General features: G+C 43.4%; 42 protein-coding genes and 1 pseudogene. 25 read left to right on the forward strand and 18 right to left on the reverse strand.

What is annotated here, in order from left to right; all coding sequences use genetic code 11:
- Positions 1–263: 263 nt before the first annotated feature.
- The gene (locus V3V99_13400; protein MEE9443654.1) at positions 264–1136 is read right to left on the reverse strand and encodes a hypothetical protein; all 873 of its coding nucleotides are present in this window, start codon (positions 1134–1136) and stop codon (positions 264–266) included.
- A 198-nt stretch (positions 1137–1334) separates the two neighbouring features.
- Between V3V99_13400 and V3V99_13405 the strand changes: the two genes are divergently transcribed.
- A complete protein-coding gene (locus V3V99_13405) occupies positions 1335–2210 on the forward strand; it encodes an arginine deiminase family protein (GenBank protein MEE9443655.1) in 876 nt (291 codons plus the stop codon).
- 1 nt (position 2211) lies between these two features.
- Here V3V99_13405 and acs read toward each other — a convergent pair whose 3' ends face one another.
- Complete coding sequence (gene acs / locus V3V99_13410; GenBank protein MEE9443656.1) at positions 2212–4158, reverse strand: acetate--CoA ligase; 1947 nt, start codon at positions 4156–4158, stop codon at positions 2212–2214.
- A gap of 215 nt (positions 4159–4373) precedes the next feature.
- Between acs and V3V99_13415 the strand changes: the two genes are divergently transcribed.
- The 3 genes from V3V99_13415 to V3V99_13425 all read left to right on the forward strand — a co-directional run bounded on the left by V3V99_13415 (position 4374) and on the right by V3V99_13425 (position 6753).
- Complete coding sequence (locus tag V3V99_13415; GenBank protein ID MEE9443657.1) at positions 4374–5168, forward strand: dockerin type I repeat-containing protein; 795 nt, start codon at positions 4374–4376, stop codon at positions 5166–5168.
- A gap of 73 nt (positions 5169–5241) precedes the next feature.
- A complete protein-coding gene (locus V3V99_13420; protein MEE9443658.1) occupies positions 5242–5991 on the forward strand; it encodes an enoyl-CoA hydratase/isomerase family protein in 750 nt (249 codons plus the stop codon).
- 57 nt (positions 5992–6048) lie between these two features.
- Positions 6049–6753, forward strand: a complete 705-nt coding sequence (locus V3V99_13425) for a cytidylate kinase-like family protein (GenBank protein MEE9443659.1) — start codon at positions 6049–6051, stop codon at positions 6751–6753.
- A 14-nt stretch (positions 6754–6767) separates the two neighbouring features.
- On the opposite strand, the gene V3V99_13430 is transcribed toward V3V99_13425, so the two are convergent.
- Entirely contained in the window at positions 6768–7055 is a 288-nt protein-coding gene (locus V3V99_13430; GenBank protein ID MEE9443660.1) for a hypothetical protein, read from the reverse strand.
- Positions 7056–7237: 182 nt separating this feature from the next.
- Between V3V99_13430 and V3V99_13435 the strand changes: the two genes are divergently transcribed.
- On the forward strand, positions 7238–8239 hold the full coding sequence (locus tag V3V99_13435) for a hypothetical protein (GenBank protein MEE9443661.1): 1002 nt from the start codon (positions 7238–7240) through the stop codon (positions 8237–8239).
- A gap of 131 nt (positions 8240–8370) precedes the next feature.
- A complete protein-coding gene (locus V3V99_13440) occupies positions 8371–9186 on the forward strand; it encodes a prohibitin family protein (protein MEE9443662.1) in 816 nt (271 codons plus the stop codon).
- A 55-nt stretch (positions 9187–9241) separates the two neighbouring features.
- On the opposite strand, the gene V3V99_13445 is transcribed toward V3V99_13440, so the two are convergent.
- Positions 9242–11419: a S46 family peptidase gene (locus V3V99_13445; GenBank protein ID MEE9443663.1), complete on the reverse strand. Its 2178-nt coding sequence runs from the start codon at positions 11417–11419 to the stop codon at positions 9242–9244.
- Positions 11420–11477: 58 nt separating this feature from the next.
- On the reverse strand, positions 11478–12248 hold the full coding sequence (locus tag V3V99_13450) for a carbon-nitrogen hydrolase family protein (GenBank protein MEE9443664.1): 771 nt from the start codon (positions 12246–12248) through the stop codon (positions 11478–11480).
- 129 nt (positions 12249–12377) lie between these two features.
- Here V3V99_13450 and V3V99_13455 point away from each other — a divergent pair, with 129 nt between their 5' ends.
- The 3 genes from V3V99_13455 to V3V99_13465 all read left to right on the forward strand — a co-directional run bounded on the left by V3V99_13455 (position 12378) and on the right by V3V99_13465 (position 14074).
- Complete coding sequence (locus V3V99_13455) at positions 12378–13049, forward strand: ribonuclease HII (protein ID MEE9443665.1); 672 nt, start codon at positions 12378–12380, stop codon at positions 13047–13049.
- Positions 13046–13393, forward strand: coding sequence for a YraN family protein (locus V3V99_13460; protein ID MEE9443666.1), 348 nt, complete (start codon positions 13046–13048; stop codon positions 13391–13393). The genes V3V99_13455 and V3V99_13460 overlap by 4 nt, the downstream gene beginning before the upstream one ends.
- Positions 13394–13555: 162 nt before the next feature.
- On the forward strand, positions 13556–14074 hold the full coding sequence (locus tag V3V99_13465; GenBank protein MEE9443667.1) for a ferritin: 519 nt from the start codon (positions 13556–13558) through the stop codon (positions 14072–14074).
- A 61-nt stretch (positions 14075–14135) separates the two neighbouring features.
- On the opposite strand, the gene V3V99_13470 is transcribed toward V3V99_13465, so the two are convergent.
- Both V3V99_13470 and ispG read right to left on the reverse strand, forming a co-directional pair.
- Positions 14136–15503, reverse strand: coding sequence for a hypothetical protein (locus V3V99_13470; GenBank protein ID MEE9443668.1), 1368 nt, complete (start codon positions 15501–15503; stop codon positions 14136–14138).
- 124 nt (positions 15504–15627) lie between these two features.
- The gene (ispG, locus tag V3V99_13475; protein ID MEE9443669.1) at positions 15628–16761 is read right to left on the reverse strand and encodes a flavodoxin-dependent (E)-4-hydroxy-3-methylbut-2-enyl-diphosphate synthase; all 1134 of its coding nucleotides are present in this window, start codon (positions 16759–16761) and stop codon (positions 15628–15630) included.
- 64 nt (positions 16762–16825) lie between these two features.
- Here ispG and V3V99_13480 point away from each other — a divergent pair, with 64 nt between their 5' ends.
- From V3V99_13480 to V3V99_13495, 4 genes are read left to right on the forward strand one after another with little or no spacing between them, the layout of a single operon-like run.
- On the forward strand, positions 16826–17212 hold the full coding sequence (locus tag V3V99_13480) for a hypothetical protein (GenBank protein MEE9443670.1): 387 nt from the start codon (positions 16826–16828) through the stop codon (positions 17210–17212).
- 37 nt (positions 17213–17249) lie between these two features.
- Positions 17250–18329: a butyrate kinase gene (buk, locus tag V3V99_13485; protein ID MEE9443671.1), complete on the forward strand. Its 1080-nt coding sequence runs from the start codon at positions 17250–17252 to the stop codon at positions 18327–18329.
- Positions 18330–18357: 28 nt separating this feature from the next.
- Positions 18358–19251, forward strand: coding sequence for a phosphate acyltransferase (locus V3V99_13490; protein ID MEE9443672.1), 894 nt, complete (start codon positions 18358–18360; stop codon positions 19249–19251).
- Positions 19252–19253: 2 nt separating this feature from the next.
- The gene (locus V3V99_13495; protein MEE9443673.1) at positions 19254–20156 is read left to right on the forward strand and encodes a phosphate acyltransferase; all 903 of its coding nucleotides are present in this window, start codon (positions 19254–19256) and stop codon (positions 20154–20156) included.
- Positions 20157–20158: 2 nt separating this feature from the next.
- Here V3V99_13495 and V3V99_13500 read toward each other — a convergent pair whose 3' ends face one another.
- Both V3V99_13500 and V3V99_13505 read right to left on the reverse strand, forming a co-directional pair.
- Positions 20159–20878: a rhomboid family intramembrane serine protease gene (locus tag V3V99_13500; GenBank protein ID MEE9443674.1), complete on the reverse strand. Its 720-nt coding sequence runs from the start codon at positions 20876–20878 to the stop codon at positions 20159–20161.
- 102 nt (positions 20879–20980) lie between these two features.
- Positions 20981–22789, reverse strand: a complete 1809-nt coding sequence (locus V3V99_13505; protein MEE9443675.1) for a peptidylprolyl isomerase — start codon at positions 22787–22789, stop codon at positions 20981–20983.
- A 199-nt stretch (positions 22790–22988) separates the two neighbouring features.
- Here V3V99_13505 and V3V99_13510 point away from each other — a divergent pair, with 199 nt between their 5' ends.
- The 8 genes from V3V99_13510 (at position 22989) to V3V99_13545 (ending at position 33751) form a co-directional block, all read left to right on the forward strand.
- Complete coding sequence (locus V3V99_13510; protein ID MEE9443676.1) at positions 22989–25250, forward strand: M23 family metallopeptidase; 2262 nt, start codon at positions 22989–22991, stop codon at positions 25248–25250.
- Between the two features lie 6 nt (positions 25251–25256).
- Entirely contained in the window at positions 25257–26177 is a 921-nt protein-coding gene (locus V3V99_13515; GenBank protein MEE9443677.1) for a peptidase MA family metallohydrolase, read from the forward strand.
- Positions 26155–27075, forward strand: a complete 921-nt coding sequence (locus V3V99_13520) for a lysophospholipid acyltransferase family protein (protein MEE9443678.1) — start codon at positions 26155–26157, stop codon at positions 27073–27075. The genes V3V99_13515 and V3V99_13520 overlap by 23 nt, the downstream gene beginning before the upstream one ends.
- Before the next feature lie 19 nt (positions 27076–27094).
- Positions 27095–28114, forward strand: a complete 1020-nt coding sequence (gene waaF, locus V3V99_13525; GenBank protein ID MEE9443679.1) for a lipopolysaccharide heptosyltransferase II — start codon at positions 27095–27097, stop codon at positions 28112–28114.
- Positions 28086–28988 (forward strand): carbohydrate kinase family protein, encoded by a 903-nt coding sequence (locus V3V99_13530; GenBank protein ID MEE9443680.1) that lies wholly within the window; start codon positions 28086–28088, stop codon positions 28986–28988. The genes waaF and V3V99_13530 overlap by 29 nt, the downstream gene beginning before the upstream one ends.
- Before the next feature lie 95 nt (positions 28989–29083).
- Complete coding sequence (locus V3V99_13535) at positions 29084–30526, forward strand: TldD/PmbA family protein (GenBank protein MEE9443681.1); 1443 nt, start codon at positions 29084–29086, stop codon at positions 30524–30526.
- On the forward strand, positions 30523–31875 hold the full coding sequence (locus V3V99_13540; GenBank protein ID MEE9443682.1) for a TldD/PmbA family protein: 1353 nt from the start codon (positions 30523–30525) through the stop codon (positions 31873–31875). Before V3V99_13535 ends, V3V99_13540 begins: the two co-directional genes overlap by 4 nt.
- Before the next feature lie 112 nt (positions 31876–31987).
- Complete coding sequence (locus V3V99_13545; GenBank protein MEE9443683.1) at positions 31988–33751, forward strand: hypothetical protein; 1764 nt, start codon at positions 31988–31990, stop codon at positions 33749–33751.
- 462 nt (positions 33752–34213) lie between these two features.
- Here the strand turns inward: V3V99_13545 and V3V99_13550 are convergent, their stop codons facing one another.
- From V3V99_13550 to V3V99_13560, 3 genes are all read right to left on the reverse strand, one after another.
- Positions 34214–35071, reverse strand: a complete 858-nt coding sequence (locus V3V99_13550) for a restriction endonuclease subunit R (protein MEE9443684.1) — start codon at positions 35069–35071, stop codon at positions 34214–34216.
- Positions 35072–35486: 415 nt separating this feature from the next.
- Positions 35487–36248, reverse strand: coding sequence for a slipin family protein (locus V3V99_13555; protein MEE9443685.1), 762 nt, complete (start codon positions 36246–36248; stop codon positions 35487–35489).
- Positions 36245–37573 (reverse strand): nodulation protein NfeD, encoded by a 1329-nt coding sequence (locus V3V99_13560; GenBank protein MEE9443686.1) that lies wholly within the window; start codon positions 37571–37573, stop codon positions 36245–36247. The genes V3V99_13555 and V3V99_13560 overlap by 4 nt, the downstream gene beginning before the upstream one ends.
- Before the next feature lie 180 nt (positions 37574–37753).
- Here V3V99_13560 and ytxJ point away from each other — a divergent pair, with 180 nt between their 5' ends.
- The 4 genes and pseudogenes from ytxJ (at position 37754) to V3V99_13580 (ending at position 39105) form a co-directional block, all read left to right on the forward strand.
- On the forward strand, positions 37754–38092 hold the full coding sequence (gene ytxJ, locus V3V99_13565) for a bacillithiol system redox-active protein YtxJ (GenBank protein ID MEE9443687.1): 339 nt from the start codon (positions 37754–37756) through the stop codon (positions 38090–38092).
- A gap of 80 nt (positions 38093–38172) precedes the next feature.
- Complete coding sequence (locus tag V3V99_13570) at positions 38173–38670, forward strand: hypothetical protein (protein MEE9443688.1); 498 nt, start codon at positions 38173–38175, stop codon at positions 38668–38670.
- Between the two features lie 136 nt (positions 38671–38806).
- On the forward strand, positions 38807–38935 hold the full coding sequence (locus tag V3V99_13575) for a hypothetical protein (protein MEE9443689.1): 129 nt from the start codon (positions 38807–38809) through the stop codon (positions 38933–38935).
- Positions 38936–38940: 5 nt separating this feature from the next.
- Positions 38941–39105, forward strand: a pseudogene (locus V3V99_13580) (tyrosine-type recombinase/integrase).
- A 294-nt stretch (positions 39106–39399) separates the two neighbouring features.
- Here V3V99_13580 and V3V99_13585 read toward each other — a convergent pair.
- The 6 genes from V3V99_13585 to V3V99_13610 form a co-directional block, all read right to left on the reverse strand.
- Positions 39400–40350, reverse strand: a complete 951-nt coding sequence (locus V3V99_13585) for a carcinine hydrolase/isopenicillin-N N-acyltransferase family protein (protein MEE9443690.1) — start codon at positions 40348–40350, stop codon at positions 39400–39402.
- A gap of 651 nt (positions 40351–41001) precedes the next feature.
- On the reverse strand, positions 41002–45957 hold the full coding sequence (locus tag V3V99_13590) for a S8 family serine peptidase (GenBank protein ID MEE9443691.1): 4956 nt from the start codon (positions 45955–45957) through the stop codon (positions 41002–41004).
- A gap of 452 nt (positions 45958–46409) precedes the next feature.
- A complete protein-coding gene (locus tag V3V99_13595; protein MEE9443692.1) occupies positions 46410–47108 on the reverse strand; it encodes a DNA/RNA non-specific endonuclease in 699 nt (232 codons plus the stop codon).
- A gap of 250 nt (positions 47109–47358) precedes the next feature.
- Positions 47359–47745 (reverse strand): CARDB domain-containing protein, encoded by a 387-nt coding sequence (locus V3V99_13600; protein ID MEE9443693.1) that lies wholly within the window; start codon positions 47743–47745, stop codon positions 47359–47361.
- A 79-nt stretch (positions 47746–47824) separates the two neighbouring features.
- Positions 47825–48625 (reverse strand): C1 family peptidase, encoded by an 801-nt coding sequence (locus tag V3V99_13605; GenBank protein MEE9443694.1) that lies wholly within the window; start codon positions 48623–48625, stop codon positions 47825–47827.
- A 565-nt stretch (positions 48626–49190) separates the two neighbouring features.
- The gene (locus V3V99_13610) at positions 49191–51689 is read right to left on the reverse strand and encodes a LamG-like jellyroll fold domain-containing protein (protein MEE9443695.1); all 2499 of its coding nucleotides are present in this window, start codon (positions 51687–51689) and stop codon (positions 49191–49193) included.
- Positions 51690–51962 lie beyond the last annotated feature (273 nt).

Consider the following 51962-nt stretch of genomic DNA (forward strand, 5'->3'; position numbering starts at 1 on the left):
ACCTGCACGGCACCAAATACTATTAACATGAAGTGGATACACCGCGCGACAGCTGAAAACAGGCTTTCGCCTGTTGATATGACCCAAAACGTTAATCTGAGGAAACAAACCCATTTTTACCGCGCAGGTGTGGACACCTGCACGGCACCAAATACTATTAACATGATGTGGATACACCGCGCGACAGCTGAAAACAGGCTTTCGCCTGTTGATATGACCCAAAACGTTAATCTGAGGAAACAAACCCATTTTGCATTTAGTTCTTATTCCGGTTTCAACTGCAAAAATATCTCACTGCTGACCCAGTATATGTTGCTGTTGGCAGTGAAGAACAGGTATTTACCGTCATGTGACAGGCACGGCGCGACCGTCTCCAATTCGCCCAGGTCAATCGGCTGCGCCTGCGACCAGACGCCATCGGCGCTGCGAAACGATACGAATAATTCCGGCTTTCTGTCTCCCATTGATGTATATATCAGGTAGCTTTCATCGGGAGCGATAGAGGGGTAGGCGTCCATTCCGGGAGTATTAATAGTTTTTGGTAAAATCGTGAAATCTTCATACTTACCGTTATGATTTTTACGGGTAATAGCAATATCGGCACCCATTTGACCTCGCCTGTTATCGGTCGTATAAAACGTTCCGTTATCCGAAATAGAAACCGACAATGAGCTCATTTCGCTGAAAGGAGATTCCATATGGATCGGGGCAGACCATTCGCCGTCAACTCGTTCAATCCGCCACAAATCGATCGATCCTGTGGTGCTGCCGGGAACCGATTTGGATGTTATGAAATAGAGCGTGTTTCCGTCGCGCGATAATCCCGGTTCCCAAGCGTCTTCATTTTGCAGTGAGGGAAAGCGAATCGCGTCGGTTATTGCCGAATCGGATAATTGAACGTACATCATTGCATGGTAGGGATTAGTGCCAAATCGGGAGAAATAAAATTCCGTACCATCAGGGGACATGGCGCATGAAAATTCACTGCCGGTACTTACTATATCGGGCGCGAACACTTCAGGAGTCAAACCCGGCGGAGTCTGGCCGTAAATTTTTGTCTCATCATTGGCGGATGAAAATGAGCCCAAGATGAAAACAAATAAAAGGGCGTAATAAAATAATCGTGCGTTCTTCATTTTTACCTCCCAGTAATTGCCGAAACACGAAACACAAATATTGTCTTGTTGATTTTATGACGGCATGGATGTAAAATTGTTATGTTAATAATTGTTAAATTTTGAATGCGTTCCCGGTAGAATTTTATAATTCACTTTGAAATTGAAGTCCATAATTTTATTGCGTATAATAAATTGAATCTTAACTGGAGAAATCGCATGACATACGGCGTCCAAAATGACTGCGGCAAAATTGAAAAGATACTCGTCAAACACGCCCGGGATGCTTATATCGGTCAGGAAAATATCGATAAGCAATGGCAAAATCTGAATTATTATGAGTGTCCGGATTTTAATAAGGCGCTAAATGAATATGAGGTCTTTGTGGAAAAGATCGCCTCGGTTGGGTGCGAAATCCATTATTTGCCCCAAAACGATAATGCCGGAATTGATTCGATTTATCCCCGAGACGCAGCCATATCGACTAACAAAGGCATAATTTTATGCAATATGGGCAAGGCCGAACGAAGCGGTGAGCCTGATAACCTTAAAAAGTATTTCAAAAAAATAAATGTTCCGATCCTGGGATGTATCTCCGGTAACGGCAAAGTCGAAGGCGGCGATATTATCTGGTTGGATGATATTTTGGTCGTCGGCCGGGGGTACCGAACCAATGATGAAGGGATTCGTCAATTAAAAGAATTTGTTAATGGAATCGCGAAGGAGGTCATAACGGTACCGCTGGTTCATTGGGAAGGCCGGGCGGATGTATTTCATTTGATGTCGATAATCAGTCCGATTGATAAAGACCTGGCGTTGGTTTATTCGCGACTGCTCCCGGTTCCGTTTCGAGAATTGTTAATAGATAAAGGCATTCAATTGGTCGAAGTCCCGGACGAAGAATTCGAGTCGATGGGATGCAATGTCCTGGCGTTGGCGCCTCGTAAATGTCTCATGCTCGAAGGCAATCCGATTACGAAAAACCGTCTTGAATCAGCCGGGGCGGAAGTCCTAACTTATTCAGGATATGAAATCTCTCGCAAAGGCGCCGGCGGTCCGACCTGCATGACCCGCCCGTTTATGCGGCAAGGATAAATCAATCCTCCTCATATCGTTTTTTTATTCTCGCCAGGACGTCGGGGTCGGCCAGAGTAGTTGTATCTCCGGCGACGCGGCCGGTAGCAATATCGCGCAGGAGCCGGCGCATGATTTTGCCTGACCGGGTTTTGGGAAGATCGGGAGCGTAAATAACTTTATCCGGTTTGGCGATAGCTCCGATTTTACGCGCGACAAAATCCCGCAACTGTCCAATGGTTTTGTCGGTAAACTCCTGACCGCCTCCCAATGTCACAAAGGCCGCCAGGCATTCGCCCTTGAGTTCATGGGGAATTCCGACTACTGCCGCTTCGACAACCTTGGGATGCGCGACGAGGGCCGATTCGACTTCCATTGTCGAGAGGCGATGACCGGCGGTATTAATGACGTCATCGACGCGCCCGAGAATCCAGAGATAGCCGTCCTTATCGATTTTGGCTCCGTCGCCGGGGAAATATATCCCGGGCCATTTGGACCAGTAAACGTCGATAAATCTTTTGCGGTCGCCCCAGATACCGTTCAGCATTCCCGGCCAGGGCTTGGTAATTGCAAGGTATCCGCCGCCCTGCTTGATTAATTTACCGTTTTCATCGAGAATCTTCGCCTCTATTCCCGGAAAAGCCCGAGTTGCCGAACCGGGTTTGGTTTTTGTAATGCCCGGGAGAGGCGTAATCATGATATGTCCGGTTTCGGTTTGCCACCAGGTATCGACGATGGGGCACTTTTCTCCGCCGATATGTTTATGATACCACATCCAGGCTTCCGGATTTATCGGTTCGCCGACCGTTCCAAGAAGCCGCAATGAACTCAAGTCATGTTCTTCAGGCCATTGCTTGCCCCATTTCATGAAGGTCCGGATGGCGGTAGGTGCGGTATAAAACAGATTGACACCGTAATCTTCGACGATTTGCCAGAAGCGATTCTTGTCGGGCCAGTCAGGGCTGCCTTCATACATCACCTGTGTGGCGCCGTTGGCGGTAGGGCCGTAAACGACATAGGAATGACCGGTGACCCAGCCAACATCGGCGGTGCACCAGAAGACATCATCCTCTTTCAGGTCAAAGACGTATTTTGAAGTAGTATAAACTCCGGTTAGATATCCTCCGCAGGTATGGACAATTCCCTTCGGTTTACCGGTTGTTCCTGAGGTGTAGAGAATAAATAGGGGGTCATTACTGTTAACATAGATCGGCGGACAATAATTGTCGGCTTCCTGCATCAGGCGATGATACCAATGATCACGTCCCTCCTTGATGCGCAACAGGAAATCGCCCCGTTTGACGATGACGACATGTTCGATGGAAGGGCATTCGGCAATAGCCACATCGGCGTCGTGTTTGAGGGGGATAATTTGTCCGCGCCGCCAACCTCCGTCGGCAGTTATCAATAGTTTTGCCTCGGCATCATTAATTCTATCGCGTAGTGATTCGGGAGAGAAACCGCCAAAGACAACCGAGTGAATGGCTCCGATGCGGGCGCAGGCGAGGCAGGCTACGACAAGCTCAGGTATCATGGGCAGATAAATCGCGACGCGATCGCCCTTTTTAATCCCCAACGATTTTAGAGCATTGGCAAATTTATTGACTAATCGATAAAGCTCAAAATAAGTCAAAGTCCTTCGGTCGCCCGGTTCGCCTTCCCAGATGAGTGCCGCTTTGTTTTTTCGTCCGTTGGCGATGTGACGATCAAGGCAGGATTCGGTAACGTTGAGTTTTCCGCCGACAAACCAGCGGGCATCGGGGGCTTTCCATTGAAGACTCTTAGTCCATTTTTTCTTCCAGACCAGTTCACCGGCCATCTTTTCCCAAAAGGCGGTTGGATTTTTTTTGGATAAATTGTAAATTTCTTTTTTAGCGTTGGCGTTTTTCGAGAATTTTGGTGATGGCCTAAATACTCTTTTCTCGTCAAGCAGAGTCTCAATAGCAATATCTTTTGATTTTCGCGGCATGGTTTACTCCCTAAAATAGACAATTTTTATCATCATTTGATTAATATAATCATACGTTTCGATAAAGCAAATGTTAGACTTGTCTTTATTATGCTGTTATTGCGCAGTGATTTTATCGGTTGACAGAATGAAGACAATCAATTATTTTGTATTAGTGGGGTGCTTATTTAATTTAATGTCGCTTTTGCCTGGGTTACTTTATCCAGGGGATGGGTATGCCGAAATCAAAATTTCATTTTACCGGCTTTGATAGGCCGATGTTGATTCCGTTCGGAGTAGTTTTACTTCTATTAATTTTGTTTTTGACAAATCCCGTATTGGGAGCTAATTGCGGAGACTGCAATAATGATGGGAATGTCAACGTCGGGGACGCCGTTTATTTGATTCGATCTATTTTTAACGGTGGACCGCAAATCGAATCATCAATCGATGCTGACGTTAATTGCGATTATTATGTCAATGTCGGAGACGTCGTGTTTTTGATAAATACGGTTTTCAAAAAAGGACCGGCTCCGTGCTCCCAATGTCCGAATTTAAATCAGGAATTCCTTTTTGAAATTGGCTACATAAATTTTGCATGGGGCAAAGTAAAGCGAGGTTATTTCGTTGATTCACGGGGCAGTGTATTTAAGTATAATTATAATCCTGAAGATATTTTCTTTTCAGCTTCGATTTTGGATACGGTAACGTCCGATATTCTCAAGGAACGATATAATCATAATCTTGAGTTTATCGGATTTGTCAATTCGGAATCTTTGACTGAAATGCGAAATCTGATTCCCCAACTGGCTGAAGGTGTTCTTTTGCCCCGGGCACATAGATGTTATGATGCCGGTACTATGACCAGCGTCGCATATAAATATGACGAATCATCCGATAAATATTTTCCCATACTGATTGAGCAATGCGGCGATTGGGCCCAGAAAAATCCGGTTCCTGAGGCTGAAATATTACAGGATTGGCTGAGTGATATTACCGGCTCGGGCAATTTTGAAGCCTGCTGTTATTGATACTTTTTATTTGATCCCTGATGTGTTAACTTATCCACATAACTTATTTATTTTTCCATGAAAGGAATCAATTATGAAATATGTGGAAATTACAGAAAGTGAAAATATAGCCACAGTTATTTTGAAACGAGGAAAAGTTAACGCCTTCAATGAAGATACGGTCGATGAGATGCAATCAGTATTTAATGATCTGGAATCAAAGTCGGATATAAAGTCGGTTATTTTTACCGGACATGGAAAATTCTTTTCTTTCGGATTTGACGTCCCGGAACTGATTCAACTTTCTCGGGAAGATTTCAAACGGTTTTTAACGAAATTTACGGCTCTGTATAATACTATTTATACATTTCCCAAACCTGTAATCGCCGCCTTGAACGGACATGCCGTAGCCGGAGGATGTATGCTGGCAATTATGTGCGATTACCGCATAATAATTCTGGACCGTGCCAAAGTATCTCTCAATGAAATCGCGATAGGAGTTCCAGTTTTCGCGGGAAGCGCGGATGTATTAATAGGTCTGGTGGGGCAGCGTAATGCCGAGACCATACTATTGACCGGGGATATGTATGATCCGCCGCAGGCGATGTCATTGGGGATGGTCGATAAGATCGTCTCGCCGGACATCCTTATGCAGGAAGCGCATCAAAAGGCCCTGGAACTGGGCAATAAGAGAGCTCCGGCCTATTCGACTATTAAAAATTTTATCCGGCGGCCGATTTCCGAAAAATATTTGCCCTTGGAAAGTGAGTACATCGAAAAATTCCTTGATATTTGGAATAGCCAGGAGTCTCAGAATTTGCTTAAAGATGTTGTTATTCGCTAAAATTATTTAGGCCATATTTGACTCCCTTCCATTCGTATTTATTTGGGAGGTGACTTCATGGCGTCAATCGAGCAAATTATAAATCGGCAATTCGGTATGTGGGAAATGCAGCAGAAAGAACGCGCAGTCGCTCTTGAACCATCTCCACCACCACCGCCGATTGTGACGGTCTCACGAGAGCATGGATCGCGTGGATCGTACCTGGCTTCCCGGCTGGCCGAAGCAATGGGGTATCAGCGATTGCACCGCGAAGTTATTGACTCCATATGTCAATCATCAGGTTACCGCAAACATATTATCGAATCGCTGGATGAAAAATACCGCTCCAATATTACCATGCTGGTTGAATCTTTTCTAATTGGACAGGCGGTTCATCCGGTCGATTACGCCCGAAATTTGTATTTGGTTATATTATCGATGGCTGAGCTAGGGGGGGTTGTCCTGGTTGGTCGAGGTGGGAATTTTATTCTGGGGCCCGAAAAGGGTTTTCATATACGCGTTGTATGTCCCCGTGAAAAACGGGTAGATAATTTAATCAAATATAAAGCGATGGAGCGTGAAGAGGCAATCGCCTCAATCGCGGAATCGGATCTTGAACGCAAAGAATTAATCCGAAAGATGTTCGGACAGGATATTAATAATCCTTGTTTTTATGATTTATGTATTAACACGGCCAGAATCGACATTGAAGATATTGTACCATCAATATTGGGGGCTATTGACGGGAAAATGAAAAAGCTAAAGCATGATCCCGCGGTTTAATATTACAGGCAGAATTACCATTCCCCGGTTTCAATATTACCGGGTTGATTCCGATAGGAATCTTTTTTCATCCGATATACGACCCAGAAAACGAATTTGGCGGCAATAGCGATTAGAAGAAGACGGAGCACAAATCCTACCGCGACGCCAGGGCAGGAACTGGTAAAAACATAAAAGAGAATTAAGGTTGCCGTTCCCAAGCCCATATTTTTAAAATATTCTCGATATTCATTTTTGGTATATTGCCCGTAAGTGTAGGCGATAATTGCGCAAAAACTGATAAGATAAATCGGAGACAGCATAATTACCCCAAACTTGAAGCGCGGATAAAATTTTATATATCGTTATTTGGTTCGTCTTAAAGGAATAGAAATTAACGGCCAGGCGCAGAGATTTGTTTTTCGGGGGATATCTTATTCAAAAATTGCGCAGCTATTGACAAAATTTCGCTAATCAGTTAATTAACCGGTAGGTAGGATAGATTATGCAAAGGACAATTTTATTTATATTCGGAATCATCCTGATTCTTATTATCTTTGGATGCGCCAAGGAATTTGAATCGAGCTTAAATTCCCAGGAAGGTGGATTGTATTACGGGTTTTTTGCCCGAATCAACGCATCCGATAATTTTTTTTCAAAACGAATTGTCCCAACTGTTACCGGTTCGAAAATATTTGAACCGATAGTCAATTGGGAGGAATCTCTGGGCGAGCCATTTATTGATATAAATGCTAATGGTATCTATGATGCCGGTATAGATTCATTCAATGTCTCTATCCATGATTTAAACGGAAATCTTGCTTATGATAGTCCCGATGATCCCTGGAGTGAAGGAATCCCATTTGATGATATTGACGGCAACGGACTGTTCAGGGAAAATACCGGTGAACGAATAACCGGTTATGTGGCCGGAATGCCTTATGCCGATTTCAATAATGGCGGAACCAGAGATATTCGACTTGACGGATTGTATGGTGTGCTTTCCTTTAATTCGGTGTACTGGTATGGAGGCCGGTCTTACGCGGTTAAGCAGGAACCGGCCAGTTATCAATTCATATCGGATTCCGGATTGACGTATGATTTGCCCTTCGGTTTTGAGTCGGTGTTGGGGGCAATCGTCATTTGGGATACCGGGATGTACTATCGGCGACCGCCTTTTACGGTGCCACTTTTGGATACTGGGAAGGTAGTTCCATCTGAACGAAATTTCGAATTTAACTATCCCGATACCAGCGCCGTTTATCACAGGTTAGTTAGTTACCCAAAAACATTAACGGTCGATGGAATGACTTTAAGTAACCTGTTGTATTGCCAGTTGACTCATGAGAGCCGGCGCTATGGATTTTATTTTTCCCGGGATAATGGCTTGGTGGCTTATGAATTCTGGATTTTATCCAATCCCTGGTATGATGAGTATCACACGATTGAGTATTATTTTCGCAGGATTGACGGCGACGAGCCCTTGGTTTTTCCGACGAGCCGATAATTACGGCATTTGCTAATTTAGTTTTTCATAAATCGAGTTGTTGAATTTTTCTGCATGTTTCTTGTTGAATAATTCCTCAACATAAATCTATATTAATAGTGCTTAAGAAAAATCACAAAAAGGAGGATAAAATGGTACAAGGGAGATTTTCACGTTATTTGCCAATTGCGGCACTGCTACTGGCCGGGCTATTTATGGTTGGATGCGGCACCCAGGTCCCTTCCGGGCATCGAGGGGTGAAGTATTACAAGTTTGGTGAAGGTACCGAGATGGGCACGATATATGATGAGGGATTCAACTGGCATTTGCCCTGGAACTCGATTTATGTTTATAAGACTCAGTTAGATGAACGCAAAGAGGATTTGCAGATACTCTCATCCGATGGAGCCTCTATTTCTCTTGAGGTGTCTATTTGGTTCAAGCCGATACCCGAAAAACTCGATTCGCTCCAAAAAACTATCGGTCAGCGTTACTATAGTTCTGTAGTCGCTACGGCTATTCGCGGCGTGGGTCGATCGGTGGTAGGCAAATATAAACCTGAAGAGATTTATTCTACCAAGAGGGAAATTATAGCTTCCGAAATTCTAACCGAAATGCAAAATATCCTGACCGATAAGTTTGTGAATATTGAAAATATCATTATTCGTAATGTCGGTCTGCCCCCCAGGATAACTGAGGCTATTAACGCCAAGCTCGCGGCCGATCAGGAACAGCAAAAGATGAAATTTACTTTATTAAAGGAACAGCAGGAAGCGGAGCGAAAGAAAATCGAAGCGAAAGGTATAGCGGATTTCCAGAAAATTGTTTCCAGTGGGATAACTCCAATGCTTCTTAAGTGGAAAGGGATTGAGGCGACCGAAAATCTGGCCAACTCACCCAACACCAAAGTAGTGATTATCGGAAGTAGCAAAGACGGTTTGCCTCTTATTTTAGGCGGTGATAATTAGTATTTATGGACACAAAAAAAGCCCCGCCTGTTCGGGGCTTTTTTTTCATATTATTTTATTTAGTGATAGTTAATTCCGACACCAGCTCGTCAAGATGATATACTTTATCGATAATAAATAACATATATCGCGAATCGCAGACGACGGCCCGGGTATAATCGGGATCAAAATAGTAATCGGCCACAACACCATCGAAGCTGGTGTCAAAATCGAGTCCGATGAGTTCGCCGTCTCCGTTAATTACCGGGCTTCCGGAACTGCCATTGGTCCCCGAATTGGACGTTATAAAATTGACGGGAATGTCATTCAGGTCGGGGGCCAAATAGTCGCCAAAGTCTTTAGCTTCGTGAGTTGCTTTTAATTTATCCGGGACAATAAACGGTTTTTCACCGGTTTCCTTTTCCATGATACCGGTTAGTGTAGTCATTATATCGTATTGGATGCCGTCGCGAGGTGAATAGGCCTCTACCTGACCGTAATTAAAGCGCTTGGTCGAATTTGCATCGGGAGCTATATCGCCCTTTTTCCATTCCCAATAGGCTTCCATTAATTTCGGCATCAAGCGGTTTCTGGCTCCTTTAAATGTATCATCACGATTTTCGATTGCATCCTTTTCGGGCTTCAAGGAAATAGCCAGATATATCAGGGGATCACCAAGGTTTTCGAGTTCCGCTTTTGTCATATTGAACATATTAACTCGGGTGTCAGCATCAATCATGGTAGTTTTTTCAAATAGATTTTCAACATATTCGTCAATTTTCTTCGGTAGTTTATCTACCGGTACATCCGCGAATATCGAAGTAAAGGCCTTAATCGTCTGATCTTCCGGGAGGGTCAGGATCTCTCTGATTATTCGCTTCAGCATAGCAATGTCAAATTCGGGAATGAGGTTTATCTGTACTTCCTTTAGGCCCTTGAGGAAATACTCCTCATCGCGCTTCAGGTAGCCTCGTTTTCTATCGGACTCATCTTTTTCACGTTCGACGGCCCATTTATATAGTGCATTGGCGTAATATAAAAGCGAGCTGGAATGGCTCAAATTTCTCATATAAAAATCGTGGATGTAGTATCGGTTTATATCGATATACGCTTGCCTCAATTCCGGTAAGACATGGCCGTATTTTTCACCCAACTGAGGATTATTCGTCAGAAAATTAGTAAATTCATCTTCTATATGACGCCGGAGGCTTAATACTCTGGCGCGCTTGAGACCCAGCAATTGACCTTTTCGTTTCTTATAAAAATTGCTGATACCGCCCCGTTTGTTCGATAAACGCAGAGCGATCTCAGGATCAGCGGCTGCGATACTGTCAAGAATATTCAGGCTTTTCTCCGAGAACTCAATATAAAGCGGTATATATTCGTTTTCGAGATGATCCAATTCTGCGGAAGGAAGATATCGGCTGGTTCTTCCGGGGTAACCCATTAGAATTGTGAAGTCGTTTTCTTTGAGGGGCTTGGAAGATATTTTCAGAAAGTTATGAGGGTGGTAGGGGACGTTCTCCTCAGAATATTGGGCGGATGATCCATCGGGCGCGACATAAGCCCGGAGAAACGAAAAATCTCCGGTATGACGGGGCCACATCCAGTTATCGATTTCTCCACCGAAATTTCCTATCGCTTGTGGAGGCACATAAACTAGGCGAATATCTTTTATCTTAAAATAGGTATACAGGATATAGTATTTGCCACCGTACATTTTGGCGACGCGGCATTCGACATCGCGGTCTTTTTCGGCTTCTTTTATAATAGCATTTATGGCTTTCTGTTCGGCCTTATGTTGTTCAAGGTATTCAGAAATATGATCAATTTGTCCCAGAATTTTATCGGTGACATTTTCGATCGATAAAGTTACTCTCACATAGCATCCAATTGCGGCAATCTCGTCCTCTTTTGTGGGGGCATAAAAGCCGTTTTTTAAGTAATTTTGTTCAATCGTGCTTTGCTTTTGAACAAAACCGTCGGCGATATGGTGATTGGTGACTAAAAGTCCGTTTTCTGACACGAACGACGCTGTACCTCCCCGGATAGCTATTACCGCATCGGAGATATCGAGCCCGTCCGGATTGTATATTTCCTTAAGTTCCAGGTTTAAGCCCATCGCTTTCATATTGTCGAAGGGTAGCTTGTTCAAATCATAAAGAGGCCACATACCGCCATCGGCATTAACCAGTGAAAATGAAAACAGTAATAAAAAAATCGCCCCCACGAATTTAACAGTTGCTTTTGCCATGAAATAGTCCTCCTTCGGAACTAAGAAACATAGAATAAGGAGCTTTTACAAGGGGTAATTAGGTAGTAGAATAAATAATGCGTTGCTTGGCTCGAAATTCGCGCAAATCGGCGATATCAAGAGTTGTTGATATAATACGTTCTCTGTTTTCATCCTGCGGGGCGATTCGATTTAATATGCCCCAGGGGGCGGCTACAAGCGATCGGCCCTGCAATTTGCCTCCCCATAACTCGCCGACGGCACAGCACTTAATTATGTAGGCACCGCTGCGACGGGCGCCGTCAATAAATATATTATTGTCTCGCGCGAATTTAACTTTTTCATGTTCATGCGGCCTGTAAGGCGAGGTGGTTGGGATGAAGACTATATCAGGTTGCAGAGATCGTAAACGGTCGAAATTAGCCTGATATAAAACATCGGCGCATATTAATACCGATACGCGAACATTATTTATTTCAATGATGATTTGGTTCTGCCCCGGAGAAATATAGTTTTTTTGTTCGTTTGCGGTGGGATTGGTTTTACGATATGTACCAACAATGTCGTTCCTGTCAAATACATGGCAGGTATTGAAAAATTCATTTTCGTATGATTCGATCGCAGTCCCGGATATTAGAATAGTCTCGAATCGCTCCGCCAGTATCCCGCAATATTTCAATCGCCTGAGAGTGTCGAGGGAATTTTGACGAGTATCTCGCAGTTTGGGATTGACATTGAAATATTCGGGCAGGATTACAAAATCGGGCCGTTGTTTGAAAATTGCCAGATTTTCATCGAGTGACAACTCGCGTCCGACATCGCATTGGACTATGACGATTTTCCTTAACATATATTATTGTACGGCGGTTTTTTGACCACGGTTTCCCCGGAAGTGTTAATTCTTTGTTGCCCTGGCCCGATATATATAATATACATTAATCAGATGGTTGAGCCGTCACAGAAACGGGGATTTAGGAATATGGGACAGAAAATTATTTTCGGTGATGATGTTGGCAAATTATTGGAATCTTGCGATCTGGAAAGTAAATTGAGGGAGACGGGTCGGCAGATTATTGCCGGCGTTGATGAAGCCGGACGCGGACCTTTGGCGGGGCCGGTAGTCGCTGCAGCGGTTATACTTCCCGATAGTGGGATGATACCGGGGTTGGACGATTCCAAGAAATTATCGGCAGCCCGGCGGGATATCTTATTCGACCGAATCGTTACTTCAGGGGCGGAATACGCGGTTGGGATTGTTGATAATGAGATGATTGATCGCATCAATATTTTGCGAGCATCGCTTCGGGCAATGGCTCAGGCCGTATGCAAATTATCTAAAAAGCCTGACTTTGTAATGGTTGACGGAAATCAGCCGATCCCCAATTTGGAATTGGCCCAGGCGACAATTGTCGGCGGTGATGCGATTTGCCCTTCCATATCAGCGGCCTCGATTATCGCTAAAGTTACGCGCGACAGAATCATGGATCATTATGATAAATTGTATGCCGATTTTTCATTCTCCAAACACAAAGGATATCCGACGGCAGAACATCTTGACCAGTTAAAAACATACGGAGTAACCCCGATTCATAGAAAATCCTTCAAACCGGTTGCCGAAGCCTTATCCCGGGCGGAATTAACGCTGGCATGAATTCCAAAACCCGTGCGGAAAAGGGTGCTGACGGAGAAGATACTGCTGTTCAGTACTTGCGTTTCCTGGGCTATGATATTCTTCATCGAAATAAAAGACTTTCCCGTTATGAGGTCGATATTATATGCCGCGATCAAGATTGTCTGGTATTCGTAGAAGTTAAGAATTCGCCTGCGGGAAGTCTGGGGCATCCGGCGACATGGATTGATGGTCGTAAACAGGAAAAACTCCGAAACGCCGCCGAATTATATATCAAAGAAAATCAAATTACCGACACGGATATTCGATTTGACGCTGTAACAATCTATAAGGGTCAAATTGAGCATTTCAAAAACGCCTTTTAATCTTACGCAAAAAACATTGAATTAAAGGAAACAAATTTATCCTGCTGCTGTTACGGATGCTAATTGATACGTATATCTTGAAAAAGAATAAGAATATTCTTAAAACTTATGCTCCGTAAATATATTGAGCGACAAAATGTGAGAATTAAGCGGGAGGAAAAAATGGCAATTGGTAAAAAAATAATCGAGAATTTCAACGCGCAGATGCAGCGCGAGTTTTATTCCTCATATCTTTATCTGGCTATGGCGGGATATTTTGAGGATATGGATATGAAAGGTTGCGCGCATTGGATGCGAATGCAGGCGGAAGAAGAACGGATGCACGCTATGAAGTTCTATGATTTTATCGCCAGCCGCGGCGGGCGTCTGGAACTTTTGGAAATCGAAAAACCGCCCAAAGAATGGAAATCCCCGCTTGACGCTTTCGAAGAAACTCTCAAACATGAGGAATCGGTGACAACGCACATTAATAATCTGGTTGATATCGCTCTGGAAGAAAAAGATCACGCGGCTCACAGTTTTTTGCAATTCTTCGTTGATGAACAGGTAGAGGAGGAAGATCAAGTCAATGAAATTTTAGCGAAGATAAGAATGGTAAAGGATTCAGCGGGGGGAATGTTTATGTTTGACAGTGAACTGGCCAAACGCCCCATGCCGATGCCGATTACCACTACCGAATAATAAAATAATTGATTTGGATTAAATGGAGAGCGGTCTTTGGCCGCCCTTTTTTTATGATTTATTATACTGTTGTAGCTTTTAGATATTTTCTGATATTCGATTTAAAGGGCCCGTTCGCCCTAACAATATCTTCCCGAATAAATTCCTTAACCGCGTCAATTCTCGGAGAAAATTGGTTTTCCAGGACGTTGACCATGATACTAAATAAATCAACTGAAGATATTAAACAGCATCGTTGTTTCAAATTGGCGGAAATTACTTCTTCGGTAAAGGCCGAGTTTCTGCTTTCCGGGGTCATCTCACAGGGGGCGTTGGCAACGATAATGCACCTGGGTTTATAATCGTGATGACATTTGTTGATTTTATTGATGACTTTGTTGAATAAATCCAAAGTGACCGGATCGAGTTTTTCCGAAATGATTTCCACAGCTATATTGACGGCGGTTTTGTCGCGCATATAAACATCAAAATCGGCTCCGCTGATAGTCTCCGGAATCTGCGGAAATTGAAATCCCAGAGTTTGCATGGCATTAACGACGGCGCCTTTTAAATCGCTGCCAGTTGTGTAGAGCAAATCTACATATCCTTCAGCCATGAGAGATAACTCCTGGTTGTTTTTAATGGCTCGTTCGATGACTTTTATTTCTTCCTGAAGATCCACGATTTTTAGATTATATGGATTAACCCGTTCGATTTTTTGCTCGAATTTTTCAATCCACTTCGGGCGTTTTTGATCATGTCGTCGATGATGAAGAATGCCGGAAAAAGATTTGGCCAGAAGACTGTTTTCATCCGAAGATAAGAACTTGGGAATAATATAAACTTCACCGGGGCCGAATGATTGAGATATTTTTTGAATAACGGGATGATGCGGATAAGCCGTCGCTTCGGCGATTATTGATAGGTTCTCTTTTTCGCTGAAATTGATGGACATCATAGTTTCGACGGCGGTCCGCCCCAGTAGGCTGTAGAGATGAGAGTTCGGTGATTTAAAGCGCATGGCGTGAATCGGGCCGTATTGACAGGAATATTTACCCAAAAAATCTTCGAGCCAGAAAAATATCGATAGAATAGATTCCGTATATTGATTTGTCGCCACTCCGGCTGAACTCATTTTCTTGACACGAATGTAAGATATCGGGAAATTGGATCGGATAACCAACAATCCTCCGGCGAAAAGGAAATTATGAATCAATCGCGAGGCCATTTTGGTTTTGGCCAGAAATTGTAAGAATTCCCTTTCGGATCGATCGATATATTCGGCACGCCGCAAATCGGCGGTGTTTTTGCGATATCCATTTCTTATGGCAAAATTCATAGGGTCGAAAAAAACAACATTATAATTCGATAAATCAGTTATATCGAATAAATCGCTTTGGGAAAATTCACTGGCGTCACTGTCCCAATTACAAAATAAAATATCCCTCATTTATATTACACTCACTAAATTATGTAATTTTCATATAACAGCCAATCAGACCTATCTCTAATAAAATCGGTAAATAATTGGTAAAAATTTAGACTACCGCCGCAAAAAAGTATAAAATAAGAGATTATTCTCCGGTGATTTTTCTTATTTCCTCAAGAAGAACGGTTTCGAGCTTGTCTTCTTTATAAGTCACCTGTTTCCCGTCTTTCAAAAATAAAATTCCCTGACCGGCGCCGCCGGCAACGCCGATATCGGCTGCCTTGGCCTCGCCGGGACCATTGACAATACAGCCCATCACGGCGACTTTCAGGGGCGTTTTTATATGGCTTGTTTTTTCTTCAATCCGTTTAGCCAGGTTTATTAAATCGATCTGGCAACGCCCGCAGGTGGGGCAGGAGATAATCTCAACCCCTTCTTTTTTCATCTCCAGAGATTTTAGAATCTGGCGACAAACTTTGATCTCTTCGACCGGATCGGCAGTCAGAGAAACTCTCAAAGTATCTCCGATCCCTTTGGCCAGCAAGGCTCCGATGCCTATCGCTGATTTTATGGAACCGGCGAATTCGGTACCGGCTTCGGTTATGCCGAGGTGAAGAGGGTAGTCAACCAATTCAGCCAGCATTGAATAGGCGGCGATGGCGCAGTTGACGTTGGTTGATTTCAGGGAAATGACGGTATCATAAAAATCATGCTTTTCAAGAAGTTCGAGTTCGCGGAGAGCCGCTCCGACAAACGCCCGCGGGTCTTCATGACCGAATTCCTCCTGTAAATCCTGAGGCAGAGAACCTGAATTGACGCCTATTCGGATAGGAATTTCAGCATCTTTGGCGGCTTTGACAACCTCGTCTACTTTCCAGTCGGGACCTATGTTTCCGGGATTAATTCGGATTTTGTCGACCCCCTCTTCAATAGCTCGTAAGGCTAATTTATATGAGAAATGAATGTCGGCGACTAACGGAATCGAGATTTGTTTTTTTATTTGTCCCAGACAAGTCGCGGCGTTCTTGTTGATGACCGCGATGCGAATTATTTCGCACCCGGCCTCTTCAAGACTTTTTATTTGTGCGACGGTACTTTTGATATCGCGTGTATCGGTAGTGGTCATGGATTGAATAGCGACCGGAAAATTACCGCCGATAATAACATTTCCGATTTTTACCGCCCGCGATTTTCTTCGGGTTACCGGGTATTCAAACTTACCGCCCGAAAGAATTTCCCGCCAATTTTGTTTTGCCTTGTCGGATATATCTCTTGACATATTACCTTCTTGTTTCGCTTAATTAAACGATAATACGAAAAAAGACAACCGAAAGTTAGTATCTTTGGATTATCGCAAGATCATATTTTATGTCGTCATAATATTATTGGCCGTCGGCTATTGGTACACGACTAAAAATAAATCGGAAGAGATAACGCTCAAATCCGAATTATTTGCTCAGGTTTACGCCGGGACCCGGGTTGTCGGCGAATTATATCGCAATGAGCCGGAGAGATTTTTTCGAGCTCGCGATTCGATTTATGCCGCCCATAATTTCAACGCCGATTCGGTGAGGTTTTTTCAACAATCATTGGAAAATGATTCGGAAAAGTGGCCGGAAATCTGGGGACGAATCAGAAATCTTACTGATTCTCTGACGACTTATTATATCGAAAACCCGGTAATACATCCAACGGTTGATTCGACGGACACATTAAATACCGATAAATAGCCTTTACGTCAGATAAATTCCTATTTCGGAGTGACTGATGACTGATAAAATTAATTTGATACTGGTTATAAATCCGGGCTCCACCTCGACCAAAGTATCCGTATTCAGAGACGATGAACAATTGCATAACGAAAATATCAAGCATGATGCGAAGTTCCTCGGCCGATTCAACCTGGTCTCGGAGCAGTTTGATTTCAGGAAAACTGAAATTGAGAAATGGCTTGAATGTTTACCGAACAGCGACAAAAATTTCGCGGCTGTGTCGGGAAGAGGCGCCCCTCTTAAACCTTTGGAAGGAGGCACCTACATTATCTCCGAAAATATGCTCGATGATGTGCGTATGTCGCGCTATTCCAATCATGCTTCCAATCTGGGTTCGATGCTGGCCGATTATTTTGGGAGGATTTACAATGTCCCTGCCTATATCACTGATCCGATTACGGTTGATAATTTTACCGATGTGGCGCGAATATCGGGAGTGCCCGGGATTGTCAGAAAATCGCGTTCACACTGTCTGAATATCAAAGCCGTCGGCCGGGCGGAAGCCACCAGGGTGGGGAAAAAGCTTGAAGATGTCAATTATGTTGTGGCTCACCTGGGTGGAGGGATTTCGATAGCGGCACTGGAGAAAGGGCGCATAGTTGATGTCAATGACGGTCTTTTAGGGATGGGGCCGTTTTCGGTCGATCGGGCCGGAGCCTTGCCAATTGGGGGATTAGTGGATTTATGTTTTTCCGGCAAATATTCCAGGGATGAAGTAGTAGAGATTCTATCGAAGAAAAGCGGTCTTTTGGGATATTTGGGGCATAGCGATTTGCGCCAGGTCGAGCTGATGATTGAAGATGAAGACAAGACTGCCGAACTGATTTACCGGGCCATGTGCTATCAGATAGCCAAAGAAATTGGAGCGGCGGTGGTTGTCCTGAAAGGCAACATCGATGGAATAATTCTAACAGGCGGGATGGCGTATTCGGTCATGTTGGCCGAGATAATCTCCGAGTATATTAAATTCATTGCCCCGATTATTATTGTCCCGGGTGAGAAAGAAATGCAGGCCCTGGCTGAAGCGGCTATTCGTGTTATTAGCGGAGAAGAACAACCAAAAACTTATGATTAATTTTTGGCGGGTTAATTGAACGAATTCTATGATTAGATCATCGGATGAAATAATTGACGCTGCTCGAAAAATAAGCGGCAAGCGCGGCAGATTTCGAATAGCCGTGGCGGTGGCAAACGATTCTGATGTTTTGGGGGCTATAAAATCAGCTTACGATGATGGAATATGTGATGCCTTATTATTTGGCGATAGAGGCAAAATAGAGGAAGTAGCCCAAAGGGATCAAATCGATATCGGGAAATTCAGGATATTTGACCAGCCGGATGATAGCAAGGCGGTTAAAGGCGCGGTCGGAACAGCAGCGAGAGGCGAAGCCGATGTGACGATGAAAGGTTTTGTCTCAACCTCGACGCTACTAAAAGGCGTTCTCGATAAGAAGTTTAATTTGCGAATCAGCCGGACGCTATCTCATATAGCGGTTCTGACAATACCGGGACGGGATAAACTTCTTCTGGCAAGTGATGGTGGAATGACGGTCAAGCCGACTATTGAGCAGCGATTTGATATATTTAAAAATGCCCTTGCTGTTGCCGAGGCATTAAGAATAAAGCCATTTCGAACGGCGATATTGGTTGGAAACAAAGATACCACGAATAATCATCTGGTATATGAATCTCAGGAATTGCTTAAGCTAATCCAAAAAGAAAATCTTTCCGATTATGTACTGCCGGAACCGATGAATCTGGCCGATGCTCTAACATCCGAAGTCGATGCCGTTATCTACGGAAGTATTGAAGAATGCAACTTGGCAACTAAGAGTATGATTATCTTTGGTAAAGCGATTTTTACGGGAGTAATAATCGGGTCAAAGATACCGGTATCGGTAGTATCCCGAACCGACCCGATAATCGGTAAGAAAGCGTCAATCGCGCTGGCCTGTTTGGTCTCCGATTATTATCGCCGCATGGACGAGGGGAAATAAAAATGGCGATAATAAAAAGTTTTGATGAGCTTAATCGGCAGGTAATTGAATTAGCCAAAAAACAAACATGCCCAGGATCTGCCATTATTATTTCAGACGATGATCATAATCTTAAATCAATTCAACAACTGACTGAAGATAGGGTTTTACGGTCGCTGTTTATAGGGGCGGGTGACTCGGCAGATGATAACAATTCGTTTATTAAGGCAGCCGATATAATTAACGCTTTGAGTCGCACCCTTGGTATGGCTAATGATAAACAGATTGATTTGATCGTTCTGGATGAGAATTATCTAACTGATTTTTTGAAAATGGCTCAAAATAAATCGAGTGGATTTATAACATCTGATAGAATTTTGAGTCATGCGGCCGTTTTTGAGCATGAAGTCTATCATAAGACGTTTATGCTTTGCGACGCGTTTGTTAATTCCCATCCCGATTTGATTGATAAAGTGAAAATTATTAAGAATGCAGTTGGTTTATCAAAAATTCTCGGAGTGGAATTACCCAAAGCAGCAATATTAGCCGCGGTTGAAAAAGTACATCAGGGAATGGCGGTGACTATTGAGGCCGAAAGGCTAAAGAGTATGAATATCGAAGGAGAAATTGACGGATGCTTAATCGATGGCCCCTTATCGATGGATTGCGCAATGATAAAAAAGGTTGCCGAGGATAAAGGCGTCGCTTCAGAAGTCGCGGGGGATCCGGATATTTTAATCGCGCCGGATATTAACGTTGCCAATGCTATTTATCATGCAATAACTAAAATTGGTCAGGCCAAAATGGGCAGTCTTATAATTGGTGGTTCGGTTCCGGTGGCTTTGCTACACTCAAATAATATAAAGGAAAATGCGATTAATTCGTTGATGCTGGGAAGTTATTATTCTTTGATCTCTAACAATTAATGCTAACGGTTATAATAATCGGAATCCCGGGTGGCGATATTATTTGAGGCAGACCGCCTTTTATGTTTCAAACGAATAAAAACCCATCCGAATAAAAATCCTCCAACGTGAGCAAACCACGCCACGCCGCCGCTTTGCGATGCTCCCAATGATGATAGACCCATTAACAGTTGAATTACAAACCAGTAACCGAGGATAAAAACGGCGGGAAGCCAGAGGATTCTGATAAAAAATAATATCCAGATGAAGGTGAGTACTTTAGCGCGCGGCCAGACGACCATATAGGCACCCAGGATGCCGGCTATGGCTCCGGAGGCGCCTACTAAGGGAACAGTCCCGCTCGGATTGAATAAAGTGAATAATAACACGGCGGCGAGCCCGGAGATAAAATAGAATCCGAGGAATTTGAAATGCCCCAGGTAGTCTTCGACATTATTACCGAAAATCCAGAGATAGAGCATGTTGCCGCCCAGGTGCATCAGGTCGCCGTGCAGGAACATCGAAGTAAAAGGCGATATCCAAACCGGGAAGGGAACGTCAGGAGTCATGTCCGAAAAACTTGTCAATTCGACAGGGATGAGACCGAATTGAAATATAAACATCTGTTCGAGACGGGGCGAGAGGGTCATTTGATATATATAGACAAGGCAATTCACGACGATTAGTATTATCGTAAGAATCGGAAACCGACCAGTCGGATTATTATCTTTTAGGGGCAGCATAATCTCATATCCCTCAACTGTCGGTAATTATACTCCCGGAGATCGGTTAAGGATACAAAAAAAAACCCCGATAAATCGGGGCTTTTGAGAAAAAACAAAAATTCATCGGGTCGTAAAAAACTCATCAATATAGTTTTCAATTTTGGCCGAGGAAAGCATATCGATATACCATGAATTTAGCGTTTCGTTCATTCTCGTCTGCAGCAGATTTTGTTCGAGCGAATCGCGAACGACGCCATATTTATCAAGCTCCGCGCTTTGTCTTTCGAGAAGTTTGACTATAGCGCAGCCGCGATCATATTTTACCGGCTTTGATAGATCACCCGGATTCTGGAGACGGAACATGGTTCCGATGACTATCAGTTCGCGGCCGATATTTTTGATAAAACCATCCCGGGAAATAAGGTCGGTAGAGATAATCTCTAATCCCGCGTCCTGAGTGGCTTTATTGAATTCGGCACCGTCCTGAATGGCTTGATAGACTTTATTAATTTCACTTTCGCAGATTTGAAGAGCGAGATGGTTTTTGAGATCGCCTTGTACTTCGCTTTTCACTTCCTCAAACGATGCCACCCCCGCATTCCGTTTTTCAGCGACTCGGGTGACGATTACAGAGGCGTCGTTTTCAAAAATCGGTGAAATAGTACCGATCTCATTCTTAAATGCGAAGTTATTATAGCGGCGGTCGTACCCGAATTGGGCCAGAGGTCTATTTAAGGTCATCAAACCGGTGTTTTGTATTTCAAGTTCAAATTGCCCGGTGGCGGTTTCAAAACCGTTGGATTCGGCAATTTCGAGAAAACCCTGGGCATTTTCGAAGGCTCGGTCGAGAGTTTCGGATGAAGCCTTTACTTTGAGAAGAATATGGCTGGCTTTGATTTCATCCTCGCCATTGTCGTTTTTGCGCTTTTCATCAACTTTGATTATATGCCATCCGAATTGAGTTCTGACAGGTTCGGAAATTTCTCCAACTTCCATCGCGAAGGCGGCATCATTGAATTCCTGAACCATTTTGCCCGGTCCAAACCAGCCCAAATCACCGCCGTTCGGGCCTGTGGGGCCTTCAGAGTAGGCTATAGCTAATTCCGCGAAATCTTCTCCGTCGTCAAGTTGTGCTTTTATCTGCTCGGCGTCAAACTTAATCAAATCCCAATCGCCTTCAGTCGGCTCCTTGGAAAAAGAAACGAAATCCAGAGACGCCCGTTCCTCAACCTCATACTCATCCAGATGAGTCTGGTAATAATTCTGAATTTCTTCTTCGGTCATCTCGGGACCGGGATTGACATATTTGGAAATTCCGACTGAGATAATATCAGCTTTGGCTTTCTCATTATTATTGAGGTAATATTCCCTGATATCATTTTCACCAACGCGAACGGTTGAAGCAATCTGGTTTTGTAGCTTCATCCGCCGTAACTCCGGGCGATAATAACGTTCAACTTGTATCCATAACTGACTGGCCTGGGGATTGGCCAGGGCGGCTAGGTATAACTGGTAATCGAACTGGCCCTCCGAGTTCATGAATGAAGGATCTTGCTGAAATTCCTGAGGAGGGGAATATTTTAAAAATTGATAAAGTTCTGCATCGGTAACAGAAATATTGCGCTTATCCATTTCGCGGGTCATTAAAAAATCGGCAACCAGATTATCCCAGGCTTCGCGGCGAATTCTATTCAGAGTAGCAATGTCCATTTCTGCGTCGGAGTTACCCTGTTCCTGCTGACGAAGTCTATCAAGATAAACTCGGTAATACTGAAAATCTATATCTTCGCCGTCAATTACTCCGATAATGTTTTGCTGGGTTTTACTCCGGGTAATATCCATACCCCAGGCAAAGATAATCGTCCCTACAAAAGCAACAACTACAATCCAGATAACGACTTTTGTCATCTTGCGAAATTTACTAAGCATCTTCGAATTACTCCTTCAAGAATTCCCATTACCGCAATCGCTTTACATTTCAATCGGTCATTTTTTCCCCGACCGGTGAAAATTAGCTAAACAATATAGCCAATTCATTTGGCATGGCAAGCCATTTTTTCAAAACGATTGGAATCGTCTCACGTAAAAAAATAATTGCCCTGAGGTAATTAAATATTAACTTGCCCCAATGCATTATCTTAGAAATATATCGGTCGTTATGCTTTTTCTATTCAGCCCGTGTTTCGGACAGGAATCAGAATTTAATGATAGCTATTATTGGCCATTGAAACTTCAAAAGCAGTTCTCTTCCGGATTCGGAGATACTCGGCCGGGTAGATTTCATATGGGCGTTGACCTGAGAACCGGAGGAAAAGAAGGCGCCCGTGTTCATGCTCCGGAAGATGGATATGTCTTTCGGATAAAAACATCTTATAACGGTTACGGTAAAGGTCTCTATCTAAAAGGGAATTCGGGACGAATTTACGTTTTCGGGCATTTGCAAAAGTTCAACTGGGATATCGGAACTTATCTTCAGAAAAGGCAGATAGAATCGGAAAGATATTATCAGGACATATCTCCGGAGCCCGACGAGTTGCCGGTAAAAAGGGGCGATTTTATTGCCCGGTCCGGACAAACGGGAGCGGGGGCGCCTCATCTGCATTTTGAAATTCGCGATGAAAATCAAAGTCCTTTAAATCCCTTATATTTCAATGTTGGCATAAATGATAAATCAGCGCCCGATTTCGAGGCGATCTGGATAACCTATCTGGATGATTTTTCATTATTTGAAGATGGCTCCCGCGAGAAGAAAATCATTCCGAAAAGATCTGGCCAAAACAGCGATTTTTTGGGCGATACAATTGTGGTCGGTGGACGATTTGGAGTCAAAGCAGCGGTCTCGGATATTATTACGCACGGCTCGTTTACTCTTGGGGCTTCAAAATTGACGTTATACGTAGACGGAGAGAAATATTATTCAATCGATTACCGACGCATTCCTTATGAAGAAAATTTATATAGCCTGCTCGATAAAGACGACGATGAGCGAAAAAAGGAAAATTACAAACGAGTTTATAATCTCTATCGTCGAATTGGAAATAATTTTTCAGGATGCGCGACGCCTGCTAACGGCGATGGGACAATAGAATTTTCATCGGATGGGTTTCATGATATTCGCATTGAGGCTTACGATTCATTCGGCAATCGACGATCTCTCAGTTTTGTCATTTATTATTTAGTCAATTCGGAGATTTTGGAGCCATTTAATCGGGCAACAGTTGAAGATACATTGATAGAATTGAAATACGCTCAGGGAATCGATTCATCCTATTATGATTCAGTGTTGATTACTCATCCCGATAGCGGCTCATTGCCGGTCAGGGTTTTTCCGGCAATTGAGAATACAAATCATAGTCTGCGTTTGAAGGCTGATTTTTCGCAATGGCCTCATTATCAGATTCGTTTTGAGAAAAATGGTATTTTGTTTCCGGCCTATAATATTTCGACCAATAATATCCGACCAGCCGGACAAAAAGCGGTTGATTCGATTACGGTTGAGTTAATCGATGACGGACTACTGCTGAATGCATACACCGCCTATCCGTCTATCAACTGGCTGCTGGCGGAAATTGTAACTGATGCCGGCAGGGAAAGATTGTCGTACCGCAAATATGACACCACAAAGTTTTCTTTGTTTTTCAAACCGAGTGACGATATTACTAAAATTAAATCAATCATTACACGGGGACCGATTGGATTCTTGCCGGATAGCCTGAATGATACGATTCATCATGTTAAGGCTGGCGCAGAGATCGATATTTCACTCAAGGAAGGCATCAATCTACATTTTGAATCCGATGATCTTTTTGCCGATCTGCTTCTAAGGATTAAAGATACTGTTACGGCCGCTCCGGAAACCGGGTATTATATTGGGACTCCGTTTGAGATTTTTCCCGCGGTTATGTCCTTTGCTGATTGGGCAGATTTGAAAAGCGCTATTGGTGAGTCGCCTAATATTGATAAGATCGGCTTATATGTTTATCATGATGAAAAAGGATGGCTCTGGGCGGGCGGAGAATATGATAAAACATCCGGTATTCTTAGTTCTGATTTAGGCGGGGCCGGGCTGGTAGCGCTCATTGCCGATACGACCGCGCCCAAAATAAAATCATTGAATATTGAGGAAAACGGCCGTGTTAAGATAAGTCATCCGGAAATCAGATTTATTGTCGATGATGAATTATCGAAGATTGAGAATGATTTGAATTTTGACGTAACGATTGACGATAGGTGGATTTCTCCGGAATTTGATCCCGAACGGCAAACATTTAAGTCCAAACCTCATTGGCGGCTCACTCCCGGAAAGCATATCCTCAAGATTGAAATTACGGATCGGTGCGGGAATAAAACCGTGTTGGTCAGGAACTTTCGCGTTCAATCCGCGGGTTAATGGGACATGAAATCCTTTTTAATTGTATTGGCGGTGTTGCTATGCTGGAACAGCCCGGTTCTCTCCCAGGTTACAATTCGAGCTGAAATTTCTTATGATTCAATAATTGCTGATACCGCAATTAAATCAACCGCAATCAATTTCAAGAATTTGGCCGGGTCTTCAACTGATGATTCCCTGACGATATATTTGGTGAATTCGGATAAAATGTTTGACAGCCTGGCCGGGGGAGCGATACCGGATTGGGGAGCGGGCGTCGCGATAGCGCATCGCAAAATAATCGTTATAAAATCTCCGTCGTATTTTCCGGGCGAAAAATCATTGTATGAATTAACAGTACATGAATATGCGCACATTTTACTTTCCCGTCGGATTAGATATCGACCGGTGCCGCGCTGGTTCAACGAGGGGATGGCGATGTATCTATCAACTGAATGGGGGTGGAGAGATAATCTCGCGATGAACTGGGCTTCAGTCATGGGTCGGACAATTCCTCTTCGCGAGATTGAGAAATTGAATCGATTTGGGCCGAGTAAAGCGGAGTCGGGGTACGCCGAATCTTATTTGGCTTTTAAGTATTTTTTGGATACCTACGGCAAGTCGGGTTTGATTATATTTGTTGAAAGTATAAAATCGGGCCGGTCTTTTGATAGAGCTTTTATCGCCGCGACCGGCGCGGATTATTTTAGTTTTGAGAAAGAATTTTCGGAATTTCTGGCAGCGAGGTATAATTTGATATCGTTGATATTTAACAGCAATCTGTTATGGCTGATTTTGGCGGCGGTTATCGTGATCGGATTTATTATCAGCCGGATTAAGCGCAAATCGAGAATGGAAAAGCTGGAAGAATACGGCCGCCTCCATTCATCTGATTTCGATTATGGGGATGAGGCCGAAAAACCGCATGAAGATAACCCATGGGATTGAATATGTTTTAGTTCGGATTCTGTCGTTTTTGTTTCAGAAATTACCTCGAAAAACGGCTTTGAATCTGGGATATCGCATCGGGCGCGCTATAGACAATCTATGGCTGAGCCGGCATAAGACGGTCATGTCCAATCTGGATATCGCTTTTGGGGAGACATTGACTGCAAGCGATAAAGAAGAGCTATCCAAAAAAATCTTTGGAAATATCGGAATAACAATGGCGGAAATCGCTCGCTTTCCGGTAACGGAAACTGATGAATTAAAGAAAATAGTTACATCTCAGGGCGAGGAAACATTTCAGGAAGCGATTGATTACGGCAAAGGTGCCCTTTTGGTCGGCAGCCATTTTGGCAATTATGAACTGATGGGTGCCTATATAAACGCGATGGGATTCCCCGTTGATTTTCTAATTCGAGGACAGCATAATAAACTGGTTGATGATTACCTGGCGTCATTGAGACGTTCAATGGGAGTACGGGTGATTCATTCCGATAAGAGCGGCGGGATGAAGGAGATTATCCGGGCATTAAAGCAAAATCGGCAGGTTGCCATTATCTCTGACCAGCATGCCGGTTCCCAGGGGATTATTATTGAGTTCTTTGGCCGTCTTGTATCGGCCCCCCGCGCTCCGGCGACTCTTTCGGTTCGGACCGGGGCGCCGATTATCACCGGGCAGATATTACGAAATCCCGATAACGCTCACTCTTGCGAATTTGATAAACCGCTCTATCCGAATCTTGATGCTAACCGAGATGAGGAAATTTTACGGCTGACTAAAATCTATACCGGTCGCATCGAGGATGCTATCAGAAGACGACCGGAATTATGGCTCTGGACACATCGGCGGTTTAAATATGTACCAAAGGAACAGGACACCGAGGGCAAACTTTTGGAATAATTGATTTGAGAATAACCGGATGAAATTAATAATTCGAGCTCCCAATTGGGTCGGTGACGGCATCATGGCCTTGCCTGCCATTGATAACGCTCGCGACATGACCGGTGCGAGCCATATTGGCGTAATGGCTCGTTCGACAACAGCTTCATTATATGAGAATCATCCTGATGTCAGTCGGGTGATCCGCATTGACGATAAGTCGTCACGTGTTTGGGGAGCAAAGCGGGCGGCGGCTTTAATTAAAGATGAAAAGTATGATATCGGTATAATCCTCCCGCCGTCATTTTCATCCGCTCTGATTTTTAAGTTAGGCAAAATTCGGGGGCGTATCGGGTTTGCCGGCGATATACGGTCGATGTTGCTTTCGCGAGCGATAAAGTCTCCCACCGAAAAAATGCATCGGATCGATGAGTATTTATATCTTCTCGAAAAAATGACCGGCAATAAAATGGCATGCCGTCCTCCGGTACTATATTTATCCCATGATGATATCACCGCGGGGGGAAAAATTCTGAAAAAACATTCATTGTCGTATGATGATAAATTTATTGCGATTGCGCCCCAGGCGATCGCTCCCTCCCGCCGCTGGGGGGCGGATAATTATGGCCAACTGGCGAAACGGCTGGTGGCCGATTTCGATTGCCGGGTAGTATTGATTGGAACTTCAGGCAATTATGAGGCGGGGAAAAAAACTCGCTCTTATGACGAACGAAATATTATCAATTTATGCGGAGAAACATCGCTTTTGGCCGCCGCATCAATATTATCTTTCGCGAAAGTGTTTGTCGGCAATGATTCTGGTTTGGCGCATCTGGCCGGAGCCGTAAATTGTCCCATCGTTGTGTTATCCGGCGCCGACGATCCGGAAGAAACATCGCCTCGATGTGAGAAAAAATTTGTCGTTATAAAAGATGATTTGGATTGCATCAGTTGCGTTCGCAATCAATGCCGCTTGAAAGGCGATGATTTTATGAAGTGCATGAATCTGATATTGGTCGATGAGGTATTTGATGCCGCCAAAAAGATTATCTCGCGGTAAAATCGGAATAATTGGCTCGATAAATCGCGATACTATTTATCTTGCGGATGATAGGCAGGTTTCATCTTGGGGCGGCATTTTATACAATATCAAGTATCTGGCCGAAAGCGGCGTCGGGGAAATCGTGCCGGTAGTCAATGCCGGCGATGATGCCTACAAAGATATTATTAAAATCCTGAAGAAATATCCAAATGTGAATTTAGAATATATAAGTCGCGTAGATGCCTTGAACAATCATTGCTTCCTGTATTATCACAACCAATCTCACAAATGTGAAATATTGAAAGGCGGCGTGCCCCGATTGAATTACAAGCAAATATCGCCTTTACTTAATTGCGAAATTGCGCTGGTCAATTTTATTTCCGGTCGCGATATCGCTTTGCAAACTCTCGAGAAATTTCGTGGCAATTATCACGGCCTTATTTATATGGACATTCATTCGCTGACTTTGGGCAGCCGAAAAGTCAAAGACGGTTTCAAACGATTTTTGCGGCGTCCGTCAAATTGGTTCAGGTACGCCGCCTGCGCCGATATTTTGCAAATGAATGAAAATGAATTTGAGATTTTATCAGGACGTAAATTATCAAGGAATGACTTAATACAATTTTGGTTGCCTATTTCGGCCAATACGAAATGCCTGAACATTACCCTCAGGCGTGAAGGTTCTCTTGTAGTTTCAGGCAAAGCCAATCCAAAGATAAAAGAAATTTCTCCGGTTAGGGTTTCTCGGGTTTATGATACGACGGGATGCGGAGACGCTTTCGCGGCCGGTTTTATATCCGAATATCTAAATAGTAAAAACTTTGTCAAATCAGCCGCCAATGGAAACAGGCTAGCGGCCCAGCGATGCGGAGTAAAGGGCAAAGTCTTTTGAAATTCGTCATTTACTTTTCCTGATTCTCTTGACCTTTTTCGCAATTCTCTATACTTTACCGCTTCACAAGAGCAGGAACAATTCATGGAGGCTTCATGAAAGATAAACTTAAAGAATGTATTAAATGGCTGAAATCAAAGGGTGTCGATTACGCCGATTGCCGATACGTTCGTCGGGAAGCCGAAAACATCCGTACGGCCAACGGCAATGTCGAGATGTTGTCGCGCGATCTTGATGTCGGCGTCGGAATTCGAGTGCTTGCCAGCGGCTCCTGGGGATTCGCTGCGACGGCCGTTTTGACATCGGTCGATTTGAAGAAAACGGCTAATAAGGCTTTGCAGGTCGCCAAAGCGTCGGCTATGACTCAACGTGAGAAAGTCGTGCTGGCCGATGAAAAACCGCATGTTGATTATTATAAATCGCCATGTAAAAAGGATCCGTTTAGGATTCCGACCGATGAGAAATTGAATTTACTGATCGGATTAACGGAAGATTTGAAAAAGGTCAAAAAAATCCGGCGGGCCGAAGCGAGCATGGACTTCTTTAAGACCAATAAGATATTCGTATCGACCGACGGAGCCGAAATTGAACAGGATATAATAGAGTCAGGCGGGGGATTCGAAGCTCTTGCTTTTCACGGCAAGGAAGCCCATCGCCGGTCTTATCCTAATTCTTTCCGTGGAGATTATGCCTGCCGCGGTTATGAATTTATCGAGGAGATGGATTTGCCGTCGCATACCGAACGGATCGCCAATGAAGCGGTTCAGCTTCTTTCGGCCAAACCCTGTCCGGATACGCATAGCGATATTATTATTTGCGGCTCTCAGATGGCGCTTCAGGTACATGAATCATGCGGGCATCCGATTGAATTGGATCGCGTTCTGGGAACCGAGATTTCACTTGCGGGCGGTTCGTTTATGACGATTGATAAACTCAATAAATTGAAATACGGTTCGGATATCGTCAATATCACCGCCGACGCGACCATCAAGGGAGCTTTTGGCAGTTTCGGCTATGATGATGAAGGTGTCAAGGCGCAGCGCAAACCGATAATTAAAAACGGTAAATTTGTCGGATATTTGACCAGTCGGGAAACTGGTCCGATCGTAAAGAAGAAATCCAACGGAACGATGCGCGCTTCCGGATGGAATCGCATTCCGCTGATTCGCATGACCAATATAAACCTCGAGCCGGGCAAGTGGGAACTTGATGACCTTATCGCCGATACAAAAAAAGGAATCTTTTTTGGCCCCAACAAAAGCTGGTCAATCGATGATAAGCGGCTGAATTTCCAGTTCGGCGGAGAATGTGCCTGGGAAATCAAGAATGGAAAATTGGGTCAGATGTATAAGAACCCCGTTTATACCGGGATAACGCCTGAATTCTGGAATTCCTGCGACGCAATCTGTAATAAAAATCACTGGCATGTCTGGGGAGTCCCTAATTGTGGAAAAGGAGAGCCGATGCAATCAATGCATGTCGCTCATGGCACAGCCCCAGCCCGGTTCAGAAATATAAAAGTGGGGGTGAGCAAATGATTGGAAAACAAAAATTGATCGCCCATCTCAAAAAAGCTCTCGCGTATTCAAAAGCGGATGATACCGAAATAGTCTTTATCGGTTCTGAGTCCGGTTTGACCCGGTACGCAAATTCGGCGATTCATCAGAATGTTTTTGAGAATAACTGTAAAATCTACGTTCGCACGGCGGTCGGCAAGAAGGTCGGCGTTGCCTCGACCAATTCGCTTAATGCCCAGTCTCTGCGGAAAACAATCGATAATTCATTGGAAATTGCCCAAAACCAACCTGATAATCCTCTCTATATCGGGTTGGCCAAACCGGCGAAATACAAATCAATGAAAACTTTTGACGCCGGGACCGCCAAATTCACTCCTCGCGACAGGGCAAAAGTGGTCAAAAAGATTATTTCGGTGGCGGATAAAAAGAATTTCACTCTGGCGGGAGCGTTCGCGACGTCGAGCGGTGAAATCGCGATTGTGAATTCCAACGGTGTGAAAGCGTATCAGCCGACGACATCCGCCTCAATAAATATGATCGCCATGTCGGATACGTCTTCTGGATACGCGGCCGCGCTATCCCGTCGTGTCAATGATATTGATTTTGATATGCTGGCCAACCGCGCGGTTGACAAATGCGAAATGTCTCTGAATCCGATTTCGATTGAGCCGGGAACTTATGAGATTATATTGGAGCCGGCCGCGGCGGCATCGCTCCTTGAATGGATGAATTATATCGGAATGGGTTCGAAATCTTTCCAGGAGAAAACATCCTTCCTGGCGGGGAAAATCGGCAAAAAGGTTACTTCGGAAATGATTTCGATCTATGATAATAGCCTTGACGAAAAATCGATCGGATTTCCTTTCGACTTTGAAGGCGTTCCCAAGAAAAAGGTCAATATTATTCAAAAGGGAATAGCCAAAGGGGTCGTTTATGATCGTATGTCGGGTCCGAAAGACAAAAAGAAATCAACCGGTCACGCCCTGACCCCGAACGAAAGCAATGAAGGTGCCCTGGGCCTCAATCTTGTCATATCTCCGGGAAAAGCCAAACGGGATAAAATGATTGAAAAGGTCAAAAAGGGTATCTTAATAACCCGTTTCCATTACATCAACGGGTTTATTGATACGCCTAATGCCGTTATGACGGGAATGACTCGTGACGGTACGTTTTTAATCGAAAAAGGCAATATTAAAGGCGGAATCAAGAACCTCAGGTTTACCGATGCCATGCTTAGAGCTTTTGCCACAACCGTGGCGATTTCCCGAGAAACTGAGCTGGTGGAATCATGGTGGGATGCTGTGGGCTGTATTAAAGCCCCGACGATTCATCTTAAGAAGTTCAAGTTCACGGGCAAGACCGAGTTTTAGATTGCAGTTTTTCGACCAAAAAATCCCGGAATTTCCGGGGTTTTTTTTTGCAACCATTTGCGGCCATTAAACGTAATCAAACTAGGGTTAAATTAAAGACTGGGGTCTCATTATGTGGAAACAACTTAAGTTAGGCTTAATGACAACCGCGGCCATATTGGTCATAACTTTATTGGGGGCGACCGAAGCGATGGCGAAAGAAAAGGTTGTCGTTTTCGAAAATGTCGAAATCGATGAACTGGTTATCCAGGGATTGGAAGTTACTGAGCGTACCACGGTAGATATTTATGCCGTTGGGGGCGGACAGAGTTATCACAGCGATTTATTCGCGTTTGCCTGGATAATTGATGCCGATGATCGGGAAATTGTCTGGTCGATGAACGACGAATGCGACGAATGGGATAGAGTTTCAGGAATATTGATCGAATGTGAATCCACTCTACGGTTGCGACCGGGAAAATATGAAGCGTATTATTATGTCGGAGTTCCGAGGCTTAGTTCGGGATATAATATTTCGGTGAATGATTTGGGTGATTTGATCGAGATTTTTGGAGATATTTTTAATCAGGATGAGTATGAAGAACGCGATTTTTTGGAAGATGATATTGAAGATTTAACCCTGGTAATTGAATCCGAAGAAGATAAGATTAGATTATACACACCGCAATTTGATAATTATCCCGGAGCATTTGTATCTATTACTCGCCCCGGTCCCGAGGAATATATCTCCCAGGGATTTAAACTATCCAAAGAAATTGAACTGGATGTATATGCCATAGGCGAATATGGCTCTTCATACGAGGTTTTTGTTGACGGGGCCTGGATTATAGATGCCTCTACTCGTAAAAAAGTCTGGGAAATGGATAAGTGGAATACCGATCCTGCCGGAGGCGCGAGAAAAAACAGGTATTTCCGTGATCGGATTACCTTACCGGCCGGTGAGTATATCGCTTACTATGCGACCGATGACTCCCATGATGCCGATGAATGGAATGCTCCGCCTCCGGGTGATCCCAACAATTACGGGTTGACTGTTTCCACGGTAGATAAGGATGCGGTGAGCGGGGTTGCGGATTATAGTGATGGTCAGGGTGAAACAGAAATTGTACGGTTAACTCGAATTAGAGATGATGAATTTGAACGAGCGGGATTTGTTTTGAATAAAGACGCCAAAATTCATATTGTCGGCCTGGGAGAAAGAGATTACAGCAACGATTATCTCGTCGATTATGGATGGATTACTAACGCTGAGACGATGGAACGAGTTTGGGAAATGGACGCCGAAGACTGCGGCTTTGCCGGCGGAGGGGCCAAAAACGCGATGTTCGATGGTATTATTGAATTAGAAGCGGGCAATTATATCGTTTACTATCGATCCGATGGTTCCCATTCTTACGGAGATTGGAACGTTACCCCGCCGTTTAACCGACGCGGTTGGGGGATATCTCTGTACGGTGTTGGCAGCGACTTTTCAGAAAACAGCTTTGAATTATTTGATGATTTTGAACCGGCCGGAAATGTCCTCGTTAATCTTACGGGTGTTGGCGATGATGAGGAGGTTAGAGCCAAATTTACTCTTGATAATGATTCACAGGTTAGAATCATGGCCTTGGGGGAAGGTACCGGACGGACAATGCATGATTACGGATGGATTGAAAACGATAGAACCGGTGAAGTTGTCTGGGAAATGACATATCGCAAAACGCGTAATGCCGGCGGCGCCGAAAAAAATAGGAAAGCTATCGCCAATATCTCTCTTGAAAAGGGCACATATGTGGCCTATTTCATTACCGATGGCTCTCATTCAATCGAGAGATTTAATGCCTCGCCGCCCGATGAACCGGAACGATGGGGTATGGTAATTACAAAAAAATAAATCTATTTTTATATAGATCAACCCCACCTTTTCAATGGCAGGGACTCCCCCAGGTCCCTGCCTATAATTTTTAAAACAGATTTACCGCATTTTAAGCCTGATAATGAAATTAATCCATTTTTTATGATATGTTCATTTGAGATTCGGCCACTGCGCGAAATTGTCGTCATCTCTGCAAAAGCCCGTTATCGAGCGGTGTGTCCGGCCTTTGCCGGACTCCTCGCGATGACATTGTGTAGGGACAACTCTCGAGTTGTCCTGAAATTGCATATACTTGCAAACGCGAGCTCGTCACGATGAGTCCCTACATTATGATCATAAATTAGAAAAACGGCTTTCTTTCAGGTAATGTGAATGAATTTGGAAATAGCGTTGAGTTGATTGGATAATTGTGAATGGAATGCGCCGGGAGCTTACGTCCGGCTATCACCGGAGGACGGCCCACCGGTCGGGTCATGCAATTTAATCATCCAGGACAGGATTAATGTCACTATTATTCTCCGTAAGATTTACTTCATTGTCATTTAATTCTATACCGATTGATTTATCTCTTCTGTCCTTTTGCATAGCTTTGCGTTTTTTGGATTGTTTTTTGAGAAGTTTTTTAACTCTGCTTTTGGCTTTACTGGCTATTTCGCCTTCTTTTATATCTCTTTTTAAAACATCAGAAGATAATATATTTTCGATTTCATCATTTGTTACTTTAATGCTTGGTGATATTTTTTTTAAGGATAATCGGATAGAATTGATTACCGGTTCTGTTAAGATTAAAGCTCCAATCATATACTTATTTACACTTTGGACGCGTTTGCCATATTGCTCCATGGCATCAGATCGTATTCCCTTTTTACATAAAATAAATAATTTGCTCTGATCTTCCTTTCTTTTTGCATTTAATTCCAAAAAATTAAAAGAACAAACCTGATCGTAATCAACTTTGCCTTCAAATTTCAACCAATAGATTTCCCAATCTATGCCATTGGTCAGAACGACCCAGCGAATTCCTTTATTAGCGCCATAATTTACGGCCTGACGAAGATGATTTTCTTTTAGATCCAAACCTATTGCTTTCACCTCAATCAGGTATTTTATGTCCCCATCCAACTTAATTGCCAAATCGCAATAAGTTCCTTGTATAGCGCATTCACTGGTTATATCTGAATATTTGTCAAAACCAAAAACATTTGCCAGCATATCGACGACGATAGTCACAGTATCTGATTCATTAATATCACGATCCTTGGCATTCTTCAGTATTTTCTGAAATCTGCCTACTTCTTTATTTAATCGTTCTGCAACCTTTTTGGGGATTTTGATCATGGTATATTTTCCTAATTAAGATTTTATTTATATCTTCCCAAGATAACTACTACAATACTAATAAATGGTAGATGGTGTTGTCAATGATTTATTTTTATTTTTTGCGTATATATCCTTGAGTAAAGGAAGCAGATAAATTTTTACTGCTTGAGCCATTAAAGCCTGGTGAGACCCCATTGCCAGTCGATTTCCCAGAAATGAAAAAAGCATATAATAGATTAAGAAATGCAGAAGATGCGCTGCGAGATTATTTAGATCAATTTATTGGAGACGATGGCAGGATGCGCCTTGAATAAATTCGTATTCCAACCATTGGATTGAGATTTTTTTGTCTAAACCGCAGGGATTTCGACCTGCCAGAAAATCACAGAAGGGTCGGGAAATTCCCGACCCTTCTGTGATTGGTTTATCTATTTTATTCTGGTTTGGATTTTGTCAAAAACGGTTCGAGCATTTCAATCGGCAGAGGGAATACCAGCGTTGAATTTTTCTCGGCGGCGACTTCGGTTAAGGTCTGGAGATAACGGAGCTGAATCGTTATTTTCTCCTTTGACATTTCCCTGGCGGCCATGAGCAGTTTTTCCGCCGCCTGAAATTCGCCCTCGGCATGAATAACTTTAGCCCGTCGTTCACGTTCGGCCTCAGCCTGCCGTGCGATAGCGCGCTGCATCTCCTGAGGCAAATCGACGTTTTTGACCTCGACCTTGGTGACTTTGATGCCCCATGGTTCGGTATCTTCGTCAATTATTTTCTGAAGTTGTTCGTTGAGTTTTTCTCGCTCAGAAAGCAGAGAATCCAAATCAACCTGCCCCAGAACGGCTCGCAGTGTCGTTTGCGAAATCATCGACGTCGCGTATAAGAAATCTTCCACCGCCACTACGGCCTTGACCGGATCCATGACCCGGAAATAAACGACAGCGTTGACGCGGACGGTGACGTTATCGCGCGTGATAACATCCTGCTCGGGAACGTCCATGGTTACCACCCGCAGGGACACTTTGACCATCTTATCGATAACCGGAATCAATAAAATAAGTCCCGGTCCTTTGGCTCCCACCAAACGACCCAGCCTGAACACGACGCCTCGTTCGTATTCACGCAGGATTCGTATTGCATAGGCGATTATCAAAACCGCGAAAAAGATTAATGTTAAAACTCCTGAACTAAAGATGTTCACCTTTCACCTCCCAATTTTATTACTTTCAATCGCATATTTTCAAATTTTTCAACTTTGACTTTATCACCCGGAATTAATTCCTGTTCGCAATCGGCGCGCCACAGTTCGCCTTCGACAAAGACCATGCCCCCTTCGCGGACAACGCCAATTCCGCCAATTATCCCTTCCTGCCCGGTAGCGACTTTTCGACGGTGAGCCTTGATTGCAAACCCAACGATAAAGAGGAAAAACGCGGATATTGCCAAAACCGTCGTGACGATAACGACCATGGATATTTGCAAATATGGTTCGGGCGAATCGATCAGCATAAATGATCCCAATAGCATCGATATTACGCCCCCAATCGCCAAAACTCCATGACTGACTATTTTTATTTCGAGCACAAACAAAATCACAGCGAAGATAATCAGGCCCAATCCGGCGTAATTGATCGGCAATTGCTGAAAGGAAAAGAAAGCCAAAAGCAAACTGATACCCCCGACGACTCCCGGCAATATCGCGCCGGGATTATAAAGCTCAATCATCAATCCCAGCCAGCCTATATTGAAAAGAATAAAGGCCACGGTCGGATTGGTAATTATGCTCAAGAATCTGTTTTTAAAGGTAATGTGATAATCTGTGATAACCGCTCCCGCGACCGCGAGGGTATCTTCACCGTCGGGCATTGATACAATTCGTCCGTCTAATTGATTTAGCAAATCTTCAAAATCTTTGGCGAGAATATCAATGACGTTCGAATCCAGCGCGGCTTCGGCGTCAATCGAAGCGCTCTCACGCACCGCGGCTTCGGCCCACGTGATATTCCGATTTCTTTTCTTGGCGATTGAGGTAATGTAGGCGACGGCGTCATTCTGGATTTTTTCGGTCATAACCGAATCCATTTCGCCGCCCAGATTGACGCCATGCGCGGCGCCGATATTGGTTCCCGGAGCCATCGCCGCGATGTGCGCCGAATAGGCAATAAAAAGTCCGGCCGAGGCGGCATGCGCTCCCGAAGGCGAAACGTAAACTACCGTTGGAATATCGGCGTTTAGAAGCTTGCGGCAGATCGGTCTCATTGACGCATCCAATCCACCGGGAGTGTTCAGCTCAAAGATGATAATATCATCGTCGTTCTCAATGGCCTGTTCAAGGGCGCCCTCGATTATGCGCAAAGCAATCGGCCCGATCGGCATATCAACCTGTGCCCGAAGAGCTCGACCGGTGTTATTCGCCGCCGCTTCTTCGAATTGGAAAAAAGACAAAAACACCACTAACAATAAAAATGTAAACACAAAGGGCGACAACCGACTTTTTTCCCTTATTCTATATCTTGTTTTATCCATAATTCCCTACCTGCTTTTTCCACTCTCTCCCCTGGTTTTCAAATAAGATACGGCTTAGCACGCAACATTTATAAAAATATAGATATTCCTGCCTTCAAAAACAATCATTGTTTTCATACCGGAACTTGTATATATAAACCGGAGTTTAATACTTAACGCAAGATGCGGTGAGGGATTGATATGATAAATAACTATAAATCAATAGATGACTATGAAAAGATACTGGCAGCCAGTCAGACCCAGCCGGTTTTTCTGCTGAAGCATTCGACAGCCTGCGGAGTATCAAGAGTAGCTTTAGCTGAATTTGAAAAATCTATAGAGACTGAACCTGAGGTTCAATTCTGGATTGTCCTGGTTCGGGAAGACCGGCCGCTATCTCTGGATATCGCCGAACGAACCAAAATTACCCACCAATCCCCGCAATTGATAATGTTTTCCATGGGCCAACCGGTTTGGAATTGCTCCCATTTTGATATTACTGCCGAGAATTTGAAAAATAACCTACGTCAACCAGGATAAACTCAATCTCAATTCTGGCGTATAAAAAATTTCTAACATTCCGGTTAACTTAATTTGATGAATTAGCCGACAATCTTAGCATGGGGCTGACCGCTAAACAAAGAATCATCAACGCTTATGAGAATCTTCAGGCGTTTGAAGAAGAACTGGCTCTCTATTATGAGGGAGCGATAAAAAAGTGCGGCGAATTGGCTGAATTCTGGGAGAGCGCGTCATTTCTCAAAAAGACAAGGGCCAATCTCTATGCCAATTTGATTGAGGACGCGGGCCCCAATTGGAGATATTATCAACTCGACCGGGGAGTTTCCGGTTCATTTATTAATCTCATCAACAAAATAAAAGCCGAAAATAATCGCTCCGACAACCGGATTCTTTCATTGAGTTCGATAGGACGCTTTGCTTACGAAGTCGAAATTGCGCCCATCTCGACCAAGCTGTTTCCGGTAATTACCGGGACTAATCCCACATTTGGAACAATAAACCTGATTCTTGAAGAAATTCAGCATCGACAGGTTCGTCTCATTAAGGGTTTGCTGGACAGCAATAAACAAAGTTCCGAATACAGCCTGGCCAAATAATTCCCGCTTTTTTGTTAATTCCTTTTTATAAAATTGAATACCATCTGTTCCGGCAAAGTGATAATGTCATATTTTTAGCAAAATAGAAATGTCCTCATGAGAGGCTATAATAGGTTCCCAAAAGTCAGGGAGGATTATGGCCGGCGAGGATATTATCGGGATGAGTTTGAGGGAGTTGGGGAGGTTGAAGGTAGTTCATATTAAGACAAAGCTTCGGGAAAAACTAATAAAGATTGGAGAGGAAGCTGGTATTGAAAAAAACTGACAACTCTCCATTCTCCTTGTCACACGTTTGCCAGTCAGCTTGTGATGAACGGAGTTGATTTACCGACAGTACAGAAGCTCATGGGGCATTCTGATATACAGACCACTATGATATATGCGCACCTTGCTCCGGATCACTTGGCCGATGCGGTGAATAAGCTGGAGTTCTGATTTGAAATGACCGTCAGGCTCATAACCCGAAGGTCAGGGGTTCAAATCCCCTCCCCGCTACCAAATTTAAGCCCCTGAAGTCCAACAGCTTCGGGGATTTTGTTTTGAGTGGGATTTCCTTCAGATACCGGATTTTCTAACAATTTTCTAACATAATTAGCTAAAACTATAGATAATAAGAGAAAACACCAGACAAAAGGCTCAAGCTAAGTTGTTGCTATTATTGCCTCTTAGTGTCTGGTGCTTTCTACTGTTTGGACTTCTGCACAGGCTCATAATCCGAAGGTCACGGATTCATTCTATCCCCTTTTCTATATAATCCTGAAGTTCATTTTCTGCCTTTTTTATTGTTTTAGGAGAGAAGAGGTTCTCAATACGCAAAGGCGGTGCTTCCTTGGCTATCTCTTCAGCGACATTGAGTAAAGCGACCTCATCATACTGGTGCCAATAATATATATATATAAGGCATCGCTTGAGATCAATGATGTAGGAATAAAGCGTATTTCCCAAGCCGCTCTCTATATGTGTTGCCTTTGCAATATACTTAAAATAATCTAAAGTAAGATTCTCTTCGGAGTTTATCTCCCTCAACATTTTGTCCGCCCGCAGATACCTCCAGCAAGGATAGCCATCGCTAAATGTATTCTCTAAATTAGCAACATTGAAATTGGTCGATAATAAGTACACATCTCCTTCTAACTTTCCTGTAAAAGCGAGCTCGCCATCCAGGCCGGCGCTCATAACAACCGCGTCGCCAGTTGCATCGGCTAGGTGTATTTGATAGCTAATAGATCCTCCCCAATTGTACATTGTGGCAAAGGTAATTGCCTCTTTCACAGTAGCGCAGTTTTCCTGAATCTTCCTCATAATTGCGCCGCGATTCGGAAGTTCAGGATGATCATTTAGTTTTGCCTCCGGCAGGGCATTATAGTCAAAGGCTAGACCTTTTTCATTGACTCCACCCTGTGGATTATGGTTTTCAAAACCAAAGTACACTCCTCCGTAGGTCGTATCACTCCGCGGTCTGATCCAATAATATAATCCAATCTTCTTGTAATCTTCATTATTCCCAAACAAAGCAGTATTCCCGTATGAGGCAGAGAATATGGTACAAGAGCCAGGTACTAGTGGCAATTCATCGGAAATATCATTGACATTACAGGACTCCTGAGCATGAATACTGAAAGAACACAAAAACGTAATCGTTATGATTACGATCACAAGATGCGTTTTATTGCACTTCATTATATAACCCTCCGTATAATATATTGCGATGGTTTTTCATAATAGCATACAACGCCGTTTTTTCACAGCTATCAGATAATGTAAGTTCATTCTGAAAGAACCATTTGTTTTGATTAGTAATCATATGGTTAATGATACGGGAGATAAATCAAATAAGTTCGAATTTAAAATTCTGAAAATGGCAATTGATCCCTTGGAGCTCTTACGTGTCAGAAATAACAATGTTGAATTGCAGCTTCTTCCTCTTAATTTTCAATGTAGATGACCGAAAATACATACACCTCTTTCTAACATTTTTCTAACATAATTAGCCAAACCACCAGATAATAAGAGAAAACACCAGACAAAAGGCTCAAGCTAAGTTGTTGCTATTATTGCCTATTAGTGTCTGGTGCTTTCTACTGTTTGGACTTCTGTACAGGCTCATAACCCGAAGCACATGTGATGTGGTTGTCAGGGGTTCAAATCCTGCTCCCGCTACCAAATTTAAGCCCCTGAAGTTCAATAACTTCGGGGGCTTCTTTTTTTCGGGGAAAACCTTCAGAAACCGGAATTTCTAACAGTTTTCTAACAAAACTTCCAGATTACTGACCAATCATAATCCACTAACGATCAATAAGTTAATGCTCGTTCTTGGTTCCCGTTTCGATCTCAAAACCTTACAATCACACCTCCGTGGGCATGAATAAACTTGATATTATCGTCAAAGGTCTGGTGATAATCAACTCCGATCTCGAGCGTAATCATCCGATTGACTTCGTGATTGAGCCCGGCGCCGACATTGAAACCGAACTCGTTGTCACCAATATCGGGTAAATAATATCCGAGACCGCCGCCGATATAATACGACCAGGGCGGCATCGGCAACAATCGATACGGCTGATAATACCGTCCGTTAACCGAAATATTAATTATATAGTTATCATCATACAAGGCGCTTTTGGCTTTGAAATCATTTTTACCGACAAATCCCATAACGGCTATTTGCGGTGTAAACCAATAGCCGGCATCAAGCATGAAGTTTATACCCGGGTCATACGCATTGGCAAAACCACCGGTCGGTACCGCCGTTCCGGTATGGAGACTGAGGCTGATTTTTTTGAATAGTATTGGACCCCATGGTTCCGGATCGTCACCATCGATAATTCCATCTCCATCGGCATCCTTGTCCGCATCATTTCTGTGACCGTCGTTATCAATATCTCCCAGAGGTTCATTGCCATCTAGAATACCGTCACCATCACAATCCGGATCATAAATGCAAAGAATACCGTTTCCATTAATATCTCCTTGAACCTCATCTTCATCACGTCTTCCGTCATTATCTTGATCGTAAGTTCGTGGTAATGATATTTGGATATCATCAACATATGCTAAAGCCGGACCGTCGCAATCGCTGCCAGGATATTCTGCTGAAACACCCCAACTACCTCCTTGGGCAACGACATAAAAATCGGAATAGCATCCGAATTCATCGGTAACCACAGTACGGTATATGGGATACCCGGAAGGATCTTCATAACGAATAATAATTTCTTCATATGGACGAGGCGGATTGGTACACCCCTGAATATTGATAATCTCACAAGTATCACGGCCTACGGGATCATGCACTACGGCCGCCAAGGATTTAAGGATTTTATAATTGCATTCTTGTGTTTGAGCGCCCAGAGTAATTTCGGTTCTATTTCTCAAATCAACCTGAGCTGTCCCACCGCCGACTGGAATAAGAGTGTGACCTCTGACCATCCAACTGGTAACTTCAAATCTATGTTCGGTACAAACCGGAGCATCAATGGGCGGGGTGATTTGTAGAATGCAGCTTATTCGTTCTTTGCCGTTGAGATGGGCCTTTTTCGGGGTCAAGACCGAAGTCCATCCATTCGGAACGCCTTCCACACGGAAATAAAACAGTTCGCGAGTATCTTCAGGATTGGTAAAATTAAATCGATATGTTACACTTTCATAGGGGCTGGCCTGAGTACTGGGAACCTCATTCAGATTTTGTTGAGCTCGGTTGTTATTCGTATTGACATCATTAAACACATTCGGAATAGTTACTTCAACACAGGAGTGAGCTTTGATTTTGCCCGTGCTCGGATCATAATCAGCCGCGGGCGTCCACTCGACATAATCGACAATAGGCGTGCTTCCGGTTGCAAACTGTGGGAAATATACTTCGTCAACGTCAACATTAAAGTCTGCTGAGCCGCCGGCGGTATGATATGGTTCGGACACTTTGGCATAAAGATAAAAGTCATAGGCGTCTCCCGGACCGGGGTTATGAATTCTATAATAAATTCGATTGGTTTCCCCTGTCACCGGATTATCGCCGCGATCGACCGGAGTTCGGCCGTTATCCTCATCAAAACCGTCTTTCTGGGAATCAATCCAAATATCAGGGGATGTATAACTGGGATCGCCGACGGTAATACTAACATCATTATCGGTTTCCGGCGGATCATAGTCAATATCAATGTTGCGGTCGGCCCCACCGGTACCGTTATTGACGGTAATGATCAATCCTCGTCCAGTGACGGTGTAAGATTCGCCAATAGCCAATTCCGCATCGGTAAGGGTCGTGGTGCCGGGCTCGTTATCCCTGATTATAACCGGACCTTCACCTTGGCGAATATTTTCGTTGACATAATAAATAAGAACACCTTCTGCGGGAAGTATTTCATCCGGATTACCGACGTGTGTGGATCGGGCCTCGACAAAATAAAAAACATCCTCATCTTCAATCGTTGTCGCTCCCTCAGTCATACCAATGGCAATCGCTTTGATATCCTGGCCATTTACATCTTGACCTGATACGTAATTGATGCCAATTGTTCGGTGTGTTTCTCCTCCAGAGGCGGGTCGGGGGACGTATTCAATATCTGAACCCTGACTGGTAATCCAAGTGGCCCGTTCTTTATTCCATGCCATACAATCGCTGCCGTTTATGGGAAAAGCCATATTATCCCATTCATCCACATGTGGCGTGGAAAAAGTAACGCCTGGATGGGGATATAAGTCGATTAATCCGAAATGATGCCCCAGAGCATGCATAAAACGTTCGTCCGGATCGTTGTAAATGGAATTGACCGAAACCGAGATACGGCGGGTAAGCCCACCGGGAAGATCATAAGGCCACGGTCCGGTAGTAGCGTAGTCATCAGTAAAGTTTTGGTCGTTCAAGACAATTATCAAACGATCGATATCATCGTTGGTAGCTGCGGTTCCTTTATCAAAAGTGTTGGGATCAGCGGCGATTAATTCGTCAATAACATCCTGGGTCATCTCAATTAAGACATTACGGCTGGGATGATAATAGTGCGTGCTGGGTTGACTCAGGGATACCTCGGTATAATCAGGCTGAATATCAACCACGTCATAACTTATATCCTCGATATAGTTTTCAACATTGGTCATAATATTCTGAACGGTAGTCAGAGGCGGAGCCGCTCCCGCCATGATATCGCTGAGAGCGACTCTGACGACCAAAGTATTCTGGTCGCCAGTCGGAATCGGCGGTTCGGGAGTATCAGCTGAGGCAACCAAGGCATAGCCCTGCCCAGGATTTCCCTGATTCACCGTGGGTGCGTCGATTTGTATGGTATATTCGCCAACCGGTGGGTTGGTTAATAAAACCTGTTCAACATTGTTAACATCATCTGCCGTGCCGCCGGTAGTCGACTGACCAGCAGCAAAATCATTACCCAAATATGTAATACCCGTGGGATCTATTATAGTCAGGTTTAAATCATTCACATTAGGATTGGCACTTCCTGAGGATGCAGGCGGTTCAGTCCAAACCAGCGTCACTTTTAAGGGAGTAATATTATTAACAACCTCGATAGTATAATTATGGGATTCACCGGTGTATAAACCAATGTTATTTCTAACATCCCAAACCCATACATTACGGTTGTCTCCGTCAAAATAGACCGAGTTTTCAAGTCTGATCAGACCCCATCCTTCATCGTCGCTTGGATAGCCGGCGATTCCGATCATATTAATGGTGGAATTAAGAAGAGTAGCTTTAATAAGCGCTCCGGAGGGTGTGAAGGCATGATGGGGCTGTTTGGTTCCCGAAGGATACCAACCCTCTGTATAATATTGCCTGACCAATGCGGCGCAGGCGGCCGCAGCCGGGGTAGACCAACTTGTGGCGCAAATAGGCGTTGGCCACCCATATATGTTTTGAGCTATCGTAATTGTGCAGTTTGTACCGTTTTGAGCAGAAGTAATAGCGCAACCGGGGGCAAAAAGATCAGGTTTACGGCGTCCGTCCGGAGCTGGTGTTGGCCCAGGATTTCCATCACCGAAATTCATCTCATTTGGATCTACATCACTGGCCCCCACACAGATTGCGTTTTTGGCTGTTCCCGGCGGACCTATATCCTCGCCGACATTGCCTGCAGAACCCAGGACTACATGATCTTCATTGTCCCAAATAAAACGATCCACGTCTTCTGCTGTTTGATCGTATTGTGGAGTAGGTTCATCATGCCAGCTGTTAGTATGAATTCGAGCTCCATCATTTCTGGCCCCATAAAGCCGAGCCAGTACGGTTGGACTACCTCCTCCTCCACTTTCATCATAGGTCAATCGCGCGGCCCAGGCATTACCTCTATTAGCGCCCGTAGCGGAATTATTAGAGTCATCGCCGAGTGCAATACCTGCCACAAAAGTTCCATGTGTTGCCCCGGAAGTGGTTATTGAGGTATGATAGCCCACTACTTTGCGATGATCCGGACGGACCGTGTTATCAGTCGGATCATCGAACATACAATGCGCAATATCAACGCGCGTATCCATTATGCCGATTATTTGACCTTCACCATGAATATCATGATCCCATATAGGTGTCGTCCCAGGTGTTCCTGATTGTAATGTTCCGGCAGTATTACCGTTATCCAGGAAGCTTTCGGGAACTTCTTCTATCCATCTGACACCTGGAATAATAGCAATCTGTAATAGATCGTCCGGTGATGGTAATTGAAAATTAATGCGAATTGGGCCATTGATGGCACGGTCATCCATGATTACTATATCATGGCCGCCCAAGCCTTGGATGGCTGTTTTCACGGCTGTCGTGTCGGCATCATCGAAAAGTTTGGCTCTTAACATCAAATCAGTCATGGCCCGCCTTTCCGGTGTGCGAAATTCTAATGTGCCTATACTTGGAGATATTCTATATGCCGGATGATAAGGACCGTTCCATCTGAAAAACTCAGTTTTTTTAAGACTGTCAATAGTTGCCGCCTCTATTTTTTCCAGATAAGCAAAACCGGAAATGTATTGATCCATCTTAAGGCCGAATTTCTCTTTCAGCATTTCGACCTGCTGACGCGTTAACGGCCGTTTGAATTGTATTATCTGATATGAGGGACCCATTGCCGGCAGTTCCAATCTCAACTCCCGTGGGATAGTTGGGATGCTGTCGAGAGGATCAAAAGTAAATCCCTTCAGTTTAACTCTCAAGTCAAACCTTGTGCTATCTTGTGTCCAACCCAATGATGTAACTAAGATCATGCACAACAAGGTAGTTACGACAAGAATCCATGGTGAAAACTTGAATTTCTTAACAAGTTTTCCCTTAGGTTTCCAGTGCTTCATAAACACCTCCATTGTTACAGTTAATTTAGTTTCTGATTTCTCAATTATCATTCCTCTTTGACAATCGTAATGTCAGGTCAATGATTGTTTAGTCACGATTTTATAAGGCTGTCTAACAATCCGTTTTGCCGCGGGTCGATTTGTTAATGAATGCCTAAAGATGCAAAAACACATCGTTATATAATGGCATACAGGGGTGACAGACTCTGGCAGTGGAACGCAGCTTATCAATCCATACCTCCTTGATTAAAGGTTTTAATTTCGGTTATCCGTTTACAAATCGTTCCGGGTGTTGGGCATATGCGGCATCCATGTCTCCTGCCTTTTCCGCAAAATTTTATCAGTATTGCCGGTATGCACATCCCGCGGCGTTATCATGGCCACACCAGACACTGTGTTCCCCGTAAGTCTTTGCTATTATTAATGCATCTAAAAATGGGGGCTGAGCAATTTTACCACATCCGGCGGACCCTTGATTTTTCTCTATCGATTTTCTTACCTGTCAGACGTTCCCATAACTTGATACCGGCCAGTTTTTCAACAAGTGTGGTCGGAACCAAGAACGTATCTAATGATTGATTAGATTCTTCGTTTGGCATTACAAATGACCACATATGCAAAACACCTCTGTTATTCTCAGTCAAAACAGACTTAAAATATGCGTTTGGTATTGGTATGGTTACTTCATTTGGGTCATCAGCGCCTATACTTTCGACGGGTTGATCAAAATAAAAAATGGGACCACAAATAACATAAGTTTCCAATATTTTTGACTTCGCATCTAAACCCCGGACCTTAGATTCCAATTCTTTCCAGATGTTTCTGTTGAATTGAGGTCTCTGAGGTGACATATTGGATAATAGGAATGTTTCGCTATTTTGTAATTCTGTTTCTCTCTGATTAGCACTGGCGACAAGATGCCCACGATCATAGCCGGAGCCAGCATAATCAACAAGATCGGCGCGAAACATCTCCGGAATTCGATAGTCTGAACGAAAGTTATCCAAACGATCCAGGCCGGGATTATCAGGATCTACGATCTCCAGGGCCCACTTTGCTTGACGAAAATAATATGAATACCCCAGCACATAATACCTGTTAAACATTATTTGGTCTGCTGCCGGCATTCCATATCTGGTTTCGCGTTTCAAATTAGGTAGGTTCATTTATCTTCTCCTTTCGAGGTTTTTTCTAATATAACGTGATACAAGACAACTCGTTTTCACGGTAATTTGACTTACCGAAGAGTCAACAGCAAAAGCCTCACGAGTAGACTGCAAACCTCACCGCATACCTGCTTTTCCTCCTGAAGCATATAGAACCGCTGTAATCCCAATCATCAAAATAAGAAACACACCTGTCAGATTCCGGCAGTGGAAATAGAAAATAAGTCAGTCTTATTTAGTTATCAGTAGTATAGTATTTATCATCTTCGTTGCTTTCTTTCACCATTTTTTTTGCATCAACTCTCACTACCAAATCGCATGTTGTAAGAGTAGATAGATCCAAGCCGCGGGGAGATGAAAAACTACTAAATGGAATGGAACCTGAATTCCATGTATCTCCTTTTGCAATGGCAGGAACTTCAGCAGAATATTGAGTTTGAGGTTTTTGGGCATCATTCGCATCTATTGCATTAATTTCTAAATAGGTCAAATGATTTCCTGCATCTTTATTACCAATATTTTTTAGTGTAACGATTACCATTTGTGATGAACAATCAATTTTAGTTTCATCTTCTACTACTATTAGATTGGGTAGTTCGGGAGCACAACCAAATATACCCAAAAAACAGAACGTTATCAATAGAGTTTATACTTTCATATATTATTCCTTATGTTATTATATTTAATATAGTAGAGTGTTGTTATACAATAAGTCCATAAGCTTCTGTAAAAGCTTTTTTAGCGTAGGCGTTTGAGGCATAAGCAAAGCCTTTATTCCCCCAATTAGTCCCCCAACTATTTCTTACAATAATATGTTTAGAAGTATAGCCAACTAAAGCAACTGCATGACCGCCTCTAACTGTATTAGGTTTATATATTTTCAATTGTCCATTTGTTTGCGTTGCGTTATCCCATGTAGCATCAACTCCTAATCTAGTCAATATTGGTCCTACCAAAGCTAACCACATTTTCCAAGTAGTAAGATTTCTACCTAAATTATGATAACTCGTTATGCGTAATTTAGCCGCTCTGGAGAAAAATACAGCTGGTTTGAGCATTGATAATTTACCGTCCATTGGTAAGTCTTTTTCAAGTACACAGCCATAATTACGAGCTACTTTTAAAGCTAGTTTAGTTTGAGTCCCAGCTGTTTCAAGAAATGTTGTGGGGTAATTAGTAATTTCATCAGTTTCTTTATTAGCCATCCATATGAAACGAGGAGAAGGTTGAGCATTTTTTAAAAGTTTGCCATTTGTTATAAAGTGCCATCTAAGTAAACCATCTGCAGTAGCGAAGCCGACACACGCACCTGTACTTCCTTGATTACGAATTTTCCACCAATCTTCTCTAAGATCTTTTGATGAAGGTATACTTGGTAAATCATCAACTAATCCTGATGAAACAGCATCTTGAAAAGTCCAGTCATCTTCAGGTTTAATTGAAGGAATACAGTTGAGAATAAAATTTTGATTTTTCAGAGTTTCTTTCTTAGACTTAACCATGGTACTTCTCCTTTTCAATTTCTTTATGCAATCATCAATGCTGTTTATTAAAATAGCAAATAGGGGTGACAAATAGTGTCAGTGTAAATAAAAATGATTCAGTTATTTTTATTAAATATTGCACAAATATTGTGCGAGCCCATTTGAACTTAGATACGAACAGTATGATTACTGTCTATCTTAATATACACCCTTTCTATCATTTTTCTAACATAATGAGCCAAAACAAGAGATAATAAGAGAAAACACCAGACAAAAGGCTCAAACTAAGTTGTGGCTGTAATTGCCTCTTAGTGTCTGGTGCTTTCTACTGTTTGGACTATTGAACAGGCTCATAACCCGAAGCACATGTGATGTGGTTGTCAGGGGTTCAAATCCTGCTCCCGCTACCAAACTTAAGCCCCTGAAGTTTAACCACTTCGGGGGTTTCCTTTTGGGTGGGATTTCCTTCGAAAACCGGATTTTCTAACAGTTTTCTAATAAAATTTCACAAATACTGGTTCATGGTATAAAGAAAAGGACAGGTCAGCTTAACCTGTCCCTCTTAATCTTCTGGTCGAAAGTTCTATTTCAAGAATAACATCTTCTTCGTGTCAATAAAGTCACCCGACTGCAATCGATAGAGATAAACACCACTCGCCAGATGCGACGCGTTCCATTCAACTGAGTGATAGCCTGCTTCACACCCACGGTCAACGAGGGTTTCTACTCTCCGACCCAGCAGATTAAATATATCGATGCGAACATGCGCGGTCTGAGGCAGAGCAAAGCTAATCCGAGTGGTCGGATTAAATGGGTTAGGATGATTTCCTAAAAGCGCCAGATTGATGTGTGCCTCACCCTCTTGTACTTGAGCTGGCATTTCTATGGCGCCCTTTGTCATGTATAAAACACAATCATACCCTTGAAGAGAGGTGCCGTCATTCAATTCAGCAGTTAATCTGACTTTTATCTCATCACGATACATTTTTATTCCAGTAGAATCATTTTGTGATGCCTTAACGCTGTTCTTAATCGCTTCAATAACATCCTGCCGATTGAATTTGATTGTAAGATCTTCATACCCATCAGCTGCTTCTTCAGTACAAGCACAACTGTCTTCTGTCTTATCGGAAGGTGTGGCAACATCTTCATAATCCCACCTGGTTGGACTGACACCGGCAAGAGAGATTGTTTCCGGATTAATATCAGCAATATCAAAATCTTCGGTTCCCAAAATAGCAACAGGCAAAACAGATTTAGCAGGTCCATTACCATTCCCATGATTCACTTTTGCGTTCAACGGATTAGGACAAGAACCAGGCTTGATATCAACATAAATATCTGTAAAAACAGGATCATCCGGATCGTCGCAATCCTCATTTCCCATCGCACACGATGGCACAAAAGGTTCTTCATGAAACTCATAGCCTGAGAGATAACCGTCATTAGCGTTGACGGTGGCGTCAAAAGCTTTCCTCATAGGCATTGCAGCCGGGAAACCGCCTAAAGTGAAGAAGTTACTCTTCTCATCAAAATGCCATAAACCGACCAAACCGGACTCATCGCCGCGCAATGGATGATACATATCGGCCTGGATTTCACTCTGAGTTCTCGCCACCCCCCAAATCCGAACTTCATCTATCATGCCCCTAAAAAAATCTGATGGAGAAGAATCGTATTCCTGGCCAATACTGAATCTCGCGCCGTATGTCGGTCTGATAGTTGCCGTGAAGGTCAACTGCTCCTCGCCATTAACATACAAACAACCGTTATCGTTTTCATCGAGAGTCAGCGCTACATGATACCAATCGCCCGGCGGAAACTGATCGGAACCGCAAACGAAATCATTATCAGTGTCAAAATAGCAAAATGTATGTGAATCTCCGTCATAATAGAGAAGATTGTAATTACCTCCTAATACATCATTTACTATTTTATTAAAAGCAAGTATCATTGATCTGGTATTACCTATTTGTTCGTCAGGATAAACCCAGGCCTCCATTGTTAAAACGCTATCGTAATCAGCCCTTCCGACGAGGTCATTAGATAGGTTGTTCGCTTCAACATAATCGTTAACTCCGTCAAGGACCAGAGCATTTCCGGGCCCGCTATTCGGTACCGCATATTCTTCTGATGTATAATCATACTGGTTCTTGTTAATCTCAAATGGAACTATCTTATACCGATAAATCTCGCCATTGACAACATTAGTATCCATATATGAATTAATCGAGGGCGGAAGAAACGGCAAATGCATTTTTATCATTTTACCGTCCCTATAAACTAAATATCCCAAAAATGGCGCGAAATGATCATCAAAATCAGGATCTTTACCGGAATAATTTGCCTGCTTCCAATTCAGTTCAACTTGCCCATCGGTTGCGTAAGCAGTCAATTCAGACACATGATATTTCCAGGCATCCATTTTCTCGTCATTATATGTATTAGGCGCTCCGCCAAATCGAATAACTTCAAAATCCCGCTGTGCGCTCTGCTTACCGTCAACCTTCTGACCATCCTCAACCGCAATCATATAGATCATCATATCAGTCATCAATCTGTTACAATCCCCTTTATCTGACCAACTATGAATGTCGGGGTAAACATATCCATAAAACGGAATTCGAAATGGCAATATCGTATGATTCGTGTCCGGCTCCAGGTAATCCATCCGCATCATATCATAAAGCGCGTCATGTATCATGGATGAGCGGAAATTGAAGTAACTGTGCCCCCTCCCCGTAATTTTTGGATATGAGGGTCCGTCCCATCGGAATCCTTTTTTTACGGTTAGAATCCCGCCCTCTTCGATGCGAACAAAATCCCAATCACAGATTGGAAGACTATCTTTTGACCAATTGTAAAGAAAATCGCCAAGTCCCTTATACGGGTCTGGATACTTCATCGGATTAATAAAATACTCAGGCAGACTTATAGTGTAGTCCTTCTGTAACTCATATTTCTTTTCGCCAAATGGACGCCACTCATATTCGGTCCAATCTTTATAATGCTGAGCGCTGACAATATTACCTATCCCCAATAAAATTATAATGAACGCTAAACACAGGTGATGACTTTTCATAATTACCTCCGATAATTGTTAAAACCCTATTACTAAAAAATATAAACAATTTTGTCGATTTGCCCAGACAATTCTTGTTATAAAGGATATTGGAGATCACCTACTCCACGGCTTACATGCACCTCTGTCTAACATTTTTCTAACATAATTAGCCAAAACAGCAGAAAATAAGGGAAAACCGGCGGGGGCCGGATTTCTATTGGTCTGATTATACTGCCATGGCCGCGTGTCTGGTGCTTTCTGTTGTTCGGACGTTTGAGCTGGCTCATAACC

The sequence above is a fragment of the Candidatus Zixiibacteriota bacterium genome (assembly GCA_036480375.1).
Taxonomy (GTDB): domain Bacteria; phylum Zixibacteria; class MSB-5A5; order GN15; family JAAZOE01; genus JAZGGI01.

What these genes read in the sequence shown, in the direction of transcription:
- V3V99_13400 (MEE9443654.1), bottom strand. Translation starts at nt 1,136, where the DNA reads ATGAAGAACGCACGATTATTTTATTACGCCCTTTTATTTGTTTTCATC.
- V3V99_13405 (MEE9443655.1), top strand. Translation starts at nt 1,335, where the DNA reads ATGACATACGGCGTCCAAAATGACTGCGGCAAAATTGAAAAGATACTC.
- acs (MEE9443656.1), bottom strand. Translation starts at nt 4,158, where the DNA reads ATGCCGCGAAAATCAAAAGATATTGCTATTGAGACTCTGCTTGACGAG.
- V3V99_13415 (MEE9443657.1), top strand. Translation starts at nt 4,374, where the DNA reads ATGCCGAAATCAAAATTTCATTTTACCGGCTTTGATAGGCCGATGTTG.
- V3V99_13420 (MEE9443658.1), top strand. Translation starts at nt 5,242, where the DNA reads ATGAAATATGTGGAAATTACAGAAAGTGAAAATATAGCCACAGTTATT.
- V3V99_13425 (MEE9443659.1), top strand. Translation starts at nt 6,049, where the DNA reads ATGGCGTCAATCGAGCAAATTATAAATCGGCAATTCGGTATGTGGGAA.
- V3V99_13430 (MEE9443660.1), bottom strand. Translation starts at nt 7,055, where the DNA reads ATGCTGTCTCCGATTTATCTTATCAGTTTTTGCGCAATTATCGCCTAC.
- V3V99_13435 (MEE9443661.1), top strand. Translation starts at nt 7,238, where the DNA reads ATGCAAAGGACAATTTTATTTATATTCGGAATCATCCTGATTCTTATT.
- V3V99_13440 (MEE9443662.1), top strand. Translation starts at nt 8,371, where the DNA reads ATGGTACAAGGGAGATTTTCACGTTATTTGCCAATTGCGGCACTGCTA.
- V3V99_13445 (MEE9443663.1), bottom strand. Translation starts at nt 11,419, where the DNA reads ATGGCAAAAGCAACTGTTAAATTCGTGGGGGCGATTTTTTTATTACTG.
- V3V99_13450 (MEE9443664.1), bottom strand. Translation starts at nt 12,248, where the DNA reads ATGTTAAGGAAAATCGTCATAGTCCAATGCGATGTCGGACGCGAGTTG.
- V3V99_13455 (MEE9443665.1), top strand. Translation starts at nt 12,378, where the DNA reads ATGGGACAGAAAATTATTTTCGGTGATGATGTTGGCAAATTATTGGAA.
- V3V99_13460 (MEE9443666.1), top strand. Translation starts at nt 13,046, where the DNA reads ATGAATTCCAAAACCCGTGCGGAAAAGGGTGCTGACGGAGAAGATACT.
- V3V99_13465 (MEE9443667.1), top strand. Translation starts at nt 13,556, where the DNA reads ATGGCAATTGGTAAAAAAATAATCGAGAATTTCAACGCGCAGATGCAG.
- V3V99_13470 (MEE9443668.1), bottom strand. Translation starts at nt 15,503, where the DNA reads ATGAGGGATATTTTATTTTGTAATTGGGACAGTGACGCCAGTGAATTT.
- ispG (MEE9443669.1), bottom strand. Translation starts at nt 16,761, where the DNA reads ATGTCAAGAGATATATCCGACAAGGCAAAACAAAATTGGCGGGAAATT.
- buk (MEE9443671.1), top strand. Translation starts at nt 17,250, where the DNA reads ATGACTGATAAAATTAATTTGATACTGGTTATAAATCCGGGCTCCACC.
- V3V99_13490 (MEE9443672.1), top strand. Translation starts at nt 18,358, where the DNA reads ATGATTAGATCATCGGATGAAATAATTGACGCTGCTCGAAAAATAAGC.
- V3V99_13495 (MEE9443673.1), top strand. Translation starts at nt 19,254, where the DNA reads ATGGCGATAATAAAAAGTTTTGATGAGCTTAATCGGCAGGTAATTGAA.
- V3V99_13500 (MEE9443674.1), bottom strand. Translation starts at nt 20,878, where the DNA reads ATGCTGCCCCTAAAAGATAATAATCCGACTGGTCGGTTTCCGATTCTT.
- V3V99_13505 (MEE9443675.1), bottom strand. Translation starts at nt 22,789, where the DNA reads ATGCTTAGTAAATTTCGCAAGATGACAAAAGTCGTTATCTGGATTGTA.
- V3V99_13510 (MEE9443676.1), top strand. Translation starts at nt 22,989, where the DNA reads ATGCATTATCTTAGAAATATATCGGTCGTTATGCTTTTTCTATTCAGC.
- V3V99_13515 (MEE9443677.1), top strand. Translation starts at nt 25,257, where the DNA reads ATGAAATCCTTTTTAATTGTATTGGCGGTGTTGCTATGCTGGAACAGC.
- V3V99_13520 (MEE9443678.1), top strand. Translation starts at nt 26,155, where the DNA reads ATGAAGATAACCCATGGGATTGAATATGTTTTAGTTCGGATTCTGTCG.
- waaF (MEE9443679.1), top strand. Translation starts at nt 27,095, where the DNA reads ATGAAATTAATAATTCGAGCTCCCAATTGGGTCGGTGACGGCATCATG.
- V3V99_13530 (MEE9443680.1), top strand. Translation starts at nt 28,086, where the DNA reads ATGCCGCCAAAAAGATTATCTCGCGGTAAAATCGGAATAATTGGCTCG.
- V3V99_13535 (MEE9443681.1), top strand. Translation starts at nt 29,084, where the DNA reads ATGAAAGATAAACTTAAAGAATGTATTAAATGGCTGAAATCAAAGGGT.
- V3V99_13540 (MEE9443682.1), top strand. Translation starts at nt 30,523, where the DNA reads ATGATTGGAAAACAAAAATTGATCGCCCATCTCAAAAAAGCTCTCGCG.
- V3V99_13545 (MEE9443683.1), top strand. Translation starts at nt 31,988, where the DNA reads ATGTGGAAACAACTTAAGTTAGGCTTAATGACAACCGCGGCCATATTG.
- V3V99_13550 (MEE9443684.1), bottom strand. Translation starts at nt 35,071, where the DNA reads ATGATCAAAATCCCCAAAAAGGTTGCAGAACGATTAAATAAAGAAGTA.
- V3V99_13560 (MEE9443686.1), bottom strand. Translation starts at nt 37,573, where the DNA reads ATGGATAAAACAAGATATAGAATAAGGGAAAAAAGTCGGTTGTCGCCC.
- ytxJ (MEE9443687.1), top strand. Translation starts at nt 37,754, where the DNA reads ATGATAAATAACTATAAATCAATAGATGACTATGAAAAGATACTGGCA.
- V3V99_13570 (MEE9443688.1), top strand. Translation starts at nt 38,173, where the DNA reads ATGGGGCTGACCGCTAAACAAAGAATCATCAACGCTTATGAGAATCTT.
- V3V99_13575 (MEE9443689.1), top strand. Translation starts at nt 38,807, where the DNA reads ATGGCCGGCGAGGATATTATCGGGATGAGTTTGAGGGAGTTGGGGAGG.
- V3V99_13585 (MEE9443690.1), bottom strand. Translation starts at nt 40,350, where the DNA reads ATGAAGTGCAATAAAACGCATCTTGTGATCGTAATCATAACGATTACG.
- V3V99_13590 (MEE9443691.1), bottom strand. Translation starts at nt 45,957, where the DNA reads ATGAAGCACTGGAAACCTAAGGGAAAACTTGTTAAGAAATTCAAGTTT.
- V3V99_13605 (MEE9443694.1), bottom strand. Translation starts at nt 48,625, where the DNA reads ATGGTTAAGTCTAAGAAAGAAACTCTGAAAAATCAAAATTTTATTCTC.
- V3V99_13610 (MEE9443695.1), bottom strand. Translation starts at nt 51,689, where the DNA reads ATGAAAAGTCATCACCTGTGTTTAGCGTTCATTATAATTTTATTGGGG.